The organism is Vibrio sp. 1751 (genome assembly GCF_033339895.1).
In the GTDB taxonomy this organism is placed as follows: domain Bacteria; phylum Pseudomonadota; class Gammaproteobacteria; order Enterobacterales; family Vibrionaceae; genus Vibrio; species Vibrio alginolyticus.
Genome location: NZ_JAWOVM010000041.1, coordinates 1 through 42,097 on the forward strand (window position 1 = coordinate 1; position 42,097 = coordinate 42,097).

Sequence of the window (42,097 nt, forward strand, 5' to 3'; positions counted from 1 at the left end):
GCTTGGTTACAAGACACCAACAGAGTATATTTATGAGCAGCTACTCTAAGTGTCGCACTTCAAACTTGATACTAAGTATTTTCTAATATGTGAAGTTAATAGTATCTCTGCCAGCTTGTCACTATCCCAGAAATAATGGTGTTGAGATGATCAAGCTAAGCACAAAACGACTATAATGTTCTAATACGTGTACATTCAAAGAGATAACATGAAGATATTACTCACAGGTGGCACTGGGTTTATTGGCTCGGAGTTGCTCAAGCTGCTATCAACTCACCAAGTTATGCTACTTACACGCTCTCCAGAGCGAGCAAAACAACGCCTACAGCATGCTGATCTGGGTAATATCGAATACCTTGACTCGCTCGAGTCGTTCGCCGATCTCAATCACGTTGATGCCGTCATTAATCTTGCAGGTGAGCCTATTGCGGATAAAAGGTGGACCAGCGAGCAAAAAGAAAAAATCTGCAAAAGTCGTTGGAAAATTACCGAGCAAATTGTTGAGCTGATCCACGCAAGTACCGAACCTCCCTCTGTTTTTATTAGTGGCTCGGCAGTTGGCTACTATGGTGATCAACAAGACCATCCGTTTGATGAGTGCTTACATGTTAATAGCGACGACTTTCCTCACGAGGTTTGTGCAAAGTGGGAGCAAATAGCCAAGCGCGCAGAGTCGGAGCAAACTCGGGTTTGTCTAATGAGAACTGGCGTGGTACTCGGCCTTAATGGTGGTGCGTTGGCAAAGATGCTATTACCTTACAAGCTTGGCGTAGGCGGCCCACTTGGGAACGGTAATCAGTACATGCCTTGGATTCACATCCTAGATATGGTCCGCGCCATCATGTACTTGCTTGAAACACCACATGCCCACGGTGCATTCAATATGTGCGCCCCCCATCCTGTGACTAATCGTATATTCAGCGGCACACTAGCTAAAACGCTAAAACGTCCGCATATCTTGTTCACGCCTAAATGGGCGATGGAACTCCTAATGGGAGAATCTTCCTGCTTATTGTTTGATAGCATGAGAGCCAAACCCAAAAAACTCACCGAACTGGGCTTTAAATTTAGCTACTCCAGAATAGAGCCAGCACTCAAGCACTTGCTTCATGACCGGAGCTGATGAATGATGGCTCTAATCAAGGTTTCTGAGTCTTAAATTAAATTATGAAAAAGTCGATTCTTATTACGGGTTGTTCAACCGGCATCGGTTACGTGTGCGCTCACGCCCTACAAAACAAGGGATTTAATGTCATTGCATCTTGTAGGAAAGAACAAGATGTCCAGCGCCTAATTAATGAAGGGCTAACCTGCATCAATCTAGACCTAAATAGCCCAGAAAGCATTTCTTCGGGCGTGAAGCAAGCGCTAGAGTTAGCAGAAGGTAAGCTTTACGCAGTGTTCAATAATGGTGCCTATGGTCAGCCCGGAGCATTGGAAGACTTACCCACCGAGGCTCTTCAAGATCAATTTCAGACCAACTTTTTTGGTTGGCACCAGTTGGTCAGAGAGGTGCTTCCTCATATGCGCCAGCAAGGCGAAGGACGCATCATACAAAACAGCTCTGTTCTTGGTTTTGCCGCAATGAAATACCGTGGTGCCTATAATGCATCAAAATTTGCCTTAGAAGGCTGGACAGATACGCTCAGGCTAGAGCTTGCGGATACGAATATCAAAGTGGCATTGATAGAACCAGGACCGATCGAAACTCAATTTAGAAACAATGCATTACGAGCCTTTGAGAAGTGGGTTGATATTGAATCTAGCCCCCATCGTCATGCTTATGAAGGACAAAGAGAGCGACTCAACAACGACAAGTCTAATAATCGATTTGTTTTGCCTGCAGAGTCTTGCATCGCACCAGTTCTTCATGCATTAACTAGCGTTTCACCGAAAATTCGTTATCGAATTACTACACCGACTAAATTATTCGCAGTCTTGAAAAGACTATTACCAACCCGTGTACTTGATAAAATTTTGCGACAGGCTGCATAAAAAAGTTTTGTCGAAATGTAATTTCACCGTAACAATGTGATGTCATTATGAACATGTAGGTTAAAAAAACCTCAACTAAACGAATCAATTTCTACGCAATTCAGCGGGGATTCTTTCGCCCAAAGTGATTGAGTTGCTTAGATTTGGTATCGCCACCCATTACGTTTTGTAGCAATGTTTATACTACTGCGAGGCAACAATGACATTAAATCAGCTTAACTGGCTTAGTGTGGGTGTAGTGTTGACCATGTTCATCCTATTTTGATACCGCACTAACAAATAGCATTAGAATTGCGCTGCTTCGGCAGCGTTTTCTTTTTATCTAACACCTGAGCAGCAATAACCTCACTCTATTACCTCACTCTATTACCTCACGTTTTCTCAAAATAGAATGATTCATTATTGATGGTGAATTTCGCTTGAATTTCACCTAAATCAACTCCATATCTAATATCAACGACAAGACACAAGGCAAGGATACTCTGATGCAATCCCCATTTATCGTTGAGATAACAGAACAGAACTTTCGCGAAACGCTTGAAGGATCAATGAACACGCCCGTTTTGATCCACTTTTGGGCCAACGCTCAGCCAGAAAGCGCACAGATACTCCCTGAGTTGCAATCTCTTGCTCAACAGTACAACGGTGCATTTACGCTTGCTCTACTAAATTGTGAAGATCAGCCCGCTTTAGCGTCTCAATTTGGCGTGCAAGTATTGCCAACTATCGCGCTGTTTATAAATGGTCAAGCCGTCGATGGTCTGGGAGGCCCCCAGCCAATTGATGCCATTGCTACCATGCTACAAAAGCATTTGCCAAGCCCAGATGAACAACTATTAAAACAAGTCAGTGAACTTCTTCAGCAAGGTGAGCATGCTCAGGCTTTGAGCATCATCCACACTTTGCCGCCAGAGCTGCAAGAGCGTGGTGATGTGAAACTCGCGATGGCTGATTGTTTGCTAGAAACCAAACAATTTGATATTGCCCAAGAACTACTGAACGCTATCCCTCTCGAGTATCAAGATAACTACTACAAGAGCCTAATAGCCAAGCTCGAGCTGCATTTGCAGGCTGCAGATAGCCCTGAGTTACAGCGACTAGAACAAGCATACGCAGCAGACATGGCAAACTTCGAACTCGCTTGTGAATTGGCGGTACAATACAACCAAGTTGGTCGGGATGAAGAAGCGTTGGAACTGCTGTGGAATATTCTTAAAAAAGACTTGGGCGCCCAAGACGGTGACGTGAAGAAGACTTTTATGGATATTCTCAGTGCGCTAGGTCAAGGTAACGCATTAGCAAGCAAATATCGTCGCCAGCTTTACTCAATTTTGTACTAAGCGTCGCATTCTTCTAGGAAGAAGACAACAAAGGCCGGGATTTCCGGCCTTTGTTTTTTGTTAGAAGTCGCTATACAACGTTGGTGCTACTGGCGGATACTCTATTGGTTGCCAACGATCATTAAAGGTGTACTTGGCATAAAGCATGAAATGGTTTGGTGTATAAAACTCAGAACGTTGTACATCGACTAACGCACCAAGATACCAACGTTTGCTGACTCGCTTTTCCACCGCCGCTTGCAACGACGTACCAAAACCACCACCTTTGTCTGACTCCGCTACTGTCGATAAGTATGGCGCGTCTTCCTTAGTCCAAGAGTTAGAGACGGATGCACTCAATTGATATGACCAAGAACTGTTGTATCGGCCATAAAAGTTGATAGGTAAAGACACCGAGAAGTAACTTTGCGGACTGTAGTAGCCACCGTGACCTAGCGTGTACTCACCCAGATTTTTGTCGTAATCAAGGTACATTAAGTTCGTACCTATACTTAAACGCTGGTCATCCGTTGCAATTAACTTGTAGTACGCTCCACCTAGCACGCCTAAACGAGTGTTGTCCTCAACCTTTTCACCAGTCAAAACATGATACTGCAAGCTACTCCAAAAACCGTAAGGGCCACCAATGTCCCAGCTTGAGCTCAACTTCACACCTGTACGAGCAACTCCGCCCCATTTAGTCCCTTGAGGGTCAGTCGTGCCGCTAGGGACAGACATTCCAGCATAAGAAAGCGCGCTACTGGTCTCTGGGCGACGCGAAGCTTCTGCCGTCCAACCGAACTCACCCAGGTCCCCATTGATGCGCACACCACCAACCCATGTGGTATGGTCGAAACCAATTGGTGTCGTGCCGATATCGACCAACCAATCTTCAGCCTGCCAGCCCACTCCAAATGCCATACCTGATGCGTCATTTTGGAACGAAGTGCTGTCAGAATCGGTGGTTTTTTCATAATAGTCCAACTGACCTGAATCGATAGAAACATAATCAGCTTTTAGCAACAGGTGTCCATCCCAGCTCTCTATCGGGATTCGGGCTTCTATGGGCACTTGATTCGAAGTATTACGGCCATCTCGTGCACTGTAATCCCAGCCAATCATGACATGCCCATCACTCCGATCATGCAGTTTATCGATGTCCGATTTGACGTTACGAGTCAACCAGTAGTCGTCAGCAGTATCATATAGCTCGCGTAAGCTTAGGGGTTCTTTTTTCGCCTCTTCAGGTTCACGATTTTTATCCATTCGGTCACGATTTAAGGCTTGATAGGCGCGTGTTTCAGCTAAGGCCCACTGTTGATTTATCATTGCTATAGACATGCTATTGCGAAACGCTAATGCATCAGCATCAGGCATCGCATCCAACAACTGATTTAGCGCATTAGCGTCATTCCGATAGCCTTGTTGATTAAACACCGCGACCACTGTCATCAACTGTGCCGCAGTTAAGCTATCGCGCTTTTTATTCAAAATGAGGTGCATGTCGTGATACGTCGCTTCATCTCCAGTCAAAGCACTGGCTTGCAACATGCCAATTTCTGCTTGAGTTTTAAATGGCTCAGGCTTTAAAGAAACTTGTTCATACAAATCCAACGCAAGCTTAGGCTGTTGATTAACCAGCATCAGATCCGCTTGACTCAACAGTCGACGGGTTTTGAGTTCATCAAGCTGTAATACTTCCGAAGCACTTAAATCTTGTGTTGCGGAATTTAATGCTAAGTCCGCGTACCAACGATCAAAATCTTCAAAGTGATTCAAGCTTACCATCATGCTGCCGTAAGCCAGTTTGTCATCGGTTGACCAATCTTCTGAAAGCGAAATGTTTTGGAAAATCCTCTCAGCTTCCTTAACTTCATCAATGTCTAACCACGCACTCACTAGACGAGCGAGCGGTTGAATTTGACCTTGATAATCCGACTCTAGCGCACGTAATATCGCCATTACTGATTCGGGAGAAGCTAAGTAACGCGTTTGAATGTCTCTCAACTGAGCATCAAGCTTCAAGCGGGTTAAATTGCGCTGCATTGCGTCTGTCATGTCATGTTGTGCGATACTCTCTAGCTCAGCGATGGCCTCATTCACGTTGAAGTCCTGCGCGAGATAAAGCGCGTAAGCAAATTTCATTTCAGGGTCATTACTAGATGTAGCCCAATCGGACATCAGCGTATCCGCGCGTACTTTGTCGCCCATTGAATGAACCACGTCAGCAATATCAAGCCTTAACCATGGGGAGGTTGGCTGTAGCGCAATCAATTCCTCTACGGACGCTTTCATCGTTGCCTGATCATTTTGAGCGATTGCGATCCGCAGACGAGTCAAAATAACTTCCGACTTGATGCTCGCTATTTTTTCAGCGACCACTTTCTGCTGTGGGGCTGAGTAACTGCGCGCGAGTGCTTCCGCGCCAGACCAATCTTGCTGCTGAATACGAACATCTAAGCGACCACGCAATGCAGAGCTATTGCTGCTATCCAGTTGCAAAGCTTGTTTGAAAACCTTCTCTGCCGCGGCATAATTTTCTTGTACCAGATACAAAGAGCCTAATGATGAATAAGCATAAGGTTGGGATTTATCTACTTGAATCGCTTTTTGATAAGCGCTTTCTGCTTGCTTAAACTGGCCTTTTTCGACCAAGGCATCACCTTGATCAAGATACGCCCAATATTGAGAAGTCTCGATTAGCGCTGCCCATTTTGAGGCCGAGTCAGGATTATGATCTAAGTGCTGAGCCTGTTTAAAGTATCCGAGCGCTTTTTGTTGCTGCCCTCTACGTAGATAAACCTTACCCATAGCACCAAGCAATTCAGGATCTTGCGGACGAGTCGTCAACGCATAACGCAGCTGAGCTTCTGCTTGGCCGGTTTTATCTTCCTCGAGCAACGCTAACCCTTTGAGCTTGGCGAGATAAGTGGGGTCTTTGCGTAGTTCCTTTTCCTTTTTCCAGCGATCTTTCGCGCTTTGATTCGCTCTTTGTATCTCCATGTCAGACGGGTAGTAGCTAGCTAAGATGGCATATTGCTGAACAACTTGATCTGAAATAGGCAATTGATCCAATGCACGCAACCACGACGTTGCCGCATTTGTTCCAACCGAAGGAGCAAGCGCTAACTTTTTATAGGTATCGAGAATCCATGGATCAGCAGGATTCTCTTTGCGAATGTGGTTGGCTAACGCGAGTTGAAAAGACGGAACACTAGGATAATTTGCATTTAAACGTTCCAGTCCCTGTTTTACCGAGCTCCAACTGCCTGGCAAATTACTTTGCAACTGTAGGAATTCCAGTTGTAACGCTGGTGATGGCATTCCATTTGGGAAAAGGGCTTTGTAAGCTTGAATCGCTTCATCGTAACGACCAGATTTTGCAAGCAACTGAGCGCGCTGATAATCCGCTCTTTTCTCTCCCTGAATAGCCATAATCGATGACAAGTTTTTCGCTTGAGTCGAATGAGGCGCCTGTCTGATTAAGCGCTCAAATACCGGTTTTGCTAATTCTGGCTGCTTACGTTTCAGATACATATTCGCTTGATAGAAAAGCCCCGTTGGATTGCTTTCTTCAATCGCGAACAGCCTCTCCAGAGTACTCTCGACAATATCATCTCGGCCAATCGCATCCGCCAGTTTTAGCTGCTCAACCAACCACTCAACCGAGTCAACTCGTGCTAATGATGTGGAAAATTGAACCAGCTCGATAGGCTTGTAGACCTGTGCGAGCTGCGACTTTGTCAGAGGTTTTGAGCTAAAGCTTTCTGCATGCACAGTGCCGACGCCACCAGCCGCCAAAGCAACCAGTGGAATCCACCATAACACGAATCCTGTTACTGACATCTCTCGCTCCATACAGGAAGCAATTCACCTTGCACACCAAAACGGTAACGTTCTTCATGCCAACCAAGCCCAAATAGACTTAATACGTTGTCGTAATAATGATCGTTTTTGTCCACCACAAGTTCATTTTGAGCACGACGAAACTGCGTCTCCAACAGCGCAGATTCACCAGAAGCCGCGAGTAACGGAAGAGCCGCAGCAGAAAAACCTGCGCTTCCTGCTTGGGTATATTTACCCGTTTCAGTATTTACTTCTCTCGCTGGCGCACCAAGGGCTTTGGTTGCCGCGACAAACGGCTGCATTTTTTGTACTAATACTGCTTTTTCTGAAACTTGGTCATTTAGCATACCCGCCCAAAGATAAGTGCGGATCGCGTTGTAACTGCCCATCGGCCCTGTAACCACATCTGAGCTATAACGACCATTTCTCAATACTGCCCAGTCTGGGCTAAAGCCAGCTGGCATCGTTTTCTCTAGCATGTGAACACTTGCCTTATACATTGAGTCCCAGTTGTATTGCGGGTACAGCGACTGCATACGAGCAATCAGTTGTAACGGAACATAACTCGGATTCACACGGTACTGGCCGTCGGCATCAAAGCCCGTTGGAGCTGGCAACAATACCGTTCCAACTCCCGCTATGTTGACGGTTTCTTCACGTAAAATACGACTCGCGATCAGATGTCCAAGGGTCTGATAGTAGTAGTTATTCCATAATCTCCCCGCCTCAACAAGGGAGTAAGCTATCCACAAATCTGAATCTGACGCTGGGTTAGAATCCAAGACTCCGAACTGACCATTTTCTTTTCTTCCCCACAACCAAGCAGGAAGCCTTGCCGTCAAATCCCCACCAGCCAAATGTGATTGAGTCCATTTTAAAACCTGATCGAAGGTTTTAGGGTCATTGGCAACCAAGGCAAAGAACAATGCGTAAGATTGGCCTTCCGAGGTTGTAATCATACGCTCGTCACTGCCATCAACGACTCGGCCTTGCTCCATGTATACCGACTTAAATGTTTCCCATTGTGGCCACTCGCAGGTGTTAGCCCACAAGTAAGGAGACACGAACAACATAAGGAACGAGATGAGTTTTTTCATTATTCCTCTTCCTCAGTTTTTTCTAAACGTCTAGACGCGACTTGACGTAATACGCGCCAAAGCACAATGGTTACGATCACCACTAGCAAGGCGGCAAAGCACGCAACGATGACTGGGTGATTAGAGAAGTGATACCAAACGAGCTGCCACACAGGAAGCTTACCGACATAGTAGTGCGAACCCACGTTGTAGCTTGCTACTTCGTTATTTCTCAACGTCACCACCGAGCCAAACATATGCTCCACTTTACCGGAGTCAGCCAACGCGCGATCAACCGACGAAAAATCTGACGGGTGAGCCGCCATAATAGAAATGACGCTGCGTTTTTTCGTAAATGGCGATTCTGCACCATAAATAGCAGCAAAAGAGCCTTCTGCCTCGACAGAAACATAATCTGCGGCGGCTTGACGAGCATCACTTGGACTCATCCAGTTCATTCCGAGCTGCTTTTCATTTTTGCTTGGTAGGCGAATTTGTCTCTGACCCTCTTTAACCACTAAGTTAACTTGGTCAGGATTATTAGCGGCTTCTTCTAATGCATCCACAACACCAATCGTCAGGATATCTTTATTTTTTAGTTGCTCAGCATTCCATTTATCTGTCAAAAGCACCTGAATACCTGGGTACCCAGAGTCACGTCCCAATGACCCCATGACGTTTAAGAAGGTTTGCAACACTTCTTTTGGAGCACTCTCTGGAACAACAATAGCAGTTTCTGACAAATCAGCCATGCGAGTGTAAGGAAAACCGGATGTAGCAAAAGCGCGCATATTTGGCATTTCGATGTAGTGGGGGAAACCACTAAAATCAATAGTAGAATCACCATCAATAACCGCGTATTGCTTACTTGGCTGCGTTACCTGGCACTGCCCATCGGTCACCGAAGCAAAGCCAAATTCGAACTCGATTCGGTTTTGACTACCCACCTTAAAAGCCGGAATGCGAACAAACGTATCACCACTTAGAATGCCATCATCTAACAAAGGAACACGTATACGGTTAGATTCTCCACCTTGACCTTTTGTGGTTAGGTTGAACGCCTCAATGAATTGGTCATTAATACTCAAAGTCAGACGAGAGCCGGAATGATCCGCAGCAGGCGGTGAATAACGATAGTTAAGATCCATCGGTATACCACGGCTTTGCCAAGTAAAGAGATCGGGTGGTAAACGCAAACTTACGTTGATTGGTGGAGGCGTTCGGCCTTCCACTTGCAGCATGCTTTTTTGTTCGACTAACTCAGACAATGCAACAGGACGAGCCGTACTCACCCAGTTTGGCGCATCGTACGGGACTCGTGGTTTGATTTGTTTGACTTCATTAATCTTCGCGATTGGTCCAGTAAGAAGTTGGTTTCCCAACGCCAAACCTTGCACCGCAATGTTAAGATCCTTACTGTCACGGCCTGTCACCAGAAGAAACTTCACGTACGGGTCTGTTGGATGAGTGATGACTTGAAGACGAGGGCCATCCGTGTCTGGAAAATCTCTCAGAAACTCAGGTTTGTTGTCATTGGTAACAAAGACAATGGCGTTGCGCTTAGGTAACGTGTCGACACTAAAAGGGAATTGAGCACCACGCCAACCCGCAAGAGCACCAAAGTAAGAGCTCAAGACACCGGCAGCCTTGACATCATCTAAATCGTATTTGCTACCCATCACGACAGGCAGATTTAACTGGCTGAAATCACGGACATCAAAAAAAGGAGCCGGTAACAAACTCAAGTCACTTTCCAGCACTGTCTTTTGAGCAAGCATCTCAATTCGACTACTTTGGCTAATCTCAGCCCAAATGCTCGAGTCATTGGGATTAGCACAGTCTTTCTGAGTATTCCCTATTAACTCAAAGCGAATTTGGTTGTAATTACTAAAGTAACGAGTGTCCAGCGGCATAGATAAGCTCAACTTTTTGCCTTGCTGGCCATCGACGATTGACGCTACTCCCATAAGTTCGTTGTTCAAATACACTTTGACGTGAGAAACCAAAGAGAGCAACGCTGGCGAAGGTGTGATATCAAAGTGCAACGTTGCTTTAGATACCACCTCATCGAGTCGCGAACCGAAACCAATATAAGCACTGGCCTCACTACCTTGGATAGCAATTGAACCACTGTAACCTAATTGACTAAATGGGATGACGCGCTTAAACACGGTCGAATCTTCAGCATCTTGCTGTGCCAAAGGCATTGCTTGTTGCTGACTTACTTCTTGTGCCGCGAGACTGCACGACATACACATGAGAGTGATAGCCGTTGTCAACGCTGTTAGTTTTTTATTATTTAGCATGACTTGAGGTCCTGATTGGGACATAACGAGGTCTTAGTGACCAAATAAATTCGATACAAAATAAAAGTGCATCCACACTGACCTGAACAAACTTAGGACAATGTTGCAGCAAGCGTTTGTATCCATTAAAGCCGACTTGCAGTACAGCCTGCATACTCGATAGAGGTTTATCTGATTGATAACCTTGTTGCCATTTCGCCCATGTATCTGCACGTGCAAATGTACATTGGACGTATTGGATTCGTTGTTGATGAGACAATTCGTTGAGTTGTAAACCAAATATCCCCTTATGAGCATAGGCAACCGTCATAGGGAACACGAATTCTTGGCCACCTCGATTGAGGATCACTTCTAAGGTTTGACCGAGTAAGTAAGCACAGGTTGGTTCATCGACCCCGTCAATTTCTATGCGCACGCCCCCCAAAGAGAAATCCTTCATCTGCGCTTGTATTAAATGCCCAGAATTAAGCCTAACCGCGACAGGAATCGCCACCTCTACTCGGTGATCTTTTCGCACTTGTTTAGCTTCTACTGCAACCGCAACGGCAGCACCTAAAATCAACAGGTTGTACATCGTCCATACGAGATTCACGATAACTGTACCGATTTCATTTTGAGGCCCCCACCCCATTCGGTAAATCCCTACAGCGAAGCCCAAAATGTTGAGTGCAACCAAAACCAAATATGGTCGAGAGATCACCCAATCGTAGTGAGACTTTTCAACCAAACCGCCTTTTGCCGTTACGTTGAATGTCCCTTTATGGGGCGCAAACAAAGCCACCGTTGTTGGCCTTGCGATATACCAAGCAAGCACGGTTTCGTATACCTCACCCCAAAACGAATAACGGTAGTCACCCTGCATACGAGAGTTGGTCATGCTGGCGTGAATCATGTGGGGTAATACGTACAAAATGATCGCCAGCGCTGGTGCATAAATCACGTAGGAATGCAGCAACAAATAAGCCAAGGGTGCGATCAGGAATACAATCCTCGGGATACCAGATAGAAAGTGCAGCATGGCATTGACGTAACAAAGCCGTTGAGAGAGCTTAAGCCCCTTTCCAGTCAATGGATTATCTACCCTAAATATCTGCGCCATCCCGCGAGCCCAACGAATGCGTTGCCCAACATGTGCAGACAATGTTTCTGTCGCCAAACCAGCAGAAATCGGCTGCTTAAGATATGCAGAACGATAGCCTAAACGGTGCATGCGCAGAGACGTGTGCGCATCTTCCGTCACGGTTTCGACTGCAATACCACCGACTTCCTCTAAAGGCTCTCGACGTAAAATAGCGCACGAGCCACAGAAGAAAGTCGCATCCCATAAGTCGTTACCATCTTGAATCAGGCCGTAAAACAAGTTGCCTTCGTTTGGCACGTTACGAAAGTTCGATAAGTTACGCTCAAAAGGATCCGGTGAGAAAAAATGGTGCGGCGTCTGAATAAGCGCCAACTTTGGATCTTTCAGGAACATCCCCATTGTGAGCTGAAAAAATGCTCGTGTAGGAATATGGTCACAGTCAAAAATCGCAACAAACTCACCGCTGGTCTGCTTCAACGCATAGTTAATGTTACCGGCTTTCGCATGTTCATTCGTTGGGCGGCGGATGTAGTTCACCCCTACACTTTTGGCGAAATCTCGGAAGCTATCACGCTTGCCGTCATCCAGAATGTGGATGTTAAGTTTGTCTTTCGGCCAATCGACACCTAACGAGGCATAAACCGTCGCTTTCACAACATCGAGATCTTCGTTGTAAGTAGGGATCATCAAGTCAATGGTTGGCCAAGTTGACTGATCCGGTGGCATCGATACTGGTTTGCGATTCAATGGCCAGATATTTTGGAAATAGCCAAGCATTAGCACAATCCAAGAATACGTCTCAGCTAGAAGTAAAACGCCCCCTAGAAACAAAGCAACAGGATCGTCCCAGTTCAGGGTAGACGAATAACGCCACCACAAGTATCGACATGAGGCCGTAACCGACAAGATGATCAAAAGCATGGTAGGAAAACGACCCGGCATGCGACGGACCATCATCGCTAATGCCCAGAGTAACAGCACAAAGACAGTCTGAGCCTGATAACCAAATGGCACCGTAAAACAAAGCAAAGCGATTAACACCACGAAAAACAGCAAAGTGTAGTTCAACGCCATCGCGGACTTACTTGCTTTAATACGCTCTCGAACTTGTGGATCTTTGATGTTGTTCGCTGTCTGTTCTAACCAGCGGACGCCTTTTGCAACCAATTCAAATGGCAAGTAGAACGCATTGCGAATTTGCTCGGCTAAAGTCATCGCTAAGCTGCTGGTTTTTTTGGACCATGCTGTATTTACGTTTTGCCTGAAGCAAAGCAACCACACGCTTTGGATAATAAAACGTACAGGATCAAACCATCTTGGCGCAGCAAAATTAACGTTTGGATAGTAAACCAAAGGCAGTTTCCATGAGGGAACACCCGAAATAACCGGCTTTAAAAATACAAAACTCAATGAAAACCAAAAAGACAAAGCACACTCACCAACCCAGTTTGTTTTACAATTCCAGGCTTGCTCGTAAGCGTTCTTCTGCAGTCTGAATTGATCCACTACCCAACGTTGGAAAATCAGATTAAGACTTCGCATAAATTAGCTTTGGTCCTGAGCGCTTGATAACGCTGATACACACCAAAAAGCAAAAGACTGAAAATCTTTTGCGGCTTGGCTCGATGGCGAATAGTGTTGAACGGTCGTCAGGTTTGCCACACATTCAAGCAATGCCGTATCTCGATGAATCGAAACAGGAATCAAGGATTCGCTAAGTTCCTTTTTCAGCACCAACATGAAATCACGACCAATTTCGGTTTCTGGCTGATACTTATTCACCAAAAAACGTAATTTGTCAGAGCGAAGCAATCTCGATAGCTCTTCATGTTGTAGCCAAGATTGAAGAGTGAGATAACTCAGGGCGTCTGCCGTTACCACCACCACAATCATATCCATTGAGTCGACAAAAGATCGCACTTCAGGATCAGTAAGCTCTGCTAAGTCGGCGTGAAAAAGCAGCCACTGCTCACCACGGTTTTCGCTCACTTGCAACGTCATTTCACCTAGCATTGATAGATAGTGAGAACGCTCATTAAAAAACGCTTTTAACTGCTCAGAATTCAGATGGCCAAACGGTAAAAAAAGTGCACCTTGTGGGCTTTCATAACCAGCCTGGGTCCAAGGCTTATCTAAAAGAAGTTGTTTCGCCCAGCCTCCTTGCTCTTCCCTCGGCAAGCCAAGATGAGCTTGCAGTAAACTGTTAGGCACCACCTCAATGGCCAGTACCTGTTTGTTTATCTTAACTAACGCTTGTGCCAAATTCGCAGCGACGGTCGTTGAGCCACAACCGCCTTTTAAACTAACAAATAGAAGGCGCTTCATATCGCTTCCGTTTCTGAATTTTTCTGCGTATTACGTACCAAAGATAGAACATTACGAGCACCGTTGGCTTTGAAGACTTGCCACTTATTTTTAACTTGTACGTAAGACTCGTTTTCTGTTGTTTCAATATACGTGTATTGAGTTAAGTTATAAGAAGAGTAGATCGAATTAATATCTTTTGCAGACTCAGTCATAGAATTTTTCACAATGTAACGGAGCTTAAACTGAGATAACAGCAATCCCGCCACTATCATTTTCAGTATAAATTCCATTGTTAAAAAATTGACGCATCGACCTATGCGTCTCATATTTATAGAACGATGATGAATGTGAATAAGTTTATTTATAGCCCATATAAATAACAAAGGCCTAAATAATATTTAACTTCAGAAAAAAGGATTACAATAATGAATTGTTACCATCCATTTAATACATATAAGAAATTTAAATATTTTAAATGAGAATCATAGACTTAGAGACTATTGATTTTAAACTCATAAACATCATGTGAAGCACATGCTATAACTATTTTAATTTCTGATCAATTTCGTTTAATATCTTAGCGTCATTTTCTTGTCACTAAGAAAATCAAAATTGTAACGATTAGCATACAACGGATTTTGAGCTTCACAAAATACATTAAGTTATTGATTTAAGGATCTTTATGTCATCACTCTCTGAATCATCTGCTATTAAAAACGAACGAGAGATAAACTCTGTTTATGTAAACTTATTTACTCATAAAAAGATGCTTATTGATTATTTGTTCAGTACACTACCGGAAAATGACAACACTTCACTTACAAGCTTTACAGACAAAGAAACTTTTTTGTCCACATTGAATGATGAAGCCTTAATGAAATTCAATGACTTATCTAAAACCCACCTTGAACAGTGTTTTTTTCTTAGTCATAAATTCACAAAAAAAACACCCAAAGCTATAAATCTTGCTAAAGACATTCACCAAACGAACATAAAGAAGTTTTCTACATGTCTATTAGTTGTTCCAGACTCGCTACTATCATCAACTAATGATGATTTTATAAGTGTCTTTCTACAAAGCTTAAATGAGCTGGCAAATAATAAAAAAATCACTATTAGTGTTTGTATATATGGGCATCTGACGACTTCACTATTAAAGCCCATTCTTATTTCTCACAATAGACACATTGCAGGTTTGGCGACCATGACATCATTAGATGACGCTCGCTACTGCTATCTTGTGGATTTTTGGTCCAATAAACACGGTGTAATTACCCAACACGAATACATTCTCACTAAAACTAAAGATAAAACACTAAAAGCAACGTCTTACGAAACGCATCAATCTCATGTCATGCCAGAAGACAAATCGGATAGCGATAGAATCTATGTCAGCAGAAGAGCTTTCAGAGAAAGCGTGAAAGCCCCAAAAGGGATGCGTGTGGCAGAGAGCAATCAAGGACTCATAGCGATGCTAGACAACCCTCGCTCTTCAACGATTATTTTCAGCTGCGATAACCAAAGCGAAGTTCAACAGATCGCGTTAGATTGCTACCGTTTAAGGTCCGCATATGGCCGTCGACTAAAGATTATTGTCAGGGAGACCCAACAATGTCTGAGATATGCAGATGAAAAGTTCTTGCTTCGCGCGGGGGCAAACTTCATTTCTCACGCGCAAATCCCCCACATGCGCTTTATGACTCAGGTTGAAGCAATTCAAGGCCAAATGCTTACACGCCCAATTCCTGAAAGTTTAGAGGCGCTCTTAAAATATGACTTTGAGTTTGGTAGCAAAGGCTACTTACAAAACCAGGATTTTAGTCAATACTGTATTGACGTCATTTCCCACTCAACACACTCAAGTGTGAACTTTGCACTTATAAAGCTGAACTTATTGCCAGGTATGACTGCAGAGGAATGTTTACGTCTTTGTCATATTCGAAGAGATGGCGACGTTGTGACAGCCTGCAACAAAGCTCTATATGTCGTGTTCAGTGCTATTCGACAAAGCGATATTGATATTGCGCTAAACAATATATTTGAGTTTCCAGTGAGAGACCTATTTCACTCGACCCACACGTTTGATACCCAATTAGATATCGAAACAGAGTTAAAATTCATCGTTCAAGATGCCGCTGTCATATCCGACGACGTTTCAGCTCTGGCGACAGAGAGGAAAATATTCCATACCGCCACTAACTCCATTGCTGATGTTCCTCCTTTGTTTGCTGTGAAAAAAACCATTGATCTCAAGGAACGTTCATGAATATTAACGATTTTTTACTGACCGTGTGTATCAGTTCAGGTATTGGCCTACTCCTAGGATACTTTCTACGTGACCTAGTAAACGCTACCCGACGCTTTTACCACAAACACTTAAAACGCTCGCGCTATTTTGAGCTAGATACATCAGCCACTAACACCAAGAAGCTTAAGTAATGACATCGCATTCTCATGACTCTACCCCCCTCACTATAGGATTGGGCTGGTGGAACATTTACTTTATCGCAAAAACAGCGCTCTATTTTCAAGGAATCATCGATTTCCATCCAATGGAAAACTTTGCGCTGTTGATCTTCATCCTGCTTCCTATCTCGATGAAAAGCCTAAATGCGGTGCGCCATATCGTTTCATTTGTCGCCGCAGCGTGGCTCTTGCATTACGATTCTTACCTACCTCCTCTAAACCGTCTTTGGGCTCAAGCGGGACAGTTAATGCAGTTTGAATCGAGTTATCTGGTCGAGCTTTTGGGACGATTTTTATCATTCCAAGCAATACTCGGATTGCTCGCTTTGTGTGGTGCGTACTTTATTTTGAGCAAGTTTGTTAGGGTTTCAGTCTTTGTGGTTATTGCGATGATCTATATAAGTATTCCTATGACGACTGAACCTCAGACAACAGTGGCTGCAGAAGTAGCCCAACAACAGCCAACAACCGAGGTTACTGCTAGCAAACAACCTCAAATAACGGAAATTAATGATGCCAGTCTCAACACGTTAACTGCAGATTTCTTTTCTAAAGAAGCTTCCCGACATGTAACATTCGATACCAACAGCGCAATGGATGCTCCTTTTGATTTGCTGTTCTTGAGTATTTGTTCGGTCGCGTGGGATGACATCGAAATTGCAGGACTGGCTGATCATCCTCTGTTCAAAGAGTTTGACATCATGTTCGACAATTTTAGCTCCGCTACGTCATACAGTGGGCCTGCTGTCATTCGTCTGCTACGAGCCAATTGTGGTCAACAAGAACACAGTCAACTGTTCCAGCCAGCACCATCAAAGCAGTGCTACTTGTTCGAAAGTTTGAAAGAACTAGGCTTCACAGAAAATTTACTGATGAACCACAATGGTGTCTTTGATAGCTTCCTTGAATTGATCAAAAAAGACGGCGACTTACAAGCGGCTCTTATGTCTCAAGAAGACTTAACTCCTTACCAAAAATCTTTTGATGGCTCTTCGATCTTCCGCGATAAGCAAGTATTGGATAATTGGTGGCAGCAAAGACTTAACAGTAGTGACGACAAAGTCGTGGCACTCTACAACTCAATTTCACTACATGATGGCAACAGGATCATCAATGCGAATTCAAGCACATCTATTGCTAGCTACAAAATGCGCCTTGAGAATTTGCTTGATGATCTCCACGCGTTCTTTAAAACCTTAGAGTCCTCAAAACGCAACATCGTTGTCGCTTTGGTACCAGAACATGGTGGTGGAATGCGAGGAGACCGCATGCAAATTTCGGGTATGCGAGAAATTCCTGCACCGACAATCATTCATACACCGGTAGGAATTAAAATCTTCGGAGAAGGAATTCAGCGTCAGGGCGACACCGAACACGTAAGCGAGCCATCTAGCTATCTGGCATTGTCGCAGCTCGTTTCGAATATCCTGGATAAAAACATTTATCAAAGTAAGACGTTTAGCCCTTCAATATTGACAGAGAACCTACCAGAAACACGAGTTGTCGCGCAGAACTCAGGCTCTACTGTGATTGAAGTACAAGGGAAATATTATGTTTCTCTTGATGGTTCAAGTTGGATTGAATACCCCGCGAAATAGCGAGAATAAAACCATGCAATGACAAAGGCCGGTGTTTCCGGCCTTTGTCATATAAAAAACCAATAACCTCTCAAAGGTCTCAGAACTTCAATTGTCTATTGTCTATAAATAGGTAAAAATGGATCGAATATTATGCACTTAAGGGAATAACTCATGCCAATTGATTCACTGATCACCATCGGTATTTTCGTCGTTCTTGCTGTCGTTATCTTATCTTCAGCCATTAAAACGGTTCCGCAAGGAAACAACTGGACAGTTGAACGCTTCGGACGCTACACCCACACATTAAAGCCGGGTTTAAACTTGATCATTCCATTCGTTGATAAAGTTGGTCAAAAAGTAAATATGATGGAGCGCGTTCTCGATATTCCTGCGCAAGAGGTCATTTCAAAAGATAACGCTAACGTGGTTATTGACGCTGTCGGATTTGTTCAAGTGATCGATGCTGCAAAAGCGGCTTATGAAGTCAACGATTTAGAACACGCTATTAGAAACTTGACCCTTACCAACATTCGTACCGTTTTAGGTTCAATGGAACTGGACGAAATGCTGAGCCAACGCGACATGATCAACTCTAAGCTGTTGGCGATCGTTGACCAAGCAACAAACCCTTGGGGCGTAAAAGTCACACGAATTGAGATTAAAGATGTCCAGCCACCAGCCGATCTGACCGCTGCAATGAATGCGCAAATGAAAGCCGAGCGTAATAAGCGTGCGGAAATTCTTGAAGCAGAAGGGGTTCGCCAAGCTGAGATATTAAAGGCCGAAGGTCATAAACAATCAGAGATATTAAAAGCTGAAGGCGAAAAGCAGTCTGCTATTCTCCATGCAGAAGCACGTGAGCGTGCCGCGCAAGCAGAAGCAAAAGCGACTTACATGGTTTCCGAAGCCATTGCAAAAGGTGACATGCAAGCCGTCAATTACTTCATTGCACAGGGTTATACCGAAGCGATCAAGAGCATTGGTCAAGCCGAAAATGGTAAAATCATTATGCTTCCATTAGAAGCAACCGGACTAATGGGCTCGGTTGCAGGGATAGCAGAGATGTTTAAACAACAAGATAAAGATTAATTTATGGACTTTTTTAGTTTGTTGGAAGGTATCTCTTTCTGGCATTGGCTAGCGTTTGGCTTTGCTCTTTTAGCAGTTGAGCTACTTGGTACCGCAGGGTATTTTCTCTGGCTCGGGATGTCTGCACTTATCGTTGGAGCACTCATGACCGTTTTGCCAATGAGCTGGCAATTGCAATGGCTTTGCTTTGCAAGCTTCAGCTTAATCACCACCTGGCTTTGGTGGCGACGACAATGGTCTAAAGACAAGCAAGAAGACCAAGAAAGAGATCTGAACCAAAAGTACAAGCAGTTAATTGGGCGTACTCTTATCCTTGAAGAAGACTTTTCCGTCGGGCTCAATCGCATCAAGGTAGCCGATACCACATGGTCCGCACAATCGGATCAAGCACTTCCAGCCGGTACCCGCGTAAGAATCACCGATGTTGAAGGTATTATTTTAATCATTGAGCCTGATTCTAATTAATTTATGCCAAAGTAATGGGGCAAATCATGCTCCATTACTTTAATCTAAACAACTGCTTTCATTTCATTACCTTAATTAAAATCGAGAAAAAAATAAGTATTAGTAATATTATTAATACCCTACCTACCATTTCCTATTATTTAATTATTCAACACACGACAATCAATAAGATAGAAATATATCTAGGTAAATTATCGATCTAAATTTATTTTAAAAAATAAAACTTTATTGAATTATTTTTTGATCTTTTTATCCTCGGATACATACTTAACGCATAAGCATTTAAGTTGAGTGCTTTTTATTTGGTAAGTAAGAGGATGTACTATGAATAAGCTTCTCTTTTTAATGTTGTGCGGTATTTTTTCTTTTTCTTCCTTTGCCTACAACAACGGAAACGGCGGTACAACTAATTTGGGACCTATAGTCGAATGTAAGATGCCAAGTGGCGACGTTACGAATATTCCAAGTGAAATGTGTCGATTTAGAGGTGGGGAATGGGAATAGTAAAGAAGTAAGAGCTTAGTTTGATATAATAGCCCTATTCAACCTTGCCTTTCTGCGTAGTCACGGTTTATACAAGCACGTAGATATTTAAAGTTTATATTAAGGTGATTATTATGAGATTTTTATCTGGTCTATTAGTAATATCTTTTGCCATAATTCCGTTAACCACTCATGCTAATGGTGCATCCGGTGGTCGTACGTTAGGCCCAGAGATAAAGTGTGAGTTGCCAAACGGTAATGTACATATGTTGCCACCGTTATATTGCAAAATATACGACGGCCGAGAAGTGAAATAGAAAAGGAGCCTAGCGGCTCCTTTTATTATCTAATTAAGTATTAGTGGAAGCTGTAAGGGATAAGAACTTGTAGACGTAAGTCTGTTTCATCCGCATCGCCAGCACCTGCGTACTCATCACGTTCTAGGATTGTACCGTGTAAACGAATGGTAGAACCTTTAAGCGCGCCACTTTGTAGTGAGTAAGATACTGTTGCGTTAACTGCGTATTCGCTTTCGTAATCCCAGTCACCTGATGCTCCGCTTGCTGCAGAGTCAGCGCCAGTACCGTAACCAAAGCCTAGGTAGTAGTTCCAGCCGTTACCTTGGTTGTAAGATAGACGGTTGTACCATGCTAGCTCACCCGCTTTGTTCCAGTCAGACAGCGCGTCCCACCACTGAGACCAAGTACCATTGTTCATACCATATGTATGAATAGTACGAGGAACGAAGTCCGCACGGTTATCTGTGTCTGTGTAGCGCAACTCAGACATCCAAGCTAGCTTGCCGAAAGATTGATTCAAAGATAGACCAGTGTGGAAACCTAGACCATCGTATTTCACATCATCGTCAACACCGTAGAAATCAAATGCTAGAGTTGTACGATCGCTCACTGTGTACTTCAAATACGCTTTGTAAGATGTGTTATCAGTCTCGTTGTGGTAGCTAGTCACTTGACCTGCACCCCAGTCAACACCATTTGCATATTGAACGCCAGTTGCTTGGCCTAGGCCAAGTTGCATAAACAGGCTGTCAGTTAGGTTACCATTTAGACCTAGAGAGTGTAGGTAGCTCCATGACGTGTCAGACCAAAGCGCTGGTGCGTAATCATCTTCGTGAAGCAGCCAAGGTGCTGTAAATTGGTCTGCGCCAAAGTAGCTTAGGTTGAAATCACCAAGTTTAGCGTTAAGTTCGAAACCACGGTAAGTACCAGGTACAAAGCTCCAAACGTTACCGATTGTACCGTTACCACCAGCCTGTAACATACCGAAACGAGCATTAAAGTTTTCGTTTGCTTTGAATTTCAGCGCTGCTTTGTAAACTTTAAGCTGCTGACCATCACCTGCACCCCAGTCTAGGTTGTTACAAGTTGAGATTTCGTTACATAGGTAGCCTTCGTTTGAATTGTAAAGACTATCGTTGTAAAGATCGCCAGAGTAGTAAGCCGCAACATCTGCGCCCACCCAACCATCGTGGTAGCCAGAAGTGAAGTCTAAAATTGCGTTGTAAGAAGAGTAGTTTAGACGACTCCAACGGTCACCATTTTCACCGCCGGGCTTACCTGTTGTACGAGTTCGTGAACGAGTATCAACTATGAATAATGCATTCAGACTTGAGTCTTGCATAAATTCGTTCACTTTCTCTACGTACTCGCCACCTGCTGCACTTTCAGTAGACGCTGTAGCTGGAGCGACAGCAACAACACCAAACATTGCTGCGGTTAACGCTGAAACCTTAAAAAATTTGTCCATGGAAAAACTCCTAAAAATGGATATAGCTGTATTTTTCTATCTCACCTTTAGTTGGCCGCCGAAGGAGAGAAGTAAATTCCTGATCAAACCTCATTATTTCTAATTTGGCTTTTTTTAGTTCCTGCATACACACCGTGTATCCACGTGATTAAGACTAACTTCGCAGCTAAAAACATCCAAATGGAACTTATTTTTTTTCTAAAAAAATATGAGCCACTCCAAAGTTCCATATAACTTATTGATCCAGATCTTATTTTTAACAACATCAACACAACACAATAAATTATTATTTAAAATCAAACACTTAAATTGAACTTAAAAGTATCAACTTGAAGTCACTCGCAGACTAAAAAAGCCAAAAAAACCAATAACCCAAGGTTCGATCTTGATCACTGAAATGAACAAAGGCATCAATTACTCAATAAAAAAACACTTAATTATGAACAATAAAAAGCCCCGCATGCTTACCATACGGGGCTTTTAGTTATTTTTTAGCTTTTTTGAGAAGACTTAATTCATCAGTTCGAGTAAGTCTTGTTCGGTTTTAATTTCGATACCCAGTTCTTGTGCCTTTGCGAGCTTCGAACCTGCATTTTCACCAGCAAACAAAATATCGGTTTTCTTAGAAACACTACCCGTCACTTTAGCCCCCAGTGCTTGGAGGGCTTCTTTGGCTTCTGTACGCCCCAGTTGAGAAAGTGTTCCCGTTAATACTACTGTTTTACCTTCTAATGGTAATTCCCCCACCTGCTCAGTAGTATTAATCTCTGGCCAATGAATTCCTTGTTCAAGCAAATCTTTAACCACCGCTTGGTTCTGTTCTTCACTAAAGAAAGTCGTAATATGTTGAGCAACCACAGCACCGATGTCTTGCACTTCAATCAACTGCTCTTCGGTAGCATTTTGGATCGCTCCCAACGTTTTAAAGTGCATTGCTAAGTTTGCTGCGGTTGCCTCGCCAACTTCACGGATCCCCAGTGAATACAAAAACCGAGGTAAAGTTGTTTCTTTGGATTTTTCTAACGCATTCACAATATTCTGCGCAGACTTTGGCCCCATGCGATCTAGTACGGTTAAAATCCCCGCTGATAACTTAAATAAGTCAGCAGGAGTTTTCACCATCTCACGATCAACAAGCTGCTCGATCACTTTATCGCCTAAACCGTCAACGTCTAATGCTTTACGAGAAACAAAGTGCTTTAGCGCTTGTTTGCGTTGGGCTTGGCAAACTAAGCCCCCCATACAACGTGTTACCGCTTCTCCTTCGATCCGCTCAACATGCGAACCACAAACAGGACACTGAGTTGGGAAAACAATATCTCGAGCTGTTTCTGGTCGACGCTCTTTGATGACAGATACGACTTGCGGAATAACATCGCCAGCACGGCGGATCACAACGTGATCACCAATCTTGACCTGCAGACGTTCTATCTCATCTGCGTTATGAAGCGTCGCATTACTTACCGTTACCCCGCCAACAAATACAGGCTCTAGTTTAGCAACAGGTGTAATCGCACCAGTGCGACCGACTTGGAACTCCACTTCATTCAGTGTCGTCATTTCTTCCTGTGCTGGGAACTTGTAGGCAATCGCCCAACGTGGAGCGCGAGCAACAAACCCCAGACGCTCTTGCACGGCAATATCGTCAATTTTAATAACGACACCATCGATCTCATAAGGGAGGGCATCACGACGCTGCAATATATCTTGGTAGTAAGCTTTTACATCCGCCAAGCTTTCAACTCGCTTAGTTTCCGGACACATTGGCAGTCCCCAAGATTTGATTTGCAAAAAGCGTTCGTAATGACTTGCTGCCAATTCTGCGCCTTGCACCACGCCTACACTGTATGCATAGAAGCTAAGCGGACGAGAAGCCGTAATACGTGAATCCAATTGTCGTAAGCTACCTGCCGCAGCGTTACGTGGATTAACAAAGATTTTCTCGCCTTTCTTCCTTGCTAATTCATTGAGCTTTTCAAACCCAGCTTTCGGCATAAAGACTTCACCACGAACTTCAAGACGATTTGGCCAGTCATTACCTCTGAGTTTTAAAGGAATGGCTTTAATCGTACGCACATTCTCTGTGATGTTTTCACCCGTAGTACCATCGCCTCGAGTGGCCGCCTGAACTAATACGCCACTCTCATATAACAAACTTACGGCGAGTCCATCCAATTTAGGCTCACAACAGTATTCTTTCACACTCTGGCTGCCCACGCGCTCTTGTGCGCGCTTGTGGAAACTATCAAGTTCACTATCATCAAACGCGTTATCAAGCGAAAGCATCGGTACTTCATGTGTCACTTGGCTAAACGCAGAGAGAGGTTGTCCACCGACACGTTGGCTTGGCGAGTCTACGGTTATTAAGTCAGGGTTCTCAGCTTCAATATCCAGTAACTCTCGCATTAAACGGTCGTACTCGGCATCAGGGATCTCTGGGTTATCTTCCACGTAGTAACGCACAGCGTGGTAATGCAACGACTCTTTTAGTTCTTCTAGTCGCTGAAGTACTGATTCAGACATAGTAAAGCCCCGTGTATTTTCAATCGGTGAGGTTGGGAAATCCAAGAAAAAGGGCTCCATCCGGAGCCCTATTATTATTTGCTGTTAAGATTATGCGTTAGCGGCAGTAAACTCAACTATTTGACGTCGATAAGATGCTAAACGATCTGGCGTCATTAAGTTGCGCTGGTCATCAAGTACGTTACCACCTAAGTCATCAGCAATTTGCTGCGCAGTTCGAAGCATTAAGTTGAAGTTCTGTTCAGCCTCGCCATAACAAGGCAATGTCATGAAGAATGAAATACCCTTCGTTGTAAACTCAGCAGGATCAGCATGCTCAAACGTACCAGGGTGCATCATATTAGCGACGCTAAACAGCACTTTGCCGTTACCGGACAAGTCGACATGACGGTGGAAAATATCCATCTCGCCATAAATTAAGCCGTTTTGTTGCATACTCTCAAATAAAGCAGTACCAACAAATGGCTCTTCACCCGCACAGTGCACATTCAATACAATCACTTGCATTTCAGATTCTGGCTTTGGCTCTTCCTTAGGCTCTGCAACGACAGGCTCACTAACCGTTTCGACTTGCTGTTCTTTCTCCGTAATATCAAACGCGGCGGGAATAGCGTCTTCTTCCACAGCGGGCTGGAATGGCTCTTCAGCTACTGTTGCTTGAACAACAGGCTCAACGTCCTCTTCTTTATCTTTTTCTGCAACAAATGAAGGGATGTCATCCGGCTCCTGCTGCGTCTGTTTGACTTCAGATGGACCACCGAATAACGGGTCAGATTCAAACTTGTTGTCGAAAGAGCTCGCCATCCCAAAATCTGGTTCTTTGCGATCTTTGCGAATGATCTCAAAGTCATCTTCAGGAGCGGGAGCGAAGTCTCGTTCTTTCTCAACAAGATCATTTTTGTCTTCTTGGTTAACATCCAGCTTACCAAGTGGCTTGTTACCAAACTTTGCTTTGCCTTCTTTTTTACTGCTCCATAAACCATGAAACAGTAATGCCGCGATGGCTAATGCGCCAACAACAATGAGTACGAATCGCAATTCCTGCATTATTTACTCTCAATATACTTGTTTTTACTACTCGCAGTTCCTTGAGCAGCAACCCAAGTGCAATAAATCTGAATGATACGTTTACTTTACCAAAACTATATGTAGATTTAGAACAACTTAATGCAAGAAGTTCCGTTTTTTGTTGTGATTCTTGCCACGATTCCACTTAACAAGACGTCATTTGTCAGGGCATTGAAAGAAAAGTCCTCACAGGTACAATGAGTTTTCATTTACACGAAGCCAAAATAGACATGAAGCAAAACAATCAGCAGAGAACCGGGTTCGGTTATTTTCTATACGGGATACAATTGGCACTTGCCCCTAAAATCAGGCGCTTTGTCATCTTACCTCTACTTGCAAATATCTTGCTTGTAGGTGGTGCCATCTTCTATCTATTTTCAAACCTTAATATATGGATAGAAGGCTGGATTGGGCAGCTGCCTGAGTTTTTATCCTGGTTAACTTACATTCTTTGGCCTTTACTCGCTCTAACGATACTCGCTACCTTCTCCTATTTTTTCAGCACGCTCGCGAACTTTATCGCCGCGCCATTCAATGGCCTCTTGGCTGAAAAAGTGGAAGAGTACTTAACGGGACAAAAAGTAAATGATGATGGTTTCACTGCCGTCCTGAAAGATGTTCCTCGCGTTTTAGCTCGTGAGTGGAGAAAGCTCCTTTACATTTTACCTAAAGCAATAGGCCTATTCCTGTTATTGCTCATCCCTGCCCTTGGACAAACAGTAGGCCCATTTTTATGGTTTATCTTTACCGCCTGGATGCTCGCGATTCAATATTGTGACTACCCGTTTGATAACCACAAAATCCCATTTAACAACATGCGTTACAAATTGAAACAAAAGCAAGGTAAGGCCTATGGCTTTGGGGTATTGGTGTCTGTATTTACGACGATCCCAATTTTGAACCTCATTGTCATGCCTGTAGCAATATGTGGTGCAACCGCTATGTGGGTCGCGGAGTTTAAGCACCAACGATAGTCGATTAGAGATTAAGGAAAGGGATCAGCGCCAGCTTTTCCCTTTTCTTTTATCAAGTTCTGGGCCAACCTAATAAGATATAACTTTTTAATCCTTTTCCCTTTTTTTCATACCGCATATTCTTCTATCCATATTCACACAACGTGTAATGAAGGAACATCACTATGAGCAAAATCTACGAAGATAACTCTCTTACTATTGGTAATACACCTCTCGTTCGTCTAAACAAAGTAAGTAAAGGCAAAGTTCTCGCGAAAATTGAAGCGCGTAACCCTAGCTTCAGTGTTAAGTGCCGTATCGGTGCAAACATGATTTGGGAAGCAGAGAAAGCGGGCCTTCTTAAGCCAGGTGTAGAGCTTGTAGAACCTACCAGTGGTAACACAGGTGTTGCTCTAGCATTCGTAGCGGCTGCTCGCGGTTACAAGCTAACATTGACCATGCCTGAATCAATGAGCCTAGAACGCCGTAAGCTACTAAAAGCACTAGGCGCGAACCTTGAGCTGACTGAAGCGGCGAAAGGCATGAAAGGGGCGATTGCTAAAGCAGAAGAAATCGTAGCAAGCAACCCTGAGAAGTACCTACTTCTTCAACAATTTGACAACCCAGCGAACCCAGAAATCCACGAAAAGACTACGGGCCCTGAGATTTGGGAAGCGACAGACGGTGAAATCGACGTATTCGTTGCTGGTGTTGGTACGGGCGGTACTATCACAGGTACAAGCCGTTACATCAAAGGTGAAAAAGGCAAAGCCATCACTTCTGTTGCAGTTGAGCCAGCAGAGTCTCCGGTTATTGCACAAGCACTTGCTGGCGAAGAAATCCAACCTGCCCCACACAAAATTCAAGGTATCGGTGCTGGTTTCATCCCTGGTAACCTCGATTTAGACATTATTGACCGTGTTGAGCAAGTTACCTCAGAAGAAGCGATTGAGATGGCTCGTCGCCTAATGGAAGAGGAAGGTATCCTAGCTGGTATCTCATCTGGCGCAGCGGTTGTTGCAGCGAACCGACTTGCAGAACTACCTGAATTTGAAGGAAAAACAATTGTAACTGTCTTGCCAAGTTCCGGTGAGCGTTACCTAAGTACAGCACTCTTTGCAGGTATCTTTACCGAAAAAGAGAACCAACAATAATATGTGTTCAAATCAATTTTTAGTTTAAAAAAGCCCCGTTTAGGGGCTTTTTTGTTGATCCCTGCCCTACCTTTGGTAATATCAGGGTGTTTTATTTCTAGCTTCAAAATAAAGAAGCAGAACACAAAAAGGTTTCAAAGTGATTACGCACGCAAACAGTTGCGTAGTTACCAAACTTTTGACTAGTATCAGAACTGACGCGCTTTGAACTCTTCCCGTGCTAGCGCACAAGATGTAAAGCAGTTAAGCTAAAATCTGGTCACAAACTAACAAAAAAATACATTTATTGGGGTATATCACATGTACGAGAAGCAAGTAGAAATCACAGCAGAAAACGGCCTTCACACTCGTCCAGCTGCACAGTTTGTTAAAGAAGCAAAAGCATTCGACGCAGACATCACTGTGACTTCTAACGGTAAAAGCGCTAGCGCTAAGAGCCTGTTCAAACTACAAACACTAGGCCTAGTAAAAGGTACTCAAGTTACTATTTCTGCTGAAGGCCCACAAGCTCAGCAAGCAGTTGACCACCTAGTTGCTCTAATGGACCAACTACACTAATCCGGTCTCCTACTCCAGAAGCCATTTTGTGAAAGCAAAATGGCTTCGTTGGAAATAGGCTCAAAACTAAGCTAAAACTATTCGTTAGCGCACCCATTATTCTCCCGTTTTATAAAGTTGACCAAACTTAAGGTAAGGCTATGATTTCAGGCATCCTAGCATCTCCTGGTATTGCAATCGGTAAAGCACTACTACTTCAAGAAGATGAAATTGTCCTAAACACAAACACTATTTCTGACGATCAAGTAGAAGCTGAAGTTCAGCGTTTCTTTGACGCTCGTAACAAATCTGCAGCTCAGCTAGAAACTATCAAGCAAAAAGCGCTTGAAACGTTTGGCGAAGAAAAAGAAGCGATCTTTGAAGGTCACATCATGCTTCTTGAAGACGAAGAGCTAGAAGAGGAAATCCTAGCACTTATCAAAAACGACAAGATGACTGCTGATCACGCTATCCACTCAGTGATCGAAGAGCAAGCATGTGCTCTTGAGTCTCTAGACGACGAATACTTAAAAGAGCGTGCAACTGACATCCGCGATATCGGTTCTCGTTTTGTTAAGAACGCACTAGGCATCAACATTGTTTCGCTTAGCGATATCAACGAAGAAGTAATTCTTGTTGCTTACGACCTAACGCCATCTGAAACTGCACAAATCAACCTAGACTACGTGCTTGGTTTTGCTTGTGATATCGGCGGTCGTACATCTCACACTTCAATCATGGCTCGCTCACTTGAGCTTCCAGCTATCGTTGGTACTAACGACATCACGAAGAAAGTTAAGAATGGCGACATGCTGATTCTTGACGCAATGAACAACAAGATTGTTGTTAACCCATCAGAAGCTGAGCTAGAAGAAGCGAAAGCGGTTAAAGCAGCATTCCTAGCTGAAAAAGAAGAGCTAGCGAAACTGAAAGACCTACACGCAGAAACGACTGACGGTCACCGTGTAGAAGTTTGCGGTAACATCGGTACAGTGAAAGACTGTGACGGTATCCTTCGTAATGGCGGTGAAGGTGTTGGTCTGTACCGTACTGAATTCCTATTTATGGACCGTACTGCGCTACCAACTGAAGAAGAACAGTACCAAGCGTACAAAGAAGTTGCGGAAGCAATGAACGGTCAAGCTGTGATCATCCGTACTATGGATATCGGCGGCGATAAAGATCTCCCATACATGGATCTTCCAAAAGAGATGAACCCATTCCTAGGTTGGCGTGCTGTACGTATCAGTCTAGATCGTCGTGAAATCCTTCGTGATCAGCTACGTGGCATCCTACGTGCTTCTGCACACGGCAAACTGCGTATCATGTTCCCAATGATCATCTCTGTCGAAGAAATCCGTGAGCTTAAGAAAGCGATCGAAGAGTACAAAGAAGAGCTACGCGCTGAAGGCCACGCGTTCGACGAAAACATCGAAATCGGTGTTATGGTTGAAACTCCTGCTGCTGCTGCGATCGCACACCACTTAGCGAAGGAAGTGTCTTTCTTCTCTATCGGTACAAACGACCTAACTCAGTACACGCTAGCGGTTGACCGTGGTAACGAGATGATTTCTCACCTATACAACCCACTATCACCAGCTGTACTTACAGTGATCAAGCAAGTTATCGACGCTTCTCACGCAGAAGGTAAATGGACTGGTATGTGTGGTGAACTTGCAGGTGACGAGCGTGCAACACTTCTACTTCTAGGTATGGGTCTGGACGAGTTCTCAATGAGCGGCATTTCAATCCCTAAAGTGAAGAAAGTTGTTCGTAACTCTAACTTCGCAGAAGTGAAAGCAATGGCTGAAGAAGCCCTTTCTCTACCGACAGCAGAAGAAATCGAAGCCGTGGTAGAAAAGTTTATTGCTGAGAAAGCTCAGTAATCGGTAGTACCAAGTAATTCAATACTTAATGGCCATTAGACGGCGAAAAAAGTCGTCTAATGAGCTATATTGGTATACTATAATTCGACAGAATAAAACCAAACCTTAGGAGCATGACACAATGGGTCTGTTTGACAAACTTAAGAAGCTTGTATCTGATGACAGCGCTGACGCTGGTGCTATCGAAATCATCGCGCCACTTTCTGGTGAGATTGTAAACATCGAAGACGTGCCAGATGTTGTTTTCGCTGAGAAAATCGTTGGTGACGGTATTGCTATCAAGCCAGCAGGCAACAAAATGGTAGCTCCTGTAAACGGTACTATCGGTAAGATCTTCGAAACTAATCACGCGTTCTCTATCGAGTCTGACGACGGTGTTGAGCTTTTCGTTCACTTCGGTATCGACACAGTTGAACTAAAAGGCGAAGGCTTCACGCGTATCGCTGAAGAAGGTCAAACTGTTAAAGCTGGCGACACTGTAATTGAATTCGATCTAGCTCTTCTAGAAGAGAAAGCGAAGTCAACGCTAACTCCAGTTGTTATCTCTAACATGGACGAAATCAAAGAGCTAAACAAGCTTTCTGGTTCTGTAACTGTTGGTGAAACTCCAGTTCTACGTGTAACTAAGTAATTTTTACTTAATCGAACACGAAAAAACGCTGCCATTGGCAGCGTTTTTTATTACCTGAAATTTTGTTTCTGATCGACTTACATCAATGAAATCCGCTCAGCTAAGTAATCCAAGTGCCGAACTCTGCCTTTGCTTCGCTTGAGCGAGTAATGCAGTTGTCGCATCTTGGAGCACTTGAGAACGCACCATTTCCGTAGATTCTCTTGCGAAGTCTGTATCTCTTATTCGACTCTTGGATTCTGTAACACTCCGATTCACAGTATTTAAGTTATCCATCGAGCCGTTTACACGGTTCTGAAAGCTGCCAATTTCACTCCGGTGCGAATCAACATACTTAATTGCTGCATCAATCACCCCAATTGAAAGCTGCGCCTTACCTGCCGTCGACATATCGATGTCATCCATTGTGACTAATTGACCAGCGCTCACATCAAGCTCATCCGCTAAACTCCCTTCGAGAACCACACCCTCTGGCGCCTTCATCGTAGAAGCGAAGAATTGCAGTTCGTTGTTTTCCGTTACTGAAGCATTCACTATCGATTGTTGAGCATTGATGTAAGTGGCGACCTGTTCTATGCGGTCACCCAATTTGAGTCCAATGGATTCCGTTTGGGTTTGCCCTTTACTGTCTTGGTATTCGACTTTTAGGGTTTGGTTATCTTTAGTGACTCGCCAATCTTTATCGACCGCATCACCAACATAATGCTGCCCTCCCATCTCTGGGATATGGCTACGCATGTTACGTAACGTCAAAGAGATTGAATTAGCGTTCGCGCCAATATGGAAACTTTGTGAACCGTAAGATCCATCAAACAGGTTTTTATCCGCAAATGTTGTCGTGATCGCGACACGATCAAGCTCATCTTGCAGCGCTACGACCTCATATTGAATACTTTGCCGATCACTTGAGTCATAACTGCCGTTTGCTGCTTGAAGCCCCAGAGAGCGTAAGCGTTGCAATATGTCACTGCTTTCGTGCAATGCTCCCTCCGCTGTTTGAGCAACAGAAAAAGCGTCGTGCGCATTTCTTAAGGCGACATCAAGCCCTCTCGTTTGTACATGGAGAGTATTCGATATCTGTAAACCTGCCGCATCATCGCTCGCCGAGTTGATTCGAAACCCCGAAGTTAGGTTGCGTTGTGACTCAACATTTTGCGCAGCTGCTTGACTCAGGTGTCTCTGCGCCACCATCGCAGAAACATTGGAATTTAAAGAGATCATCTAATCGATATGAATGCCTTATCGAACATACTGTCAGGACACATCTGAATCGTTATAGCCAATAAGCAAAAAGCCAGGGATGAGCCTGGCTTTGGTTTCTTGCTTTGTTAAATTGATTAACCTAGCAGACTTAGCGCTGAGTTAGGCGCTTGTTTCGCTTGCGCAAGGATTGAGCTTGACGCTTGCGATAGAATTTGTGATTTGGTCATTGCCGTCGTTTCTTTCGCGAAATCTGTATCTTTGATACGGCTCTTCGACGCATTCACGTTCTCGTTAATGTTGTCCAAGTTGCTGATTGCGTGGTTGAAACGGTTCTGGAATGCACCTAGCTCTGCGCGGTGGCTGTCTACGTATTTCAGTGCCGCATCGATGATAGCAACAGATTCTTGTGCGCCACCAACTGAGGTTACGTCGATAGTATCTACTGTTACTTTTTTGCCTTCGCCTAAGCCTAGTTCACCAGATAGACCGCCTGAAAACTCGACCTCGCCCTCAACTTTGTTGTTGCCAGCGAAGATTTGCAGTTTACCGTCTTGGTCTACTGAGGCTTTCACTAGGTCAGTTTGGCCGTTAATGTAAGTCGCAAGCTCTTCGATATCGTCACCCGCCTTTGCGCTGATGTTGATTTCTTGCTCTTGGCCGTAGCTGTCCGTTAGGTTGATTTTTAGGTCGTTCTTACCTTCAGCAACGTTCCAGTCTTTACCTTTACCACTTTCAGCTTGGTAGCTCACACCGCCCATCATTTTGTTGTCTGAGCGCATGTCTTTTAGCTCAAGCATCACTGCTTCACCGTTATCCGCACCGATTTGGAACGATTTCGCACCGTGTGTGCCGTTTAGTAGCTTGTTACCACCGAAAGAAGTGGTTTCTGCGATACGGTTTAGTTCGTCGTTTAGCGCGGTCACTTCTTCTTGAATCGCCACACGTTCTGCTTTCGAGTTTGAACCGTTTGCTGATTGTAGAGACAAATCACGCATACGTTGAAGAATGTTAGTGGTCTCGTTCATTGCACCTTCAGCAGTTTGTGCAATCGAGATACCGTCGTTCGCGTTGCGAACCGCTACATCCAAACCACGGCTTTGTACGTTCAAACGGTTCGAGATTTGTAGACCCGCAGCGTCATCTTTTGCGCTGTTGATTTTGAAACCCGAAGACAAACGCTCCATAGAAGTTTGTTGAGCTGAGTTTGCGTTGTTTAGGTAACGCTGAGCGGTCATCGCTGATACGTTAGTGTTTACATTCACTGCCATGGTGATTTCTCCAATTGATTTTCCGGTGTAGCGGTTTCCGACGTCTCGGAAAACCAAGTAGTTCTCTCAAAGTTACCTCTATTAACGACACCAAATTCAGAAGCTTTAGAAAAAAGTTTAAAAAAATAACATTGCGAGATTTAGCTAATAAAATTGAAGAAAAGTAAGAAAAAGTGCTCAAGTTTCCACAAATCGAGCCGAGAGGGCTAAATTGTATAGAAAACCAGCAAAAGGAAACAATTAAAGGTAAGTTCGCAGACGATAGACGTGAAAATTAGAAAAGAAAAAGCCCCTTTTCCTTTGAGAGAACTGGGGCTAGGTTGGTCGCCAGAGCCTATGTGGAGATCAAGAGAAATGAACACATTTCCGGCATACCGAGTGCAACTTTACATTGAAAATGATTGGCAGGTGAGAGATGAGAGAGCCGCTCATTCTATTGTAAAGTTGCTTGCCAAAAGCCTGCATTCCCATCCACGTCTGAATGTATTGAGTACAGGCTAAGTAAACTACTGCAATAGTGACATTGCAGAGTTTGGCAACTGTTTCGCTTGAGCAAGAATCGATGTACCTGCTTGTTGCAAAATTTGTGCTTTGGTCATTTGCGTGGTTTCTTTCGCAAAATCTGTATCTTTAATTCGGCTGTTCGAGGCGTCAACGTTTTCTTGGATATTCGCCAAGTTGTTGATGCTGTGACTCAGACGGTTTTGCTTCGCACCTAAGTCTGCACGTTGCGAGTCTACGTATTTCAGTGCCGAATCCAGCACAGAAATCGCGTTTTGAGAACCTTGTACCGTGGTCATATCAATATCTTGTACTGACGTTCTGATAGGTTCATCACTCAGGCCAAGCTCAGATGCTAATCCACCAGAAATAGAAATCTCACCCTGAACGTTTGGATGCGCGACAAAAACTTGCAACTTGCCATCTTCACTTACAGACGCATTAATCATATCAGACTGACCATTAATGTAAGTGGCAAGCTCTTCGATGTCGTCGCCCGCTTTGGCATTAATGTTGATTTCTAGATCATCAACATTGCCGTCTTCGTCTTCACCCATACCTGGTAGCGTGATCTTCAAGTCAGATTTAGCTGGGTCAACGCTCCAGTTTTTATCTTTACCGTTCTCAGATAAGAAGGTCACACCGCCCATGCGAGTATCGTCCGCACGAATGCTGGTGAGTCCCATGATCATGGCTTCACCTGAGCTCGCACCAATCTGGAATGCTGCTTCACCGAATGAGCCGTTCAATAGACGACGACCACCAAATGAAGTGGTTTCTGCAATACGGTTTAGCTCGTCAATCAATGCCATTGACTCTTCGTTGATCGCCTGACGCTCAGCTGGAGAGTTAGTACCGTTCGATGATTGAATCGCAAGGTCACGCATTCGTTGCATGACAGAGGTTGCCTCATTCATCGCACCTTCAGCGGTTTGTGCAATCGAGATACCATCGTTCGCGTTACGCATTGCGACATCTAGGCCACGAGACTGTGCAGTTAAGCGGTTAGAGATCTGTAGACCTGCCGCATCATCTTTTGCACTGTTAATCTTATGTCCTGAAGATAAGCGCTCCATCGACGTGTTTAATTCATCAGTCGCTTTGTTTAGGTAACGCTGCGCGGTCATCGCGGAGACGTTAGTACTAACTGTTACAGCCATTTTGCTCTCCTGTTGAGTTCGCAAGCTTTTGCGAAGCGGCCAGCTTTACTCTCATTTGGATAAGCACTGACCGTAAAAGTTACTTGCTAAATCTGCCTTAAACGCAGGGTTTAGAATCTCTAAATCTGTTCTGATATTTTCAATACAATTTGTGTGCCAACTTGCGTAAATTATTTAACTACTTTTAAAAGAATCAAATAAACAATAAGTTAGCTTTATCATTAAGCTATTTCCGGTTTGTCAGACTCATCTTAGCCCAAGGGTATTGAACGCTGCCCTGTTGCCGCCCGACTTGCCTCCCGCATCATTGCCGCTTTGGGTAAAATCGTGCCGCATGACATCTCAGACTCTCAGGTTACGTCGACTTATCGCGCTTAAGGCTTTGCACATAAGGCATCAAAATCAGACAATGTGTATGAGTGTCATACTAGATGTAGTTAAACAACGTTAGATCTTTGGTCTTACCGAATGCTTGTTGCGATGCCTGTAACGCTCGCGAGTTTTCACTGAACTCGATCACGGCTTTAGAGTAATCCAAGTCCTCAAAGTTGCTCTTCGCTTTTGCCAGAGACAAATTAAAGTCTTCATGATTTTGCTCTTGGATATCCAGCGTACTCAATCGAGCACCGGCATCTGTACGCGCTTTATTCAAATGGATAAAAGCAGCGTGGAATTCTTCTGTCATTTGGTGCAATTTGGCGGTCGCCGACGTATCCGAAACCGATTTGTCTGACCATGCCATTGCATCCTTGAAGGTATCGAAAATGCTGAACTCTGCCCGCTTTTCGATCTCAATGCTGTCACCAGGCGTAATTTGGCCTTTTACGTGCACTTTCAGGCCTTTGTATTCAATCCCTTTCTCTGGAGAAAACTCATCGGCATCCACTACTTTGCCGTTACGCTCTAATTGGTAACCAAATTTGCCGTTATTCATATCGACAAATGTCACGCGATACGCCGCATCATCCTTCGCGTCAACGTTAGTGGCTTTGTTTAGCAACAGCTCAGAGCCGTTTTGTAGATCGTAATTCGGCTGATAGTCGCCAAATGGGTTTGGTATCTCCATAAACAGCTTGCTGCCAGGATCGTTCATTGGCATCTCAAGCATGCTGGAGACTTTCATTTTGCGCTGATAATCGTCCCCAGCGTATTGAACACTACCGTCTTTATCGCGATAGAATGGTTGGCTTTTTGGCTTAGTACCCGCAAACACGTAGTTACCAGATTCATCTTGCGAGTTCACTAAGTTAAGGAAATTGTTCGCAATCTCTTCTAACTCACGCTTCTTTGCTTGTCGGTCTTCAGCAGAAAAGGCACCGTTAATCATCTCCATCGTTAAGCGCTTCGACTCGTCGGCAAAATTCTCCGCATTGGCGATATTAACTTCGTGGTTTTCTAGACGATTACGCACCAACACTATCGAGCTAAGATATTGTTGTAGCTGCTCTTGTTGCTGACTAATGTTTTGGATGTAATGCGCAGCGAGGGGGTCGTCACTAGGTTTCAGTAACTTTTTCCCTGAAGCAAGTTGCTCTTGGTTGTGGTGAACCTTATTCTCTTGACGACGCAGATCATTTTGTACGGACTGATAGTTATGGAAACTAGAAATTCGGGTTAGCACTTATCTCTTCTCCTTACCTCAGTTGTAAAATGGTATTGAAGGTATCATTCGCCGCTTGCATCACACGTGATGAAGCCATGTACGCTTGTTGAAACTTCATCATGTTGGCCGCTTCTTCATCGAGGTTAACACCAGAAATAGAAGCAACGCGCTCTTGCGCCGCTTCATGCTCTAAACGAGCGACGGAGGCTAAACGGTTTGCTGTAGAAGACTTCAGTCCAACTTCGGTATTGAGGTTATGATAAACATCGATCAAGGTACTGGATTTTCCATCCATCATCTTGTCTGTTTGGATCTTCTGCATTTTTCTCAAGTTGCCGTTACCACCTTCAGAAGGCACCAAGTTTGCGGTGAATTTATCATTCATCAGTGCGCCTTCGCTCAACTCAAACACGGTTGCATCGCCGTTTTTATACAGCGGATGGCTTTTCGGCACTGATATTTCAATCTTCGGGTTATCTTTATCTAACGGGTATGAGTATTTGTCCGATAGTAAATTACCCTTGTTATCCGTGATCTTTAACCACGGCTTATCATGCTTCTCGTCGGCTGGTTGTACGGTAACCTCAAACTCTTTAACATCCCCCGCCTCACGAATTTTAAACTTGGCGTTACCTTGGGCAAAAGTGGTTGAGGCTTCATAACTTTGTGCGGCAATAGCTTTTGCGTCATTGGTTTCCATCTTTATGATGGCTGCACCACTTCTCGTTGGGCGGAGCAATACGCGCTCACCGGCGGCAAGGCCTTCACCAATTTGCACTTTCATACCATCCAGAACAAATGACGAATCCGAACGGTCGATGTTCAACGACATTTGCTCACCTTTCGGTGTTGTCACGCTGTATTGATCGCCATCATAACGCAGCGAATATTCACCACCTTTGATCGCGGAAATGTCCTCGATGTAAACCGCAACATCAGCTTGGGAGTCAGGCGCAGCAAAAACTCGAGATTTTGCCACCAGCTCAGAGTTCACGTCGGTAAATACGTCTTTACCTATCTTACCGTTGAGATCCAGACCTTGAGATTGCAGCTGATTAATTTTGTAGGAAAAGCCCGTCGCTAAACGGCCCATTTCATCTTGCAGTTGTGGGATGTGTTTGTCGCGCATTTCAAGTAAAGCGCCGATTTTGCCATCCATATCATCAGACTTGATCGCTTTAATGCCATTCCCTTCCACCATTGCTAATCGTCTTTGATGAACATCCGGATAGCCATCGATCATTTTGAGCTGGCTTGCTTCCGTGCCAGAAACAAGAGTGTGTCCATTGCCGATATGAACATTAAACCCTTCCGCATTTTTGCGTGGGGTTACGGTAACTTTGGTGTACTCTGACAGCTCAGTAACCAGCTTTTCATGCTGATCCATCAGGTCATTATGTGGACCGGGAGTACGCATCATCAGTCGATGAATATCGCGAATTTCCAACGCAAGTTGATTAACGCGCTCAATGCCCATATCCAATTTTTTATTGGTGACATCAGATTGCAGTCGCACGGTTTCGTGGAAATCATTTAATGTATCAGAGAAGATTTTCGCCTTTTCCAATACCACTTTTCGTGCCCCTAAATCGTTCGGGGTATCTGCCATGGTTTTTACCGCATCGAACCACTCATTCAGGTTCTCGGGAATTTTCTTCGATGCCACAGAGCTCAACATGCTAGAAAGCATATCAAGATTATCTTGGGTATCCGTTTTGTTGGCATTGTTGGTCGACGACAGGTTCAGTTCATTCACGGCAAACTGATCCCACGAGCGGCGAACATTTTCCACATGCACACCCATGCCGTAGGTAGAACCACCGAACATGCGCGGATCATTCGTGCCTTGGATAACAGACTGACGGCTATAACCCTCTGTATTAACATTAGAAATGTTATGACCAGTGGTGTTTAATTGTCTCTGAGCAGTAAGCACACTTTGAGTACCTACATTCAGAAGATCTGACGCCATACATGCCCCCAAAAACGAAATATAAATCGGCAAAACCGATCACCTAGACACATTAAAAGCAAAAGATGTGCCAAGTGATAGAAAGGCGTAGATGTTCAGATAAAGTGAAGGCTTGCACTATGGCAAGCCTTCGAGAACGTCATAAATTGTCGCAGAGACATTACATACTTTCGATTTTATCCTTCACCTGCAGGACTTTATCTGCGTAATTCGGATCGGTCGCGTAACCCGCACTGTGGATACCGCGAATAAACGACTCTGAATTCCCGCGTTGCTGCAATGCTGTATCGTAACGTGGGTTGTCATTCAAAAATCGTACAAAGTCATTAAAGCTGTCTTCGTAACTTGAGTAGGAGCGAAACGCTGCCGTCTCTTTCACTGGCGTGTTATCGTGGAACTCTAAAGTTTGAGTCGTCACTTTGTCACCCTGCCAGCTTCGATCTGCTTTGATATTAAATAAGTTGTTGCTGCTGCCACGCGCGTTCTTCACGACCTTTTGTCCCCACCCCGTTTCCAAAGCGGCTTGCGCAAGTAGCAAAGATGGCTCGACACCTAGGGCTTTCGCAGCTTTCTCCGCGTATGGCTTCATCGAGTTAACAAAGGATTCTGGTGAATCGAATCGAGTGGGTTCATTGCTTGGTCGAGATAGTTGACCAGATTCAATCAAGCGCTGTTCAATCTCGCGCGCTTTTTTCGGGTCAACACGACGATATTCCGCAGCATTGTTTGCCGCATCACGCATAGCCGTTTCTTTTTTGTCGTTCCCTTGCCCAGCCGTTAATTGCTTAACAATCATATCGGCCAGTCCCATTGAACCAGACGAACTCAATTCACTCGCCATCTGTTCATCCAACATTTGTCGGTAGAACTTCTCGTTTTGGCTGTTCATCATGTTGGACTCAAAGCCCTCATTGGCTTCACGCATGGATTTCAACATCATGGAGGTGAAGATCGATTCGAACTGACGAGCAGCCGCATGCAATGCTTCTTGCTCGCCATCTTTTCCCTCTTTCACTGCTTTTTGACGCAGAGTGTCCAGAGAACTGATGTCATGGATAAAACCAATGTCGTTAGGATTGTTCATTATACCTACCTCCTAACCATTAAATGATGATCAACTGGCCTTCAATGGCACCAGCTTGCTTCAATGCTTGTAAAATTGCCATCAAGTCCGAAGGCGCAGCCCCGACTTGGTTCACGGCACGGACCAAATCATCCAACGTTAAGCCTGGTTCGAACTTAAACATTTTGCCTTGCTCTTCGCTGACTTCGATATCCGAGTCTGGTACGACTACGGTTTGCCCACCAGAAAAGCCGTTAGGTTGGCTAACATTCAGGTTTTCTTTGATCGCAACCGTCATGCCGCCGTGCGTTACTGCTGCTGGTTTAAGACGCACATGCTTACCAACTACGATGGTGCCCGTGCGAGAGTTAACGATGATTTTGGCTGCACCATCTGCTGGGTCGAACTCTAGGTTTTCGATTGCCGATAAGAACGCAACACGCTGGCTGACGTCACGAGGAGCACGCACGCGCACTGATGTCGCGTCAACAGCGCTCGCCATTTGTGGGCCAAGGAAGTTGTTTACAGCATCCGCCATACGTTGAGCCGTTGTGAAATCTGACTCAAGCAAGTTGAACGTGATGTAATCACCACGACCAAATGGGTTTGGAATTTCTCGCTCTACTGTCGCACCACTAGAGATAAGACCAACGGTTGGATTGTTACCTACGATTTTAGAACCGTCAGCGCCTTCAGCACTGAAGCCGCTCACCACTAAGTTACCTTGAGCAACCGCGTAAACTTGACCGTCGAGACCTTTGAGGAACGTTTGTAGTAGCGTACCACCACGCAAACTTTTAGCACTTCCGATGGAAGAGACAGTCACGTCCACTTGCTGACCCGGTTTAGAGAAAGGCGGCAACTCTGCCGTAACCATGACTGCGGCAACGTTTTTAATTTTTGGCTTTGTGCCCGGCGGCATCTGAATGCCGAAGTTTTGCAGCATGGCGGCGAAACTTTGCTCTGTAAACGGGTTCGCTTCACCCGTACCAGGTAAGCCTGAAACCAAACCATAACCCACGAGTTGGTTGCTTCGTACACCTGCCACTTGCGCGACGTCTTTGATACGTGCGGCTTGGGCTACGGTAGAAAACAGAGCAACGCTCATCAGTACTAAAAGGAGTTTTTTCATGCTTACTTATCTCTTGCAGTCAAATTGCCGTCAGCACGGCGTGTTATAGCGCTACATTAAAGAATCGTGCCAAGAAGCCTGGCTCTTGCATATCTTGTTGCAAACCAGTGCCAGAGTACTGAATTCTTGCGTTAGAAACGCGATTTGATGCAATGGTGTTGTCGAAATTAATATCATCCGGACGAATAGTGCCACTTAAACGTATGTACTCATCACCTGTATTTAGCGTCATCCACTTCTCACCGCGGATCACGAGGTTGCCGTTTGCCAGTACTTCAATCACCTCAACAGTGATGTAACCACTGATGCTGTTGCTCTGCTTTGCAGAAGAGTCACCTGCAAATGAGTTGGAGTTGTTTAAGTCATAAGAGAAATTATATTTTCCGCCAATTTGCAGCTCTTCTCCGCCAACTTGAAGCGGGTCCATTTGCGCTTCATTGGTTTTCGATAAATCGGCATTTGCGCTTTTCGTCGCACTGGTTGTCTCATCCAGTGTTACGGTAATAATGTCGCCAATACCACGTGGTTTAGAATCGTCGTATAGGTCGGTAATGTGCTCGGCGCTAAACAACGAACCTGTTGCAGCAGCGTAATGCTCAGGCTTGTTTTTCGGATGAATTGGAGCCCAAGCAGGGTCGCCAGCAACCGGATCACTTCTACCACGTAAAGTATCTACAATACCGCTGCTCTCTTCTTTCGATTTATCGCCTTCTACTGCGTCGACCACAGTGGTTGCTTGTGTCACTTCATCCGTTTCAATCGGTTCCAACATGGCACATCCCGACATCGTAGCAATCAAAGCGAGTAGGCAAATACGTTTCATCGTGAGCTCCTCAAATCTTGCTCTTAATCGTTACAATTGCTGGTTAACGAAGCTCATCATTTTATCGACTGACGAGATCACTTTTGAGTTCATTTCGTAAACGCGCTGGGCTTCGATCATGTTGACCAACTCTTCCGTTACATTCACGTTGGACGCTTCCAGCATGGATTGACGAATTTCACCCAAACCGTCCAAACCTGGAACACCCTCTTGTGGATCGCCACTGGCACCCGTTGGTAAGTAAAGGTTCTGACCAATTGGCTCTAGGCCACCCGGGTTAACAAAATCTGTAATGGTTAACTGACCAACGACTTGGTTGTCTTGCTGCCCTCGGACGCGAACCGACACTTCACCATCCGTACCGACAGTAATAGAAATCGCATCTTCTGGAATCACAATTTCAGGCTCTACAGGGTAGCCAGAACCCGACGTGACTAACGTGCCTTCACCATTTAGCGTGAACTGACCGTTACGGGTATAACCGATGTTGCCGTCCGGCAATGTCACTTGAAAAAAGCCGTCGCCTTCCACCATCATGTCCAGTGCGTTGGTCGTTGTCTGTGCATTGCCGTGCGTGTGCACTTTTTGCGTCGCAACCACTTTAGAACCCGCACCTAGCATCAAGCCACTTGGCAGTTCCGTGTTCTGAGATGACTGGCCGCCAGGCTGGTTGATGTTCTGATAGAACAGATCTTCGAATACTGCACGGCTCTTTTTGTAGCCGACAGTAGAGGCGTTCGCCAAGTTGTTCGAAATCGTGGCAATGTTGGTTTGTTGGGCGTCTAGACCTGTTTTACTTACCCATAGTGCTGGATGCATAGTGAACCTCTAACTCTGTTA

Annotated in this window: 32 protein-coding genes; 14 read left to right on the forward strand and 18 right to left on the reverse strand. The window is 44.5% G+C overall.

Annotated features, from left to right (window positions below; all coding sequences use genetic code 11):
- The first annotated feature begins 208 nt into the window (after positions 1-208).
- The 3 genes from R7041_RS13835 to R7041_RS13845 all read left to right on the forward strand — a co-directional run bounded on the left by R7041_RS13835 (position 209) and on the right by R7041_RS13845 (position 3,335).
- Complete coding sequence (locus R7041_RS13835) at positions 209-1,123, forward strand: TIGR01777 family oxidoreductase (protein WP_047102894.1); 915 nt, start codon at positions 209-211, stop codon at positions 1,121-1,123.
- 44 nt (positions 1,124-1,167) lie between these two features.
- The gene (locus R7041_RS13840) at positions 1,168-1,995 is read left to right on the forward strand and encodes an SDR family oxidoreductase (RefSeq protein ID WP_025766996.1); all 828 of its coding nucleotides are present in this window, start codon (positions 1,168-1,170) and stop codon (positions 1,993-1,995) included.
- Between the two features lie 485 nt (positions 1,996-2,480).
- Positions 2,481-3,335 carry a co-chaperone YbbN gene (locus R7041_RS13845; protein WP_005388628.1) on the forward strand — a complete coding sequence of 285 codons (855 nt, stop codon included), beginning with the start codon at positions 2,481-2,483 and terminating at the stop codon, positions 3,333-3,335.
- Between the two features lie 60 nt (positions 3,336-3,395).
- Here R7041_RS13845 and R7041_RS13850 read toward each other — a convergent pair whose 3' ends face one another.
- The 6 genes from R7041_RS13850 to R7041_RS13875 are packed head-to-tail and all read right to left on the reverse strand — an operon-like array spanning position 3,396 to position 14,142.
- On the reverse strand, positions 3,396-7,160 hold the full coding sequence (locus tag R7041_RS13850; protein ID WP_064369051.1) for a cellulose synthase subunit BcsC-related outer membrane protein: 3,765 nt from the start codon (positions 7,158-7,160) through the stop codon (positions 3,396-3,398).
- A complete protein-coding gene (bcsZ, locus tag R7041_RS13855) occupies positions 7,151-8,257 on the reverse strand; it encodes a cellulose synthase complex periplasmic endoglucanase BcsZ (RefSeq protein ID WP_054575226.1) in 1,107 nt (368 codons plus the stop codon). Before bcsZ ends, R7041_RS13850 begins: the two co-directional genes overlap by 10 nt.
- A complete protein-coding gene (gene bcsB, locus R7041_RS13860; RefSeq protein WP_017819964.1) occupies positions 8,257-10,542 on the reverse strand; it encodes a cellulose biosynthesis cyclic di-GMP-binding regulatory protein BcsB in 2,286 nt (761 codons plus the stop codon). Before bcsB ends, bcsZ begins: the two co-directional genes overlap by 1 nt.
- Entirely contained in the window at positions 10,532-13,165 is a 2,634-nt protein-coding gene (gene bcsA / locus R7041_RS13865) for a UDP-forming cellulose synthase catalytic subunit (protein WP_025766999.1), read from the reverse strand. Before bcsA ends, bcsB begins: the two co-directional genes overlap by 11 nt.
- Positions 13,166-13,168: 3 nt before the next feature.
- A complete protein-coding gene (gene bcsQ, locus R7041_RS13870) occupies positions 13,169-13,948 on the reverse strand; it encodes a cellulose biosynthesis protein BcsQ (RefSeq protein WP_005382068.1) in 780 nt (259 codons plus the stop codon).
- Positions 13,945-14,142: a hypothetical protein gene (locus R7041_RS13875; RefSeq protein ID WP_021034149.1), complete on the reverse strand. Its 198-nt coding sequence runs from the start codon at positions 14,140-14,142 to the stop codon at positions 13,945-13,947. The genes bcsQ and R7041_RS13875 overlap by 4 nt, the downstream gene beginning before the upstream one ends.
- Before the next feature lie 470 nt (positions 14,143-14,612).
- Between R7041_RS13875 and bcsE the strand changes: the two genes are divergently transcribed.
- The 6 genes from bcsE (at position 14,613) to R7041_RS13905 (ending at position 20,330) form a co-directional block, all read left to right on the forward strand.
- Positions 14,613-16,196, forward strand: coding sequence for a cellulose biosynthesis protein BcsE (gene bcsE / locus R7041_RS13880; RefSeq protein WP_064369050.1), 1,584 nt, complete (start codon positions 14,613-14,615; stop codon positions 16,194-16,196).
- Entirely contained in the window at positions 16,193-16,369 is a 177-nt protein-coding gene (locus R7041_RS13885; RefSeq protein WP_172797322.1) for a hypothetical protein, read from the forward strand. Before bcsE ends, R7041_RS13885 begins: the two co-directional genes overlap by 4 nt.
- Positions 16,369-17,994, forward strand: coding sequence for a cellulose biosynthesis protein BcsG (bcsG, locus tag R7041_RS13890; protein WP_206949750.1), 1,626 nt, complete (start codon positions 16,369-16,371; stop codon positions 17,992-17,994). Before R7041_RS13885 ends, bcsG begins: the two co-directional genes overlap by 1 nt.
- 153 nt (positions 17,995-18,147) lie before the next feature.
- Entirely contained in the window at positions 18,148-19,065 is a 918-nt protein-coding gene (locus tag R7041_RS13895) for an SPFH domain-containing protein (protein WP_054575231.1), read from the forward strand.
- 3 nt (positions 19,066-19,068) lie between these two features.
- Positions 19,069-19,530, forward strand: a complete 462-nt coding sequence (locus R7041_RS13900) for an NfeD family protein (protein WP_017634826.1) — start codon at positions 19,069-19,071, stop codon at positions 19,528-19,530.
- A gap of 617 nt (positions 19,531-20,147) precedes the next feature.
- Positions 20,148-20,330, forward strand: coding sequence for a hypothetical protein (locus R7041_RS13905; RefSeq protein WP_021707681.1), 183 nt, complete (start codon positions 20,148-20,150; stop codon positions 20,328-20,330).
- Positions 20,331-20,370: 40 nt separating this feature from the next.
- Here the strand turns inward: R7041_RS13905 and R7041_RS13910 are convergent, their stop codons facing one another.
- The 3 genes from R7041_RS13910 to zipA form a co-directional block, all read right to left on the reverse strand.
- The gene (locus R7041_RS13910; protein WP_005382055.1) at positions 20,371-21,780 is read right to left on the reverse strand and encodes a hypothetical protein; all 1,410 of its coding nucleotides are present in this window, start codon (positions 21,778-21,780) and stop codon (positions 20,371-20,373) included.
- 510 nt (positions 21,781-22,290) lie between these two features.
- Positions 22,291-24,303: an NAD-dependent DNA ligase LigA gene (gene ligA / locus R7041_RS13915; protein ID WP_064369049.1), complete on the reverse strand. Its 2,013-nt coding sequence runs from the start codon at positions 24,301-24,303 to the stop codon at positions 22,291-22,293.
- A gap of 90 nt (positions 24,304-24,393) precedes the next feature.
- Positions 24,394-25,350, reverse strand: coding sequence for a cell division protein ZipA (gene zipA, locus R7041_RS13920; RefSeq protein ID WP_064369048.1), 957 nt, complete (start codon positions 25,348-25,350; stop codon positions 24,394-24,396).
- A gap of 251 nt (positions 25,351-25,601) precedes the next feature.
- Here zipA and cysZ point away from each other — a divergent pair, with 251 nt between their 5' ends.
- The 5 genes from cysZ to crr all read left to right on the forward strand — a co-directional run bounded on the left by cysZ (position 25,602) and on the right by crr (position 30,532).
- Positions 25,602-26,345 (forward strand): sulfate transporter CysZ, encoded by a 744-nt coding sequence (gene cysZ / locus R7041_RS13925; protein WP_064369115.1) that lies wholly within the window; start codon positions 25,602-25,604, stop codon positions 26,343-26,345.
- Between the two features lie 164 nt (positions 26,346-26,509).
- A complete protein-coding gene (gene cysK / locus R7041_RS13930; protein WP_005382045.1) occupies positions 26,510-27,478 on the forward strand; it encodes a cysteine synthase A in 969 nt (322 codons plus the stop codon).
- A 300-nt stretch (positions 27,479-27,778) separates the two neighbouring features.
- Complete coding sequence (locus R7041_RS13935; RefSeq protein ID WP_005382043.1) at positions 27,779-28,036, forward strand: HPr family phosphocarrier protein; 258 nt, start codon at positions 27,779-27,781, stop codon at positions 28,034-28,036.
- A gap of 140 nt (positions 28,037-28,176) precedes the next feature.
- Positions 28,177-29,901, forward strand: a complete 1,725-nt coding sequence (gene ptsI, locus R7041_RS13940) for a phosphoenolpyruvate-protein phosphotransferase PtsI (RefSeq protein ID WP_005389298.1) — start codon at positions 28,177-28,179, stop codon at positions 29,899-29,901.
- A gap of 121 nt (positions 29,902-30,022) precedes the next feature.
- Positions 30,023-30,532, forward strand: coding sequence for a PTS glucose transporter subunit IIA (crr, locus tag R7041_RS13945; RefSeq protein WP_005382041.1), 510 nt, complete (start codon positions 30,023-30,025; stop codon positions 30,530-30,532).
- A gap of 96 nt (positions 30,533-30,628) precedes the next feature.
- Here crr and R7041_RS13950 read toward each other — a convergent pair whose 3' ends face one another.
- From R7041_RS13950 to flgG, 9 genes are all read right to left on the reverse strand, one after another.
- Complete coding sequence (locus tag R7041_RS13950) at positions 30,629-31,753, reverse strand: flagellin (RefSeq protein WP_017819971.1); 1,125 nt, start codon at positions 31,751-31,753, stop codon at positions 30,629-30,631.
- 116 nt (positions 31,754-31,869) lie between these two features.
- Positions 31,870-33,003 carry a flagellin gene (locus R7041_RS13955; RefSeq protein ID WP_005380447.1) on the reverse strand — a complete coding sequence of 378 codons (1,134 nt, stop codon included), beginning with the start codon at positions 33,001-33,003 and terminating at the stop codon, positions 31,870-31,872.
- 506 nt (positions 33,004-33,509) lie between these two features.
- Entirely contained in the window at positions 33,510-34,664 is a 1,155-nt protein-coding gene (locus tag R7041_RS13960) for a flagellin (RefSeq protein WP_005382038.1), read from the reverse strand.
- Between the two features lie 427 nt (positions 34,665-35,091).
- Positions 35,092-36,285 carry a flagellar hook-associated protein FlgL gene (flgL, locus tag R7041_RS13965; protein WP_005382037.1) on the reverse strand — a complete coding sequence of 398 codons (1,194 nt, stop codon included), beginning with the start codon at positions 36,283-36,285 and terminating at the stop codon, positions 35,092-35,094.
- Between the two features lie 13 nt (positions 36,286-36,298).
- Positions 36,299-38,239: a flagellar hook-associated protein FlgK gene (flgK, locus tag R7041_RS13970; protein WP_115385803.1), complete on the reverse strand. Its 1,941-nt coding sequence runs from the start codon at positions 38,237-38,239 to the stop codon at positions 36,299-36,301.
- A 160-nt stretch (positions 38,240-38,399) separates the two neighbouring features.
- Positions 38,400-39,326, reverse strand: coding sequence for a flagellar assembly peptidoglycan hydrolase FlgJ (gene flgJ / locus R7041_RS13975; protein ID WP_053807678.1), 927 nt, complete (start codon positions 39,324-39,326; stop codon positions 38,400-38,402).
- 16 nt (positions 39,327-39,342) lie between these two features.
- The gene (locus tag R7041_RS13980) at positions 39,343-40,434 is read right to left on the reverse strand and encodes a flagellar basal body P-ring protein FlgI (RefSeq protein WP_005393118.1); all 1,092 of its coding nucleotides are present in this window, start codon (positions 40,432-40,434) and stop codon (positions 39,343-39,345) included.
- A 43-nt stretch (positions 40,435-40,477) separates the two neighbouring features.
- Positions 40,478-41,257, reverse strand: coding sequence for a flagellar basal body L-ring protein FlgH (gene flgH / locus R7041_RS13985; RefSeq protein ID WP_005382033.1), 780 nt, complete (start codon positions 41,255-41,257; stop codon positions 40,478-40,480).
- Between the two features lie 30 nt (positions 41,258-41,287).
- Positions 41,288-42,076 (reverse strand): flagellar basal-body rod protein FlgG, encoded by a 789-nt coding sequence (gene flgG, locus R7041_RS13990; RefSeq protein WP_005382032.1) that lies wholly within the window; start codon positions 42,074-42,076, stop codon positions 41,288-41,290.
- Between the last annotated feature and the right edge of the window lie 21 nt (positions 42,077-42,097).

Bases quoted from the DNA above. Each gene is read 5' to 3' on its own strand.
- bcsQ (WP_005382068.1), bottom strand. From the start codon at position 13,948: ATGAAGCGCCTTCTATTTGTTAGTTTAAAAGGCGGTTGTGGCTCAACG.
- ligA (WP_064369049.1), bottom strand. From the start codon at position 24,303: ATGTCTGAATCAGTACTTCAGCGACTAGAAGAACTAAAAGAGTCGTTG.
- cysK (WP_005382045.1), top strand. From the start codon at position 26,510: ATGAGCAAAATCTACGAAGATAACTCTCTTACTATTGGTAATACACCT.
- flgG (WP_005382032.1), bottom strand. From the start codon at position 42,076: ATGCATCCAGCACTATGGGTAAGTAAAACAGGTCTAGACGCCCAACAA.
- R7041_RS13850 (WP_064369051.1), bottom strand. From the start codon at position 7,160: ATGTCAGTAACAGGATTCGTGTTATGGTGGATTCCACTGGTTGCTTTG.
- R7041_RS13910 (WP_005382055.1), bottom strand. From the start codon at position 21,780: ATGGACAAATTTTTTAAGGTTTCAGCGTTAACCGCAGCAATGTTTGGT.
- bcsZ (WP_054575226.1), bottom strand. From the start codon at position 8,257: ATGAAAAAACTCATCTCGTTCCTTATGTTGTTCGTGTCTCCTTACTTG.
- R7041_RS13875 (WP_021034149.1), bottom strand. From the start codon at position 14,142: ATGACTGAGTCTGCAAAAGATATTAATTCGATCTACTCTTCTTATAAC.
- bcsG (WP_206949750.1), top strand. From the start codon at position 16,369: ATGACATCGCATTCTCATGACTCTACCCCCCTCACTATAGGATTGGGC.
- crr (WP_005382041.1), top strand. From the start codon at position 30,023: ATGGGTCTGTTTGACAAACTTAAGAAGCTTGTATCTGATGACAGCGCT.
- R7041_RS13835 (WP_047102894.1), top strand. From the start codon at position 209: ATGAAGATATTACTCACAGGTGGCACTGGGTTTATTGGCTCGGAGTTG.
- R7041_RS13950 (WP_017819971.1), bottom strand. From the start codon at position 31,753: ATGATCTCTTTAAATTCCAATGTTTCTGCGATGGTGGCGCAGAGACAC.
- R7041_RS13885 (WP_172797322.1), top strand. From the start codon at position 16,193: ATGAATATTAACGATTTTTTACTGACCGTGTGTATCAGTTCAGGTATT.
- R7041_RS13980 (WP_005393118.1), bottom strand. From the start codon at position 40,434: ATGAAAAAACTCCTTTTAGTACTGATGAGCGTTGCTCTGTTTTCTACC.
- R7041_RS13955 (WP_005380447.1), bottom strand. From the start codon at position 33,003: ATGGCAGTGAATGTAAACACTAACGTATCAGCGATGACCGCTCAGCGT.
- zipA (WP_064369048.1), bottom strand. From the start codon at position 25,350: ATGCAGGAATTGCGATTCGTACTCATTGTTGTTGGCGCATTAGCCATC.
- R7041_RS13845 (WP_005388628.1), top strand. From the start codon at position 2,481: ATGCAATCCCCATTTATCGTTGAGATAACAGAACAGAACTTTCGCGAA.
- bcsA (WP_025766999.1), bottom strand. From the start codon at position 13,165: ATGCGAAGTCTTAATCTGATTTTCCAACGTTGGGTAGTGGATCAATTC.
- flgH (WP_005382033.1), bottom strand. From the start codon at position 41,257: ATGAAACGTATTTGCCTACTCGCTTTGATTGCTACGATGTCGGGATGT.
- cysZ (WP_064369115.1), top strand. From the start codon at position 25,602: ATGAAGCAAAACAATCAGCAGAGAACCGGGTTCGGTTATTTTCTATAC.
- ptsI (WP_005389298.1), top strand. From the start codon at position 28,177: ATGATTTCAGGCATCCTAGCATCTCCTGGTATTGCAATCGGTAAAGCA.
- R7041_RS13900 (WP_017634826.1), top strand. From the start codon at position 19,069: ATGGACTTTTTTAGTTTGTTGGAAGGTATCTCTTTCTGGCATTGGCTA.
- R7041_RS13905 (WP_021707681.1), top strand. From the start codon at position 20,148: ATGAGATTTTTATCTGGTCTATTAGTAATATCTTTTGCCATAATTCCG.
- R7041_RS13960 (WP_005382038.1), bottom strand. From the start codon at position 34,664: ATGGCTGTAACAGTTAGTACTAACGTCTCCGCGATGACCGCGCAGCGT.
- R7041_RS13840 (WP_025766996.1), top strand. From the start codon at position 1,168: ATGAAAAAGTCGATTCTTATTACGGGTTGTTCAACCGGCATCGGTTAC.
- R7041_RS13895 (WP_054575231.1), top strand. From the start codon at position 18,148: ATGCCAATTGATTCACTGATCACCATCGGTATTTTCGTCGTTCTTGCT.
- bcsB (WP_017819964.1), bottom strand. From the start codon at position 10,542: ATGCTAAATAATAAAAAACTAACAGCGTTGACAACGGCTATCACTCTC.
- R7041_RS13935 (WP_005382043.1), top strand. From the start codon at position 27,779: ATGTACGAGAAGCAAGTAGAAATCACAGCAGAAAACGGCCTTCACACT.
- bcsE (WP_064369050.1), top strand. From the start codon at position 14,613: ATGTCATCACTCTCTGAATCATCTGCTATTAAAAACGAACGAGAGATA.
- flgK (WP_115385803.1), bottom strand. From the start codon at position 38,239: ATGGCGTCAGATCTTCTGAATGTAGGTACTCAAAGTGTGCTTACTGCT.